The following is a 57,671-nucleotide window of genomic DNA, read 5'->3' as shown; positions in this document are numbered from 1 at the left end:
AGCAGACGACCTTCCCCTATGCCGATTACCAGACACGCATCGTTGCAGCCAATATGGGCGGCAAGGGTCCGGATGTCATGCAGCTGTTTTACGGATGGCTCGACAAGTTCGTTGCGGGCAAGCTGCTGCAGCCGCTGCCGGCCGACACGTTTCCGCACGACAAGATTGAAAGCGATTTCTTTCCCATCGTGACAGCCATGAAGAGGGGCAATGATTACTATGGCCTGCCGACGGCTGTCCGCTCGCTGGCGCTGTTCTACAACAAGAAATTGCTGAAAGAAGCGGGCATTGAAAATCCGCCGAAGACGCTGGACGATTTTGTTGCAGCGGGCGTTGCGACAACCAAGCGCGATGCAGCCGGAAACCTTGTCGTCGCCGGCACCACGCTTGATATGGCAGGGCAGGATCACCAGTGGTGGCGTGAAATTCTCATCCGGCAATATGGCGGCGAACCCTATTCGGCCGACAATACCAAGGTCACATACAACAGTGACGCCGGCATCAAGGCCCTGAAGTTCTACACCAGCCTGCAGACGGAGAAGAAGATCGGCCAGGTCGGCTTCATGGACGAAGGCCAGGCGGCGTTTCGCGCAGGTATGGCGGCCATGACCATCGACGGGACTTTCCGTCTCGGCTCCTTCAAGACGATCAACGCCTTCGAATGGGGTGTCACCGAATTGCCAGCCAATGCGGAAGGCGTGCGGTCCAACTATGCGAGCTATTTCGCTAACGGTATTGGCGCACGCGTCAGCGGGGAAAAACTGGAAGCGTCGAAGAAGTTCCTGGCCTATATCTCGTCACCGGAAGCCATGGACATCTGGCTGAAGACGGTGGGCGAATTGCCCGCACGCCGTTCCGCCGCCCTTACAGAAGCCAATCTTGCCGATCCGATCTTTGGCCCGTTCCTCAAGGGTCTTGAATATGCGCATACCACGCAATTCGTCGACGAGGCCGCGCAGCGCCAGACGGCCATGGACATGACCAACCGTGTTCTTCTGGAAGGACAGTCGCCGGAAGCCTCGATTGCCCAGGCGGCAACCGCCGAACAGGCAATCATCGATTCTGCCAAGAAGTAAGGGCACCGTCCAATGGTCTCCACACCTGTCAATACGGAAGGGGCGGTCGCAAGCCGCCCCACCGGGCCCGTGTGGGACCGGCTGTCCATGAAAACCAAGCGGCTGATCTGGGTTTGGTCGTTTCTCGCCCTGCCCATCCTGTTCTACAGCGTCATCCGTTTCTATCCGACCCTGCAAGCCTTCTGGCTGTCGCTGACGGATTGGGATCTGATGCGGCCGCCGGTGTTCATCGGTCTGGGCAATTACGAGCGGTTGTTCACCGATCCGCAGTTCTGGAAAGTCTTCCGCAATACCTTCACCTATCTGTTGATCGGCACACCGATCAGCCTGCTCCTTGCATTCACCATAGCTTACTATCTCGATCGCGTGCGGTTCATGCACGCCTTCATCCGGGCGTTGTACTTCCTGCCGTTTCTGACCACGGCAGCCGCCATGGCCTGGGTATGGCGATGGTTTTATCAGCCGGCCCCGATCGGCGTCATCAACGATGTCCTCGGGCTCTTCGGTTTGCCGCAGCAGCCGTTCATCCGATCGGTCAGTCAGGCACTGCCATCCATCATGGTGACCTCGATTTGGGCTGGTCTTGGCTTCCAGATCATTATCTTCATGGCTGGTCTGCGCGCCATTCCCGGTACCTACTATGAAGCCGCCCGCATCGATGGCCTCGGCGAGTGGGCCATCCTGCGCCGCATTACCTTGCCGTTGCTCAAACCAACGACCGTCTTTCTGGTGGTTTTTTCCTCCATCGGCTTCCTGCGGATTTTTGACCAGGTCTACAACATGACCACCAATGATCCCGGCGGTCCCTTGGGCTCGACGAAGCCCCTGGTGCTGATGATCTTCCAGACGGCCTTTTCATCCTACCAGATGGGTTATGCGGCGGCACAGACGGTTGTCTTGTTTTCCATCCTGCTGGTGGTGTCATTGCTGCAGCTGCGCGTCTTGAGGGATAAATGATATGACGAGTGCTCTCCCGAAGCCGGCAGGATTGTACCGCGCCAACATAAAACCCGCGCAGATCCTTGTCTGGACGCTTCTTCTGATCGGCGGTCTGATCATGATCACGCCGCTGCTGTTCATGTTCTCCACCTCGCTGAAGACGGCAGGCCAGGTCTACGATCTGCGCATCATTCCCGCAGCGCCGACATTGGAGAACTATGCCAAGGTGCTGCTGGACGGCCGCTTCATGCGCTGGTTTCTCAATTCCAGCATTGTCGCCGTCACGGTGACGCTTTCCAACGTTTTCTTCGACAGCCTTGTCGGCTACACGCTGGCCAAGTTCGAATTCCGCGGCCGCTACCTGATCTTCCTCGCCATTCTGTCGACCCTGATGATACCGACCGAGATGCTGGTTATTCCGTGGTACCTGATGTCAAGCCAGCTCGGTTGGCTGGACAGCTATTGGGGCATCATGTTCCCGGGCATGATGACCGCTTTCGGGACTTTCCTGATGAAGCAGTTCTTCGACACCATCCCCAACGACTTTCTGGAAGCTGCGCGGATCGATGGTCTGAACGAATTCCAGATCTGGTGGAAGGTGGCGATGCCGCTGGTTACGCCGGCGCTGTCTGCTCTTGCCATTTTCACCTTCCTTGGCAACTGGACGGCGTTCTTCTGGCCGCTGATCGTGACCACGAGCAAGGAACTCTACACACTTCCCGTCGGCCTCTCGAGCTTTGCCGTCGAACAGTCGATCCAGTGGGAGCTGATCATGACTGGTGCTGCCATCGCCACGCTGCCGACGCTCATCGTTTTCCTGGTGCTGCAGCGCTACATCGTGCGCGGCGTGATGCTGGCCGGACTGAAAGGATAATCACCATGACGTTGAATGATCCGCGTCTCTCGGACAAAAGTATCTTCCCCGATCCGGTCTACAAGGAAGCGGTGCTGCGACCTCTGTTTGACGGCGCCAAGTCGCATCATGTCGATGGCTTCCGCCGCATCGACCGCGCGCATCTGGTGATGCTGGTGGAAACGGGTATCGTCGAGCGTAATCAGGCCGCCAAGATCGGGGCAGCGCTCGAAGCCATTGACCGCGACATCGATCCGGCTTCGCTCGCCTATACGGGGGAAGTGGAGGACTTCTTCTTCCTGATCGAGAAGGAACTGAAACACCGGGTTGGAGCCGATATTGCAGGACGCCTCCACACGGCACGCTCGCGCAATGATATCGATCATACGCTTTTCAAGCTTGGGTTGAAGACGCGCATCGATGCACTGATGGGCAAGGCGCGCCACCTGCTTGATACCCTGATCGATGCCGCCGAGCGCGAGAAGGCAACGCTGATCGTTGCCTATACCCATGGCCAGCCGGCCCAGCCGACGACCTTCGGTCATTACCTGTCTGCCGTCATCGAAGTTTTGATACGCGACATGAACCGCTTCGAGGAAGCGCGGCAGATCGTCGATCTCAGCCCCATGGGTGCCGCAGCGATCACCACCTCCGGATTTGCAATCGATCGCGCCCGTGTGGCGGAGCTTCTCGGTTTTTCCGCTCCCTTGCGCAATTCCTACAGCTGCATCGCCGCGGTCGACTATATCACCTCCACCTACAGTGCCATCGAATTGCTGTTCCTGCACCTTGGCCGGCTGATCCAGGATTTCCAGTTCTGGACCAGCTTTGAAGTGGGGCAGGTCTATGTCCCGAATGCGCTGGTGCAAATCTCGTCGATCATGCCGCAGAAGCGCAATCCGGTGCCCATCGAGCACATGCGGCTGCTGGCAAGCCAGACATTCGGCCGGGCGCGAACCGTGCTTGACGTCATGCACAACACCCCGTTCACCGACATGAATGACAGCGAGGGCGAAACCCAGTCGATGGGTTATGAGGCCTTTATTTCTGCCGGGCGCGTTCTTGATCTCATGGCGTCCTTCGTGTCGGCGATCCGTATCGATTCCGAGCGTGTCGCCGGCAATATCCGCCGCTCCTGCATTACCATCACCGAACTTGCCGATTCACTCGTGCGTCGCGAAGGCCTGTCGTTCCGGGAAGCACATGAAATCGCCGCCACGGTCGCCAAAGCAGTCGTTGCCAAACAAGGCGATCTGCCCACCGATGGCTTCGAGCCGTTTCTGGCGGCCTTCGAACATGCGACCGGGCGCAAGCCGTCGGTTGATCGCGATCAGTTCGCGGAAATCGTATCGCCGGACTATTTTGTCCGTGTCCGCAGCCGGTTCGGCGGTCCTGCCGCCGAACCCATGGCCGAGGCATTATCGTCCTATCGCGACAGGGCTTCGGCGTTCGCGAAATTGGCGGCCGATCACGCAGCCAGCGAGAGCCGGGCGGCCCATGAACTTGACCGTAATTTCAAAGCATTGGTAGGAGCTGCCTGATGGCGACAATTGAACTTCAGGGCCTGGTCAAGCGCTATGGCAAGACCGATGTGGTCCACGGCATCGACCTTGAGATCGCCGATGGCGAATTCGTTGTCTTCGTCGGTCCGTCCGGCTGCGGCAAATCAACGACGCTGCGGATGATTGCGGGCCTCGAGGATATCTCCGGAGGCACGCTGCGTATCGGTGGTGACGTGGTCAATGAGCGGGAACCCAAGCAGCGCAACATTGCCATGGTGTTCCAGAACTATGCCATTTATCCGCACCTGACCGTCCGGCAGAATATCGGCTTCGGTCTTTATACCTCGAAAATGTCGAGGGAAGACAAGGACAAGCGCATCGATGAGACTGCCGAAATGCTTGGGCTGACCGCCTTGCTCGAACGGCGTCCCTCGGCATTGTCCGGCGGCCAGCGCCAGCGCGTAGCCATCGGCCGTGCAATGGTGCGCAATCCCTCCGCCTTCCTGTTCGACGAGCCTTTGTCCAATCTTGACGCGCAATTGCGGGCGCAAATGCGCATCGAGGTCAAACGTCTGCATCAGCGGCTGGGCACGACCATCGTCTATGTCACCCACGATCAGGTGGAGGCCATGACCATGGCCGACCGGATCGTGGTGATGCGCGACGGCCACATCCTGCAGACCGGAACGCCGATGGAAATCTACGAAAACCCGCTGGATGTGTTTACCGCACGGTTCATCGGCAGCCCCTCAATGAACCTCATTCCAGGGCGCCGGACAGATACGGGCGTCGCTGTGGAAGCCGGTGGCGCCATGCTGATCGGTATTCGCCCGCATGATCTGGTGATCGGGGAGGCCGCGCCGGGTAATTTCAAACTGGGGGGCGTCGTGTCGGCGGTCGAGCCGCTTGGATCCGAAACGCTGGTGCATTTCGACGTCGCCGGACAATCGGTCATTGCAACAGCACCGGGCAAACTGATCCCGGCGACAGGAAGCATGGTCACTGCTTATGCCGCGCCTACGGCACTCTACCTCTTCGATGCAAAAACCGAGAAGTCGCTGGGCCGTTTATGAAATCCAATTCAGCCGAAATGAATGCCGTTCTGAGTATCGGCAGGATTTACTGTGACCTGATTTTTACCGGGCTTGAGACAATGCCGGTGCTCGGGCGTGAAGTCTTTGCCAGCAACATGGCCATCACCGGCGGCGGCGGCGCGTTCATCGTCGCGGCCTATCTGGCCCATACGGGCAGGACCACGGCGCTTCTTGCCCGGCTTGGTACGGACTCCCTGTCCGTGGGACTGCTGGATCAACTCAGGACAAGCGGCATTGATCTGCGCTTTCTTGAGCAGGCACCGGATGCTGGTCCCCAGGTCTCCGTTGCGATCAATCACAGTCATGAGCGGGCGTTCCTGTCGCGGCGGGCCGGTTCGGCGCAGCCGGCGGCGTTGCTGCCGGCTCTCGCCTGGGAGAAGGCGACACATCTTCATATCGCTGAATATGCTACTCTCGCTGAGATCCCTGATCTGGTCCGGAATGCGAAGGCGCATGGCCTGACGGTTTCTCTCGATCCCAGCTGGGATGAAACCCTGATTTTCGATCCTGCCTTTATCGGAAACTGCGCGGGTGTGGACATCTTCCTGCCGAATGAGGAAGAGGCGACGGCGATCACCGGCCTGTCCGACCCAGTTGAAAGCCTGCGCAAGCTCGCTGAAGACTTTCCGATCATTGTCGTCAAATCCGGCGCGCGCGGCGCCCATCTGATGATGGATGGCCGTTATTTCTACAGCGTCGCTCCGAGCGTCGCGGTCGTTGACACGACCGGTGCCGGTGATGCATTCGATGCAGGGTTCATCAATGCCTGGCTCGACAGGCTGGATCCGCAATCCTGCCTCAATGCCGGTGTTGCTCTGGGAAGTTTGGCTGTCCAGGCTGCCGGCGGCGCCACAGCACTCGGGCAGGCAATGGATGTGGCTGGCATCGCATCATAGTTGCGGGCTGTCCGAGCCCGCATTTCGGGAAATGCCTTGGCACATCGGATCTCAAGAGAAATGGCCGCCTGGCTTTCGATTTTATCTAATCGGCTGTGTAAACAGTAGCCCGAATGGGGAGGGCGCTACTCAAAAGGGCTACTTGTCCTAACCGTCGCAGCATATTCCGCTTGGAGGCCATCCGGCCCTATAATCGCCTTCAAATATCCAATGGGGACAGACAAGCCGCCAACCGGCGGATTGTCTCTGTGAGCAATAACATTCGTCTTGCTCGTTCTGGCTTGAGGTCGATCGGCAATGGAACACGCCATATCGCTCAATATTGTTTTAAGCTTTGCTCAATCCGGGCTTTCACGCCATGTTTGTTGACGCCAGAGAACTTCCAGCGGGTTCGGTCCTGGATGCCGCGATATGCATCGTTGGCGGTGGCGTTGCAGGGATTACGCTTGCGCTCGAATTCCAGAAGCGGGGCATTGAAACGATCGTTCTCGAAGGCGGCGGATTGAACTTCAATGCCGCGTCGCAATCCCTTTACCAAGGCGAAAGCCTTGGCATTCCTTACGACCTTCAAGCGACCAGAACCCGGCAATTCGGTGGCAGTTCCAATTGCTGGGGCGGGTGGATACGACCGTTCATCGGCATTGATTTTGAGCCGCGGCACTGGGTTCCCAATAGCGGCTGGCCGTTTGATCTGACAGAGATGCAGCGGTTCTATGCCCGCGCAAGTAATCTGGTCCAGGTCAACAATCACGGTTTTGAACCGCAGTTCTGGCACAAACACCTCGTGGGTGACCGTTCCATACTGCTGGAGCTGAATGACGCCTCGCTTGAGACAATGGTGAGCAAGTTTAGCCCGCCGACACGTTTTGGCCGCGACTATGAAGTGTTTCTGCGCGCCGCCCAAACGACGAAAGTGCTGCTGAATGCCAATGCGACCGAGATCGCGACGCTTGAAGATCCATCAATCGTCACCGGCGTGCACGTGGCGACGTATGGGCAAAAGATGATGTTCGTGCGGGCGGAAAGAGTCATTCTGGCCGCGGGAGGTATCGAAAACGCGCGTCTTCTCCTGCTATCCAATCGGCGCGATCAGCGGGGGCTTGGTAATCAGCACGATGTGGTCGGCCGCTATTTCATGGAGCACCCGCGTATTCGCCGCGGTCAGATGATACCTGCGGTCAATGCCGCCGCGTTTCGCTTTTATGATGCCCGCTACACCTATCACAACCCCAAGCTAGCCGTGGATGGTACCAGCGCAAGCGCGCATCTCGGCTTGACGGAACAGGTGCAGCGGGATGAACAACTGGTGCAGTGCCGCACCTATTTCCGGGCATGCCGGGCGGGCGAGGACAGTACGCTGACCGAGCGGTTCCACGAGATATACAATGCCATCCGGTGGCGGCATTATCGCGACTTCAAACTGAGAACGTTTGCCACTGTTGCGCTTGGCAGCCCCAATCTGATGGCATCCTTACTTTATCGGAAGCTGAGGCTTGCCGCGAAGTCCGATTATTTTCAGATCGAGAGTGTTATCGAGCCCGTTCCCAACAGGGAGAGCAGGGTCACACTGTCGGAGCAACGGGACAGGTTGGGCCTCAACCGGGCAGCGCTTGATTGGCGCGTCGGTGATCTGGAAAAACACACTCACTCACGGATGCTGGGATTGATAAAGGATGAGTTTGAAGCATCCGGCGTCGGACATGTCGATCTCGAACAGTCGGCTGAAGAGCCTGAGCTTTCGATCATCGGATGCAATCATCATATGGGAACCACCCGGATGCATACCGATCCGCATATGGGCGTCGTGGACCAGAACTGCACGGTGCATGGCATCCACAACCTGCACGTCGCCGGCAGTTCAGTGTTCCCGACCTGCGGCAATGATATGCCGACACTGACAATTGTCGCGCTGGCGTTGCGCCTTGCCGATCATATCAAGGCTCTGCAAGGCGTTCACGAGAGTATCGCAGCTTTTGGGACGGGCGAGGAACGCGCTGCGGCCGTGTAAAGAGCTGATGGCTTCCGGCCAGGCAAGCGCATTCTGCGGTGCCGGGAACGCCTTGCAAGTAACATCCAAAAATCATTGTTGAACGTTTCGAAGCAGGTGTTCCCGGAGGAAAACACCTGCTTATAACACTTAACCTGTTGCGTATGACCGCATTCTTGCCGTGGCGCTACGCGCTTAGGCGGTGTCGTGCAGTTGGCCAACGCCGGCGGTTTCCCGTGCACGCAGGGCAAACCTGTCGCGGGCGTGCTGAACCGGGTCACGCAAGCCCATGAAGCGGGGTATGCCGAGACGCAGAAGAGCCATCAGGTGCTCGCGCCCGCCTTCATAACCAACGATCGGTGCGAACGGCGCCATGGGTGGGCAGAGGCCTGCAGGGTAGAGCCGCGTGTATTCAGCGAAGTTTGTAAAGCTTTCATGATTGCTGTCGCGGAGCAGGAAGGTTTCGGCAGGTGCACCCTCGGCGAAGACCACCTCATGGGTATCAAGCACGATGTGGAAATATTCGATGATCTGACGGTCAGCTGGAAGGGATGGTGCAATGGAGAGGCCGTTGACCAGGTCTTTTGCGCGGATGAGAACGCCATCGATATACAGCGAGTGATTAGGGGAGAGATAGAGATCCGAGTGGGGTGTTCGTTGATCAAAAGCGTGGCGTGAAATACGGATTGGCATCACGCTGGCTGCCCAGGACGGGCTGTTCCTTTTGTAAACCTGACGCCCTATCCATCTCACGGTGGCAGCTTTGCCGTTCATGGTTTCAATATTATCGCCGATCCGAAGATCTTCAATGCAAACTTCACCTGTCGGGGTCTTGATGGATGTTCCCCGGAGAAAACAATTTTGATTGTTGCCGCCCGGGTTATGGCTGGGCTCGCCGCTATGTCTCCACCATTTCCGTCCCATAGCCCGCGCGGGGAAGGAAGACATGGCCGTGGCCAGGCCGGTGATAGCCGCGACCTTGACGCTTGTGGAAACCACCACGCCGAGAAAGTGTCGTCGCGCATGGCTGAGTGGCCGGTGCCGCTCTGTAGTTGGTGACATAGTCCCCTCCGTGGTTACAGTGCAACTTTCAATCCAAATATTCCGATGACCATCCTATAGGAAGGCATGGCCAGAAACGCTTTGGATTTTGGCGGCTGTCCGATGCTGAAATCGGCCTACTGGGTGCTGAAAAAAACCAACCAGGAGCGAAAGCCGCATCCTTTTGGAGGAGGGATCATACATCTAAGATGTGCTGGCGCTTACATCTTCCAAGGATAGGCTTTTTGCCGCCCCGGTTGATCCCCTCAGTGCTGAGCCCGGAGTTTTTGCCACTGCGTCGTTTCGTTGAACAACCAGCCGGTAAGAGGCGCCCCTGACGGCTTGGCTTCGTCCGGGTATTTGCCTTCAAGCAGCACTTTCAACAAGGCTTGCGCATCCTGTCTTTTGACATTGCGAATGAAAGGTTTCAGCCGTTCGGCGGCGTGAGCGATATCGGAAGCCAGGACGTCGAATATACAAGCCCAGCTCCTGTCCTTGAAGAACACTGCATTGGCTTTGTCGCGGATCAGCGCATGCTCCTCGGGAGCGATCGCCGATGCAGCCAATGCGGCATCCAGGGTGGCATCTACGGTGACCATGGCTTCCGTGAAGGCGGTATAGCCAAACTCCGCCGGCGCGTGCACTTGTGCCACTGCAGCGTCGTCTTCCAATCCGCCGAAAGCGTAGCGCGCAAAAACATCCCCAATACCGATCATGCCGAATGGATGACATTCGGCAGCGCGCAGCGCGCCCATGCTCGCTGCGCCGAGGACCGTAACGCCACGCGAAAGCGCATACAGTATTTCCTTGTGCCAGACCGCAGCAACGTCCTCAAATCGGCCGTCGATCAACCCGATCACGTTGTAACCTTCGTCCACCGCACGGGTGAGATCACCGCACTTCGCAGGGCCTCGACATGTCAATGAAAGATGGGGCAGCAACCGGTCTTCGTTTGAGCGCTGCGGCACAAACTCGGTTCCCGAAAGACTTGGGCCTGCAAACAGGATCTTCATTGCAGCAACATGGCGTTCAACGCCCTTCCACCAAAGCGATGTTTGCGTATGCCGGCCGGACTTTCCAGCTCATTGATCAGGACGCGGCAAACGGACATTCCGCACTCTTCGCCGCCGAGCGGAACAACAATCACACTGCCGATACCGCGTTTGCGCAAAGGGTCGAGATAAGTATCGAGACGAGCGCGCTGAGACGGCACCGGTTCATCAAACTGCCAATGAGCCCTTGGCTCTGCGTTTATATAAACACCAAGGTCCGGAGCGAGGCGCTGTGCATATTCCGAGGGGTCGAAATCGTCCCGCGCGCCTGAAATATTGGTGATACGCGTCTGGGCCGCTTCGGTGATCGCCCGCATGGCAGCCACGCGCGGCGACAGGTGGCAACCATAACCCGCCGCAAGATCGAAATGCAGATAGGTGCCCTTCCGTGCGATGGGGTTGATGGTTGCCATGAATACCGGAAGGTCAATATCGGATCGAATATCGAAAAGACGCAGCAGAAAACCCGCCTGCTCAATCCTCTCTGCCAGCCAACTGATGCCGGCATCTGAGAACACGGCGGGGTCAACGCATTGCGCATGGACTGCGCCGTCACGCTTGAAACGCCATAATTCGGTGGCATCGCGTTCAACCCGCTCGCACAGACCATGAATAACAGCTTCAAGCAGGCAGTTGCCCGAGGCAAGACCATCAGTTGACTGGCAGTAATGGCGAGACTTTCGCGCCGATGTAAAATCCAGAGATACGAGTTCTCTCGGAACGAAAACCTTGCTTTTTTTCAGAAGGTCATAGCCCTCGAGCCATTCATCAACCGCGTCGGACGCAGGTTCATCGGCGCCCTTCATAACCAGCATCCGGCCGTCAAAGACTACTTTGTCGGCAAGCAGCAAATCCTGGCGGCTGGCACTGATCGACGCGAGCGGTATGTTTTCGGCTATGGCAATCTCAGCCGCTTCCATCACAGCGGAAGCGCGCGCATGAGCTGTTGTAATCCCCTTGCCCTGGCTTACCGCCAGGGTCTTGCTGTTCGGGCGAACCGCCATCCACACGGGGATTCCTATCCGGTCCAACCCTGTTGTCTCAGCCAGCCGGACAATACCCAAATGGGAAAAATACGGGCGCAATTTCTGCACCGTCAAATCTGCGTCCATCAATCTTGTCGAAGACTGGTGTTCCACATTGGCGGCGGAACAAAGATTCACTTCATCCGCCGCCAGTCTATCCAGAATTGAAGTCTCGGCCAATTGCTCCATTGTTACTCCAGCGAACCGATATCATCGTGACCATATCGATAAATGCGATGATCCTCTGGAATAGCGCAGCCTATTGCAAGGGGCTCGCGGACGATAGTCTTTCTGCGGGTCCGTTCCTATAACCTTCAGTAATCATTATGTTTTCTGATCGGTTACTTATAGTTTTTATGAAGTCATACCCGGCCAATCCAGAGCATTCAATCATGCTCCGATCAAGACTCTCAACGGTTTTTTCTTCCAGATTGACCAGCCAAAGCGTATCGGTCTCGGGCTCATCGATAATGTAAAACTTTGCCATGCGAGTAACCTTTCCATGAAGGAGAACCACATAGCAACCGTACGTTGATTCGTTTCTAGATCAATTCATTATTATTGATGAGGTTTCTTATCCAACGACATTTCTATTTTACTTAACTGTCGGGTCGGTAACTGACATTTTCACATCCGCGCCCGTTCGGCTATTTGTGGCAATCGCGATACTTATGCCCTTGATGAGCGTCAATCCGTTTTTCCGTGCTGTATTGATTGTTTCGATAACGGGTCCTGCGGCAATGCCGCTCAACTTCTCAACACGGTTTTCGGTCGTGTTAACAAGCCAAAGTTCATCAGTCCCGGCTTCCCCGATGATAAAATACTTTTCCATGCATGTTTTCCCCTGTTTGGATTGGATGTTTTGTCACTGGAATCCCGCTTCGCGTAAGGATTCTTCATACATCCTACGGTGGGCAGGCACTCTGAGGCTCATCGACTTTACCCATTCATCAATTCGGAACGACGGGTTATCTTGCAGAGCATAGTTTCTGTATTCTGCGGCTTGTTCGTGTTCACCCAATCTTGCGCAGCATGCAGCCATCAAACGGGCTGCCGCTCGCGGATTTTTCATCTTCTGAATGAACGCGATGGCCTCGGCATAGCGATCGAGATAGTGAAAGGTGCCTGCGCCGACCCAATAGTAATAATCCGGCGCCAGCGGGTTTAAAGCGATCGCATGCTGGATTTTGCTGAGCGCCAACTCAAGCTCGCCGGAATGGGTCAAGGCATCGGCATAATCGGCAAGAAGGTCAGCGTGTTGCGGGTTGAGCGCTTCGCTCTGATCAAAATATTCCAGGCTTTCGTCATACTTGCCAAGATACATATTGATGGTGCCAAGCTCACGCAAAGGCCGCTCGTCATCCGGGTCGTTTGGCGCGGCTTTCTTGGCGATCTGCTCACCCTCAAGCAGAATATCCTTTTCGTTGCGCGCCAGCACAAGCCATTCGCGCTGCATCGTTCGCGCGACACCGCTCAGCGCCGGCACAAAGTCTGGCGCTGCGGTCAAGGCGTTCTTGAAAGCGTCCCGCGCCGTGCGGACTTTTGTAAGATCCAGGCTGTCGATCTCTCTCTTGCCGACAAGGTACCAGTAATAGGCATCGGGATTCTGAATCAGCCTGTTGTAGCGATCCAGCTCTTCTCTTTCGATGGTGGAAACGATGGATAGAACGATGCGCATGGACAGATGGCGATACTGCTGTTCGGGCAATGTATAATCAAATTTCTGCTTTTCCGCCCAGACGATCTCCCGCGTACGCGTGTTGATGAGTTTTACCGACAGGAAACAAAAGCCATCGCCGCGCATGAGCCTGCTGTCGAAAACAAAGTCCACGCCCAGTTGTTCGTGAAGGTCAGAAAAGCCATTGATGCTGGATTCCGTGACAACCCGGATGGACGTATAGGGCGCAACCACTGACAGTGTGCGCAACCGGCATAGTCCTATCGTGATATCGTCGACCAGAGAAGCGGCCAATTGCTCCATGGGGTCTGCAAGGCTTTGCGGCAGATACAATACAATGATTTTTGGCAGTATGGGTTGCTTCGATAATTCGAGCGCGTTTGACGGTTGAAGAAAATACGACCGGTGATGGTCCACATCATTGAGAGACAAGGACCCCAGTAGCGGTGCATGGCTGACAACTTGCGGCAGGTTGAGAGATCGTTTCGAATGCAGCTTCTGGTAAAGCTCGATTGTTTCGGTCTCTGGATCGATATCCAGGTCATCGCGTAATTTTTTAGCACATTCCCGGAAGGTTCTCTCGATCATTGTGATCATCCCAAGTTGGGATGCAGTTTGCATGAGCGTGCGATAGCCGATCTCCTGGTAGGGATCGATTTCGATCAGCTTGCGTGCACATTGCCGCCTTTCATCAATGTTGAAATGCGGCAGATCAAGACTGGACCGCAGAGTAAGGATCACGTCGTCACGAAGTTTAGCGCGCTTGATATCCAGCCATTCGTCGAAATCAGAGTTGTCTGGCTCATTCTGAGCCAGAAGATCGCCATGATAAAGTTCGGAGATCTTGAGGGCGGATTCTGGCCCCCCTTGTTCGGCGCAGTTGAAAAACTCGACAAGGTCTATTTCGAGAAGGCCTTGACTGACGGAGGCTAGATTGAGCCTGACATAGGCAGCATCGCTCTCAATCAGGGTGATGCCGAATTGTTCCTGAAATCTGCGAATGCGCGCGAGGCTTTGACGCAAGTTCATGCTGGCATGGGCCTGGTCGGTTTCCGACCAGAGTGTTTGTGCCAGCTTAGCGCGAGATACCGAGTGGCAGTTGCTCTCCAGGAGGATGTAGGTGACAATGCGCAGGAAGTTCGTAGGTGCGCGCGGGACCAAGTGCCCGCCGATACTAACCGTAGCCTCTCCTAAAACCGTCAACCGCATGATGGCTAAAGCCCCCGTATGTCACCCTTATTTATGATTAGAGATGCGTATTATTGTTGTTTACTTCCTGTCCTCACAATCAAATCTACTATAGGTTGCAGTAGTTCTCTATAGTAATTATCAACCTAAGTCGTAATAAATTGGAATTAAGCAGGGCGGTCGCCATTTCACCCAATGATGTATGCTGAGCTTAAAATTACCCCGAAATGGTTGATTTTGATATAAAATGCGTTCGGCCTTGGATTGCTTCGAACATGGCGCGAATGGGTGATATAACGAATCAATTATAAATGAGTCAATTTTATTGATTCATTGTATTTTATTTTTACATTATTTGGTATTCACATATTTATGATTTTCCATAAATATGTGAATACCAAATATAGTGTTTATATACCAAATATACTGTGAAATATATTTATATTGAGTGATGTCGGCAATGTTGTGGAGTATTCCGCGTCTGTGCGTATCGCCGTTGACGAGTGCGCGCCAAGCCCGCGCATCCAACTCGCATCGACATTGTGCATGGCCCGGCCGCGGCACAGGGCATGCACAATGTCGATGGTTGGGGTCGTTTGACGGCCCGCCGCCGGCGGAGAAAGCAGGTTCATAAGGCAACATCCGACATTCGTTGCGTGGGGACGGGTTCGGTTGGGCCGAACAATCCGAAGAGCGCCATGTCATTCTGAGACAGGTCGTTTCACGGCGCTCTGCTTCAGATATTGATCATTAATTCCGTTATCTCCGTATTGCGGCTGAAGGCCCGCTCGGTATTGCGGCTGAAAGCCGATTGCAGAGATTCATGATCAAGGTGATTACGGTATACTGCCGCGGCCTGTGTACGGTTGTGTACCTTGAGCTTCCGAATGAGATTGTGAACATGGACCTTGACCGTATGGTCGGAAAGGCTGAGCCGGTCAGCGATGGTCTTGTTTTGCAGCCCTTCGGAGAGAAGCTCGAGAATTTGATGTTCGCGCAACGTCAATGTATCGATTGGCTTGGTGCCGGACATCGGTCCCCTTTTACCCTCCACGAGTGACGGTTGTTGATGGCGGGCGTGGCCGTCCTTCGCCAGTTTTTCCAGCGATTGCATGGCACCGTATGGGTAATATTCGCCGCCATTGAGCAGCAGCCATATGGCAGCCAGCCAGATGTCGAGCTTCAAGGTGAACGGAAGCAGGCCCTGGATTCTTCGGTCGCAGAACAACCTATTCAACCCCTGCGATGCAAATCCGTCGCCATTGATCATGAGCGTGATGGATGCATTCGGAAAACATGTCCTGCAGCGTTCAATGCAATCCGGGAGGTCGGTGATCAGCTCGGTCTGCAAAAGGACCAATCCAACGCCCATGTCGGGGTCCTGGGAATCCGGTAGAAAACTCGACAGTGTTATCCGAATATCAGCGAATGTTCTTTCCAATGACTTCACAAGTCCTTGAAAGACGACCCCCGTTTCAGCATAAATGAAGATGGCATTTTCAGATTTGCTTTCAAAGTTCTTTCCGGGTTCGTAGTTCACGCATTCACTTAAATTAAAAGGTACATTACCGTTCATACTTGCCCCCATTTTTGGCAGGAATAGACCTGCAAGTTTTTTGTTTTTTCTGTTATTTTTTATCCAAGTAATCAATAAGATTGATCTACGTGGAAATGCCCATATGGCATTAATAAAGATTAACTTAGTTATTTGAGAGTGACGCGGGCGTGACTTGACTACGAAGATTGATTATTTGGATCTGTTTCAGATAGGCCAGATAGTTTGCTTATTCAGGCCGAGGTCATAGTCCCGGTAGTTCAAAGTTTTTACCTGGAGGGAAAATATAGTCTGATAGGCTTGTTATACCAAAGCTTTAGTAGGCCTTGCTCGCGAAGTATGTGAAGGAAATGCGGTGCCGGGCAGAAATGATAGCACCCATGTTTGTGACCGTACTCAAAAGGTCCATGCCACCTCATACTTCAGGCGGACCTTCTCGTCATTTCTCCTAAATGGAATTGGTTCGAGCGTCGCGCTACCTTTTCGGGAAAAGCATTCACGTCAACAATGAAGGTGATGACACTTGGCATTGGTGAATGCACGACCAAGTGGGGGTAGACCTTGTTGTTCTGGTTCACCAGCTGTCTTGCAACGCTGTCAATGACGGTATTGCTTATAGGATTTCTCAAAAAGGCTTCCCATACATTGGCGCTCGTCGATTATCCGGATAGCCGAAAACAACACGAAAACGTTGTTCCGTTGTGCGGCGGGATCGCGATATTTTCCGCATTTTTTCTGGTCAGTCTTTTCTCCCGAGGCGTAGCGCCTTTTCCGGTCAGTTTCTGGATCGGGATTCTGATAATCCTGGGCATCGGCGTGATGGACGATCGAACGGAACTTTCGGCTCGAACGCGGCTCGTTGTGCAATTCTTGGCAAGCGCCATTCTGATAATCCCGCTGGCGGCACCGAGTATCTATGTAGCAAACATGCTGCCGCTGGCACTTATTGGTTCAGCGCTGCCTGTCCTCACAATCATTGCTATTCTGTTCGTTATTGGGCTGGTCAATTCATGGAACATGATTGATGGCGTGGATGGACTTGCAGGTGGTTGTGCCGCAGCTGCCCTTTTCTGGATAAGTCTGCTTTCGTTTTATAAGGGGCTTGGAGAACTGGGCGTTTCCGGCCTCGTTCTTCTCGCCGCGGTTTGCGGTTTTCTCCTGTTCAACATGCGAAGCCCCTGGTCGGCACGGGCCAAAATATTTCTTGGCGATGCCGGCAGTACAGCGCTGGGTGCAGCCATTGCCTATTTGATCATCACTTTGTCGCGGCAGAGCGAAATTGCCTTTCCTGTCTTGCTCTGGATCGTCATTGTGCCGGTCACAGATACCATCAGTCTTATCGTGAGAAGGCTGCATGCGGGGCGTAATCCGCTAACGGCTGATCGCTGGCATCTGCATCACTTGCTGCTGGACAGGTCGCATTCCCACGCGATGACCACAAACATCATTGTGGCATCGTCTGCGATCTGCGGTGGCGTCGGGGCCGTCGGTATTCTGTTGGGCGCCTCCAATTACCTCATGACATTTGGACTGTTCATACCGGTCATCATTCATTCGGCGTTTGTCTTCGTGTCGAATGGCACCAGCAACACCGTCCGTATGCGTCCGGTAACAATGGGCCAGCTCAATCCTGTTTCGCCAGTTCTTCTCCGCGCGGAGGCGAGCAAGAACTTCGGCACAAATCATCAATCGGCGCAGCCGAAACCCGGCATATTGTCGGATCCGGTTTAGCACCTACGAATGGAGTGTTCACGTGTCAGTATCTGTCCTGATCATGACGCTAAATGAGGAAGCAAGTCTTCCGGCCTGTCTGGCATCACTGTCCTGGTGTGACGACATCGTCATTCTGGATTCCTTCAGCACCGATCAAACGCTCGAAATAGCCCGAAAGGCGGGCGCGCGGATTTATCAGCACAAATATGAAACTGAAACCAGGCAGCGCATGTACGGTCTCAAGGAAATAGAGTTCAAGCATCCGTGGGTCTACATGCCGGACGCGGACGAAATTACGCCTGATGATCTACGCGACGAAATGCTGGCGATAGCGCGTGATCCAGACCGGCCGGAGGCGCTGTTCCGCGTCCGCTACAAGAACATGTTCATGGGACGCTGGGTCAAGCACAGCAGTCTTTATCCGACATGGATAACGCGGTTGTGCCGCCCGGAGCGGGTGAGATATGAGCGCGAGTGCCATTCGCGTTGCGTGGGTGACGGTCCGACGGGACGGCTGAACTCCCATTTCATCCACTACAGTTTCAGCAAGGGCCTGACTGCCTGGTTTGACAAACACAACAGGTATTCCGGCTTTGAGGCGAAGGAGTCGCTGCAGATCCTGCGCGACAGAGGCATCCCATGGAAGGACTTTTTCAGCCCGGCTCCTGAAGCTCGCCGCAGAGCGCTCAAGGAACTGTCCTATCGGGTGCCGTTCCGTCCAGCGGCCCGCTTTGTCTATATGTATCTGTTGCGAGGCGGATTCCTGGATGGCTGGCAAGGCTACCATTATTGCCGGCTTATCGCCGCTTACGAGTATATGATTGTGATCAAGATTCAGGAGCAGCGCCGCCGCGAACATGGTCTTTCGATATGACGCCGTTGCCAGCTTCCATCTCGAAGCGTCGACGCGGTGGTCTGGTTCGCCGCTGGAGGTTCGCCGCCATCCTTTTCCTGGGACTGTTTGCCCTGTGCAGCTATCCCCTGGCAATTGTATTCGCCAACACGCTGCTGAGCGTGCGCAACCCGGCAACCCAGGCGGACATTATTGTTGTTCTGGGTGGAGACGGGCCCGCTCGCGCCGCGCAGGCCGCGCGCTTGTGGCAGGCTGGCATGGCGCAGAAAATTCTGATAACCGGCGACGGGGATTGCTACTGGATACGCAAATCCCTGTTGGAATTTGGCGTCGATGCCGGATCAATCACGGTTGAGTGCCAGTCAAGAAACACGTGGGAGAACGCGCTTTTCTCCAATCCCATCTTGCAACGCATGCAGGTGCGTAAAGCTATTCTTGTCACCAGCTGGTTTCATTCCCGCCGCGCGCTAAACAGTTTCAAACAGATCGCGTTCAATATCCAATGGCAATCGGTTCCGGTTGAGCCGGACGCTCCCATGTGGCGGATCGCGGTCGAGCAGGACGGTATTCAGATTTTCAAGGAGTACCCGAAGAGCCTCTGGTATGTGTTGCGTTCTTCGTTGTGGAAAGATCGCGGCGAACGCGATGCCCGGACCTTTGCCATGGGAATGCTGGCATGAACTGGCTTTTCACATGGCTGATGCTCGCTACCGTTCTCTGGCTGATCGGCTGGGGCCTCCTGCAGCGCGAAAGGCTTTACCAGTTTCCGTTTCTGGTCGGCGTCATCACATTCAGCTTTATCCTGCCGCAGATTCCAGCGCTCGCCGCTGACCCGTTCCTGCCGCAAGGGGCTTATGTCAAGACGATAGCATTCTCGATTCTTTGCCTCATCATGTGCTGGCTCGGATGGTCGGAGAATGCGCAACCGCTTCGCTTCCTTCAACAGTCCTTTGAAGAGAGGAAGCTCCTGATTGTTTCATTGCTTCTGTCGGTTACGGGCGCATATTTCTACTACAAACTGAGCCGATTGCCCGGAGACGTTTCTGTCGGCGTGCAGATGAGCGGCGCTCCGGTGGCATGGCTGTTCTTTGCCCGGTTCATGAGCTATGGCCTTGCTATCGCTGCGCTGTGTTTCGCACGCCGCGTTTCCTGGATGGCTGCCATCATCATTGCCGTGGATCTCGTATTCTATCTCGACCGGATAGTGGTGACTGGCAAGCGGGCTGAAGCGGTAGAACTGATTGCGATCTTCGTGCTGGCATACTGGTTCCAGAGATCATGGGTTGTGCCGCGGGCATTCGCTATCATCGGCATTGTGATGGGAATGTTGCTGATGAGCTCGATGAGCGATTATCGCGACATAACACGCGCCAACTCGGGACCCATCTGGGGGGATATCTCCCGGATCGATATCACATCCAATTTCGACAATCTGCTGAAGAACGGCGGACCGGAAATGCGCAATGCCATATTGCGCGTTTACAACACGGATATGTCACTGGAATTCGACTATGGCTTGTTCCACTGGAATCGCCTTGTCTTCAACTATGTTCCCGCGCAGATTTTTGGCGACAAGTTCAAAACCGCGCTGATGGCAACACTTCCCTCTCTGGGGCGCGAGTACAATCCTTTGACCGGTACTACTGAAACAGGAATGGCTGACGCTTTTCAGTCCTTCTGGTACTTTGGCGCCCTCAAATTTCTCCTTCTGTCCTATATAGTCCGAAGATTGTGGGTCTCCGCGAATGCCGGCGCGACGACGGCCCAGATTGTCTACATGCTGTCGATCGTCCCCGCCATGCATGCCATTTCCCATCAGACGGATTGGGCGCTGATTGTGTGGGTGCATATGCTGATTTTCCTGGTGCCCGCCCTCGCATGGGCGCGGCGTCCAGCATCCCAAGCGCCACCTGTGCAATCTCATGTCATGTCGGCGCCTCTGCATCTACGCCCGGTCGTATCACACTAAGCCTGGATGGTCGGATCGGCAGCTGAACGGCTGAGGCAATGTTTTAAGGGAGATAATGCGATGCGATCACGTTTTGCCGATACAACCTTGGATACATCAGGAGAGCCATTGCCCCGTTTCGGTGGCGCGACTTTCGCGCTGAGATTCCGGCTGATGCGATTGAGCTGGATGATCTGCTGGACCCTGCTGGCCGCGTGGACCCCTTCTCCGTGCAGCCGCTGGCGCATCTGGTTGCTGAGGCGCTTTGGGGCACGGATTCACCCCACGGCGATTGTTCGCGGCAGTGCGCGGATTTGGTGGCCCGGCAATCTTGTGATGGGACAGCACGCATCAATGGGGCCGGGCGTGCTTTGTTACAATATCGCCGAAATAACGTTCGGGGATTTTGCGATCGTCTCGCAGCGTGCCCATTTGTGTACCGGCACCCATGACGTCGATGACAGTGATTTTCCGCTGACCAGCCGATCCATCATCATCGAGGCGAACGCCTGGGTGGCTGCAGAGGCCTTTGTCGGCCCCGGTGTCGTCATCGGGGAGGGCGCTGTCCTTGGTGCGAGAGCCGTGGCCGCGCGCGCCTTGGATCCGTGGACGATCTATGTCGGCAATCCGGCGAAACCGGTCAGGCCACGGCGTGGCGGTCCGGTGTGAACCCCGCCCTATGCTGCGTTACGAGGCCGGCAGCGTTGGACGAATGCTCCCCATATAGCCATTGATCGTCGATGCGGCGATCTGCGGCCAAGTATATTGGTCGCGAACAAGCTGACGGCCGTTTCGACCCATTGCATGTGCCATTCCGGCATCGCTGAGAATATCGCAAAGACCAGATGCGACGTCATCCGGTGCAAGGGTTACAACCGCGCCGGCGCGGGCTGACCGGACTTCCGGAAAATGACAGGCGTCGCTGATGACCACCGGCAATCCACACGCAAGCGCTTCGAGAATGGCGACGCTGAAGCCTTCCTGGCGACTTGGCAGGCAAAAACAGGTGGCATCAACCAGGGCGCGCAGCTTGTCCTTGCCATAAAGGCCGCCAACCAAATGAACGCGGTCGTTCAGGTGCAACTGGCCGACCAGATTGATGAACGCTTCGCGCGCGCCACCATCCGGACCTGCCACAACCAGATCAACATCGGGATAGGAGTTAGCGATGCGGGCGAAAGCCGTTGCCAGGACATCCAGCCCCTTCTTGGTATGAAGCCGCGATAGAAATAAAATGACGCGTTTGTTGCCGATTAACGGAAACCGCTCCTTGAAGAACCCGTGCGAGGGAAGCTCTTCGAACTCTTCCAGAAATACCCCGTTGGGAATGATGAGATTGGGCGATACGAGTTCGAGCGGTTTCAGCAGTTGCGCTTCGTCTGCATTCAGCGCCAGTATGAATTTGGCGTTGTTCAGCATTGCGCGATACCCCAAAAGCAAGGCAATCCGCTTTTTGAAGGCTTTCTGTTTCAAGCTCCACACGTCGAGCATTCCGTGCGGTTGCACGCAATATGGAATGCCTTTGCCATGCGCGATTTTTGCCGCCACCTTGAGCAACGGCTCCCAGACACCGTGGACATGGACGAAGGATGCCGTGTCCAGAATTGTCTGCAATTGCTTACGCCCCTGCAGGCAAAGAATGCGCTCTTTCATATCCGGATCTGCCAGCAAATGCCACTTTATCGAAGCGAAATGCGGGACAGTATCTGCGGCTTTGAAAGCCCGCCTCTGTATGTCTGGGCCCCCATAACTGACGATATGAACATCGTGGCCCTGGTTGGACTGTGCAGCTGCCAGACGGATGCACCCGCCCTGTGGGCCGCCGTGTGCAGGATCAATGGAAGAAATGATATGAACTATACGCATATCGGAACTCTCCTGCTTGGTGTCCATTCAGACAAAGGCTGCATGGGGTGAATTTCCATACCTATCGTTCCACCGCGAATTGTTTTTGAAGACGGGGAGCCAGAACGTCCATAAGCCGCTGGCCGTAGCGCTCGACGGTGAATTCGGAAGCCCGCTCCTTTGCCTGGCTCGACATCCGGGCACGCAATGCCGGATTTTTTGCAAGCCGCAGGAGTGCGTCTGCGATCGCCCTGCTATCCCGGATAGGAACGATGAAGCCGTCTATTCCATCCCTGACGACGCTTCCGGCGTTCTCGGTACAAATGACCGGCAAACCTGCGGCGAGCGCCTCGTAGATCGCAGTGGCGGAGCCTTCACATATCGAAGGGAGAAGGAAGACGTCGGCCCATTGATATTCCTTTATCATCTCCGACCGAGGTATGATGCCGCGCAGTTCCACCACAGCAGCCAGCTTCTGCCGGATGTCAGCCGACAGTATCGTTGGCCCGGCCATGCGGAACTGTGCGGATGGTCCAACCAGCCTTGCCGCCTCGGCCACATAGGGCGAGCCCTTGCGCAACCCCACCTCGCCGACGGTCAGCACACGCAGGGGACCATCCGTTCGAATGGTCTTGCGGTCTTCGAATTCAGAGTCGATGCCATAGGGAACGACGACGCATCGATCAGAGGGGCCGCCGGAAGCGACGACGTTGCGGCGTACAAATTCGGACGGACAGATGATGATGTCCGCAAGCGCCCATTCGGCCTTCTCACGTGCGGCGAAGGTTTGCGCATAGCGATTCACTTCATATTTCCCCGCCCAGTCGGGAAAACTGCGTTGTTCCTGTTGAACAAGTTCTTCAACGACCTGGCGCGGCGCGATCATCTGTTCCACGGCCGTCCACATTCCCTGTGCTTTGGCCGCTTGCATTTGCTCGAGAGCATCGCCGCTGAAAGCGTAGAGGCCGGCTGCTCCATGAAATCCGCTGGATGCCACCAGTTGTGAGAAATGGGTGCCGGCCCAAACGGCATGCTTTGTCTGTTCAATCACATTTGTAACTCTGAGCCGGCGGATTGCCGAGATGACGCCGAATGCGGGAAAGGTAGAGGTCAGGTCTGGTGCCACACCTTTGGGCACGCGGCCGATCAAGCGCTTGAGGGATGGCAGGAGCATCGATCGGGGCACCGTGTTGATCACGCGGGGCCAGCTATCGGTCGCGCAGATGTCCGTGTAAAAATGAGCAAGCCGGCCTTGCGCGGCGAGTATGCGGGGCACGGCATAATGCATTCGCGCGCCCAACTGACTGACGACAACTGTTCCACCCATCATGCTGACCTAAAAATGGTGGACCTCAACGGATCCGTACCCGGTTGCTGAAACGCAGACATGACGTCGGACCATGACTGCACTGCGTTGTCCCGCGAATAGACCGTTTCCAGCAGGTCCCGGGCGTTGCACCCCATCTGGGTGCATTGCTGGGGGGAGTTTTTCAGTTGGACGATCAGGGTCGCAAGCTTTTGACTTTCGCCGATTTCAACGGCCTCTCCGCACCGGGTTGATGCAATCACATTTGCCACTTCCCCATCGGGCGCTCCAACGAAGAGCGTGGGGCGGCCAGCTGCCAGAATGCCGTAAAACTTGCTCGGGACAATGCAATGCTCAAGCCTGGGAATGAGCGAGACAATGTGGGCGTCGGCGGCACTCAGGCTTTCCGAAATATTTTCCGGAGGCTGCAATGGCTTGAACAGGATGTTCTTCAACTGACGCTTCTGGGCAATTTCCTCGATACGTGCCCGCTGTTGCCCGCCCCCGACCAGGAGGAACTGTATATCGCTGTCGTCCTTCAACAGGACTGCAGCTTCAATCAGGGTGGTAAAGTCATGTGCCCGCCCAAAGTTGCCGGAATAGCCAACGACGAATTTATCCTGAAGTCCCCAGTGACGTCTCAGGCCATTGTCTGATCGCGGAACCGGATAGATTTCGCTGCCATCCGACCAATGGTGCATAACACGAATCCGATCGCCGGGAATGCCGCTGCCTTGCAAATAGGACGCCATCATCTCGGTCGGACAGACAATCATGGTCGACCTGCGCATAGACCAGTTGCGCAGCATCTTGCTGATTTTCCCCGGAATGCCTTTGCTCGAAAGCATCTCCAGTTCCATGGCGACTTCGGGAAAAAGATCCATAACCCAGTTTATTATCCTGGCGTTGCGCCACAAGGCCGGCAGGGCGGTCGTCACCGACAGCAAGGGAGGATCCGTGCAAACGACAAACAAGTCGCCGGAGCGAAGATACCTCAGGCACCATATGAAAACCGATAGGTGGAATGTCAGATAATCAACGATCCTTCCTGCCAGGTGATGGCGTCCGAACCGGGTGGCCCAAAGCCGTTTCACTGCAACGCCGGCGATCATCTCTTCCGCCGGAAGAACGACACCCGAATGGTCGTGAAGTGTGCGGCTTGCAATTGCCGTGACGTCGAAGCCGTGGTGCGCAAGCGCGGACGCCAGGCTGGATACCATGCGGCTTGTGGCCGATTGATCGGGCAGGAAATAGCGGTTTGCGAAGACGATTCTCATTCCGGATCCTTCCTATGCCCGGGCCGTTTGTATGGCCGCAGGCAAAGCTAGGAATGAAGTTTCGCAGGTGGCGGCGCGCTCAAGCAAGATCAACAAACGCACTACAGGCGGTCCTGGCGGGGCTTAAGCCCCTACGCCTTCTGGAGAGGGTGAGGCGGACAGACGTGCATGCCGTCTTGCCATTATCGGCCGTCACATGGCGGAATCGCTGTTTTCGATCAGCATTCCTATCCCTATTCCCGAAGTGTCTATTCGATGTCGCCGCCTATACTTGGCTTCCATCCATTGCCGATGGGCGGGTTTCTCCATGATGGAATTCGGCACGGCAATGCGTTTGTCACCACACTTCAAGGACACACGGACGGGAACTGCGAATGACTGGGAAAACGGCATTGATCATTGGGGTTACGGGACAGGATGGAGCCTATCTCAGCGAGTTTCTCCTAAAAAAGGGCTATATCGTGCACGGACTGAAGCGTCGATCGTCGTCGTTCAATACGGCCCGTATCGACCATCTCTATCAGGATCCGCATGATGACGATGTCCGGTTTCATCTGCATTTCGGTGATTTGACGGACGCCACCAACCTTTGCCGGGTGGTTCAGGAAATCCAGCCTGACGAGATTTACAATCTCGGAGCGCAAAGCCATGTGCAAGTCAGCTTCGAAACGCCGGAATACACGGCCAATGCGGACGCGATGGGTACTTTGCGCCTGCTGGAGGCGATGCGCATCATGAAGATCGAAAAGACCTGCCGTTTTTATCAGGCCTCGACATCGGAACTCTTCGGCAAAAGCATTGAGGCGCCTCAGCATGAAGGCACGCCGTTTCATCCGCGCAGCCCCTATGCGGTGGCCAAGCTCTATGCCTACTGGATAACGGTCAATTATCGGGAAGCCTATGGCTTTCACGCCTCAAACGGCATCCTGTTCAACCATGAAAGCCCGATCCGCGGTGAGACATTCGTAACCAGGAAAATCACGCGCGCCGTCGCCGCGATTGAGCGTGGATTGCAGGACAAGCTTCGTCTGGGAAACCTTGAGGCCAAGCGCGATTGGGGCCATGCACGCGATTATGTCGATGGGATGTGGCGTATTCTCCAGCAGGATGATCCCGACGATTATGTACTGGCAACGGGTGAAACCCACACGGTGCGCGAATTCGTCGAACGAGCGTTTTCAACCGTCGGAAAATCCATTGAATGGAGCGGTACCGGCGTTGATGAAATCGGCTACGACCGCAAGAGCGGCAAGGAGATCATCGAGATCGATCCGCGCTATTTCAGGCCGGCGGAAGTTGACCTGCTGTTGGGTAATCCTGAAAAGGCCCGCATCAAGCTGGGCTGGAGCCACACGACCGCTTTTGAAGATCTCGTATCGGAAATGGTTGAATCGGATATGCGGACCATCATGCGGGAAGAAAGCCGCAATGACTTCTATGGTTAAGGTGTCCCGGCACAATTTCGAGCTTGGCGGTAAACGAGTCTGGGTTGCCGGACATACTGGCATGGTCGGATCCGCTCTGGTGCGGCGGCTGAGACGGGAAGAATGCCGCCTCATCACGATCGATCACACCGAGCTCGATTTGACGCGTCAGCGTGAGACAGAGGAATGGATGGCGGTTGCGCGGCCGGACGTCATTTTCATCGCTGCGGCACGCGTGGGCGGAATCCTGGCGAACGCCCATCATCCCGCAGATTTCCTCTACGAGAATACCATGATCGCCATGAATATCATGCATGCAGCGCACCGGCTTGATGTGGAGAAACTCCTATGGCTTGGGTCAAGCTGCATTTATCCGAAATATGCTGACCAGCCCATCGAAGAGCAGGCATTGCTGACAGGAAGCCTTGAGCCGACGAATGAGGCTTATGCGATTGCCAAGATCGCGGGGCTGAAACTGGCAGAGGCTTATGCGCGTCAATACGGACAATGCTTCATTACAGCCATGCCAACAAATCTCTACGGGCAGAATGATAATTTCGATCTGCAACAGGCTCATGTTCTGCCGGCGTTGATACGCAAGATGCATGAGGCCAAGGAGATGGGCAGCCCCAGAGCCGTCGTATGGGGCACTGGAACGCCCAGGCGCGAATTTCTCCACGTGGATGATCTTGCGGATGCCTGTGTCTTTCTGATGAAAAACTATGCCTCGGCCAGCCACATCAATATCGGTTCCGGTGCGGAGATTTCCATCCACGACCTAGCGCTCCTGGTCGCCGGGATCGTGGGCTATCGCGGTTCCGTGGATTTCGATACGTCGAAGCCGGACGGGGCGCCGCGAAAGCTGCTGGATTCTTCGCAGATGGAGGCTATGGGATGGCATCCCCGTATCAAGCTGGAGGCCGGTATTCGCGATCTCTACAGCCACTGGCAGACGTCGTTGGCGCCTTCAAACGGGTTGGCGCAGACGGGATCCTGATCAACCCGGGGCGTTGGAAAACGCCCGGACGCAAGGCCTCAAACTACAAGACACGCATAGTCAGTTGACGGCCTTGGGCACGATCGCCTTGGGTGCGGCCGCGTTGGGCAGTTCAAGTTGCGCACGCAGAATATCCCCGGCCCTGATCTCATCATGTTCCGACAAGGCCGTTTCCTGATAGTTTCCGTCCACCACCCGAACCACCGTGAAGGTCAGCTTGACTGTTTCCTCACGCGACGACACGCGCTGGGCCGCGGCACCGATTTCACCCATGGTTTGTGCGATGAATGCCATTTTCTTGCGCAATCTCAGGATATCGAGATCAATGTCCCGCAAGTCTTTGGCCGCATCATTGGAGCGCGAATCGTGCAGGGCGAGCAGGCGCTGCTGGATCGCATTCTCATTCTGCTTTGCGCGTGCCAGGAACGAGCCGAATTCGAGCGCATCCCGGCGCATCGCCGAAAGCTGGCGTTGGGTATCGCGCAATGTTGATTGCGCCGTAAGGCCTTTGTCCACCAGGCTCTGGGACGCCTTCACATTTTGCTCAAGAAGCGAAATTTCCTCGTTGCGCAACTTTGTGCTTTCTTCCAGCGTGGTGATTTCTTCGGCATAGTTCTGTTTCTGAGCCTCAAGCGCGGTTGCTTCGCTTTGCAGGGCGGAAAGACGAAGATCGAAAAGCTTTCGCTCGGAATCGACGATCCGCTGCCGCTCGGCCTTGTCATCGATCGTATCGAGGCTCGCTGTCAGATCATAGTCAAACTGCTTTCCATTCAATTCGGCTTCGAGACGCACGCGCTTCACATCCTGTGCAAAGAGTTGCAGCGATGTGTCGGTATATTCCTGCCGTGCCGCAACCAGCTGGATACCCGCGGTGTCGAGCTTGTCGGCGGCCTGCCGCAAACCTCCGCTCAACGCAAACAATTCCAAGGCAATCATTCCCGGCCGATATTCATATTTTCCGGGTTTCTGGACATCCCCGATGACAAAAACGGGTGCGTATTCCTTCACGGCAACGGAAACGGAAAGACCGGGTATATGCTGCAGAAGCGACTGTGTGATGGTTTGCCCGATTTCGGTGATCGTATGGTTGGCAACGGCTATATTGCCAAGAATGGGATAGGCAATTGTTCCGTCGACGCTGACAGGAAAGATACCCGTCAATCCGGCATCTCCATAGACCGTTATGAGCAGAACATCTCCCGAAGCGATCTTGTACGGCTCCTGATTTGCTTGGGCAGGGGCAGCCGCCAGGGAAAACAAGAGCGTTGACGATACGGTTCCCGCTATGAGGAGATTGCTTATCCGCGATAGCAGAGATGCCGGGCTTTTCCTTTGTCCTTTGAGCATTTTCGCCCTCATACCTTGGCCGCTGAAGAGCGGAGTTTCTTGTGGCTGGCGACTTCCAGCACGAAGCGCTTCGCTGTGGCGGGTGCCGGCGGCTGGTGATCAGGGGGCGAGGCATCCTTTATGCTTGGATCGCTGTTGATGACGATGCCGCTCAGTCTTCGCCCGTCGGAACTGAGCACCTTCACGGCGTTGAGAATGTCATCCATGTTGGCCCGTTCGCATTGTGCGACAAGGATTGTGGTATCGGCCAGCGAGGCCACACGGATCGCGTCCGCACCCAGGCAAACCGCCGGAGTATCGATGAGCACGATGTCATATTGATGCTTCAGGGCATTGATCACCTTGGCAAATTGCTCGTGTCCCAGCAGGAATTCAGCGGGAACGGAACAGGGTTGCGTTGCCACAAAGTCGATCGATGAGAATACATCGTGCTGAATCACGGCCTCCAGCGTGTGCCTTCCTCTGATCACATCCTCCAGATAAGGCCCAAACTGATCGCCGAATTCCTGCCCAACCATGGGGGCGGTGAAATTGGCGTCGATGATGATGGCACGAACACCTGTCGCGGCCAATGACCGGGCCAGTCCGGCGATAATGAGCGTTTTGCCCTCCTGGGTCCCGGCTGATGTGACAGCGATGGCATGGGCCATTTTTTGTGGCGAAGACAGAAGGAGGTGGGCCTGCAAATCCGCAATCGCACGCGCAAAGCCGTAGCGCCCTTCGCTGACAATCAGCGCGGCATTTTTGCGTTCGCGGCTGGACAATTTGGGGATCCGGCCAATGATGGGGGTTCGGGTGGCATTTTCGAGCGCTTGCGCCGACCGGATTGACTTATCCCTTATTTCAAGAAGGAAGGACGCGCATATGCCCAGGAATGTGCCGCCAATGATGCCAAGCGCCATCCACGTTGAAAGGTGGGGGCTTGCCCTTGATCGTGCCGGTACGGCACGTGAGATCATGCGGGCTTCAGCCGTTGCTATGCCGTCCTGCTCTATGGTTTGTTTATATCTGGTCAGGTAGCTCTCGTAGATTGCGCGGTTTGCGCTCGCCTCGCGGTCAAGTTGGTCAGCATGCACCAGTGCCTGGTTCGCTGCAGACATGCCTTCCTGCATTTCCCGAAGATTCGCTTCCACTGCCGCCTGCTGGCGATGCGTGACGTTGATCTCGTTCCTCAAACTGTCGATAACCTGCTGTACTTCGCCGGCAATCTGGCTCTTCAACGAGGCAAGTTGCGAGTTCAACTGAGGCAGCTGCACACTTTGTATGGCGCCGCTCTGGCTGATTTCCTGGAGCGATCGCTCGACGCGCGACTGCTCGGCACGCAACTGCTGTATGGCCGGCGAGCCGAGAATTTCAGACAATGCAACGCCGGCTTTGTTGTTCGACGCGTCGATTGCGGTGGAAAGGCGCGCCTCTGCACCCGCGAGCTTCGCCCGCAAATTGGCAAGTTCCGTGTTGAGGGCAGCGATCTGCTGCGATTGGAGGGTCATGCCGTTGGCTTTGACAAGGCCCGATTTTTCGCGGAAGTCCGCGGCTGCCCGCTCCGATTGTTCAAGTGTCGCGCGCAGGCTGACAAGTTTTCCGCCAAGCCAGTCGCTCACACGCCGGGTTGCGGATGTTTGCAGATCGACCTGATAGTCGAGGTAGGCTTCGCCAAAGGCATTGGCCACCGCAGCGGAGTATTGGGGGTTGTCTGCCCTGTAACTGATGTAGATGGTGTATGACCTGCCGTCATTCACGACGCTGACGTTGGAGAGCAATTTGTCAATGCGGCTGCGATTGCGGTCCTCGTCCGATTGCGCCGGCAAAGCGCTGATCTGATCGGGGCCAGCTGTATTTGCGGGCGGTTGCTGATCGGCGGGATTGATGCGTCCATCGGCATCAAAGTTCAGGCTATCGAGCCGGGTCAGCACTTTCCCGGCCATCATGCGTGAGCTGATGATATCGAGCTCAGTGCGCAGCACCGGGCTCTCCTGCGGCAAAGGCGAGACAACAGACTCGGTTGGCAGGGCCTGCAACTTGCGAACGTCCAGAGCAAGGATTGCCTCCGACACGTATTGGGCCGGCGTCGTCATATAGGCGGCAGTGGTCAGCAAGAGGCATGCCGACAACGCTGCAAGCATTGTCTTCCGCCGCTTGAGGACAACTGAAACAAGGCGATGGATTGCCGGCCCTGATGCGTGAGGAATGCTATCGGAGAAAATCATTGCGTGAGTTCCTGCAAAATCGGATGGCGAACGACTGGGGTCCAGCCGGCGTCAAAACCTGGTTTCGTGCGGAATCATGTCGCCGATCTTGTAGGCCACCTCTGTCCGGTTGGTTGCACCCAGCTTCTTCATGATGTTGCGTATGTGAACCTTCACCGTGCTCTCGCACAGGTTCAGCTCATAGGCGATGATCTTGTTGGCCTTGCCCCGGCGCAGCCCCTCGGCGACTGCCGATTGCCGTGCCGTAAACGAGGTCGTTATGTGCCGGAATTCATCGCTGCGGCCACCCATGAGTTTCCTGAGGGACAGAACGCAGCTTGCAGGAACGAATTTCCCACCGGCGATCGCCAGTTCGATAGCCTGCATGCAGATCTCAATTCCAACGGTTGTCGGAATATAACCTTGCACGCCCAGTTCGAGGGCCTTGAGAATGGTTGCCAGATCATCATTGTCCGCAACCATGACGACAGCCACCTTCTGGAACGCTTCGACCAGTTCGCATATTTCTGCGGAGAGATCGCCGTCGCTCAGATTGCGGTTTCCCGTGTTGACGAGTACGGCACGCAGCCCAGCAGGACTGTTAATGGAAGCTTGCCATTCCTGCAGCGAACCGCAGGTTTTGACCTTCAAACCCATGTGATGGGCGGCTAAAGCCTGGGCCAGACACTCCCTCTCAAGGGCACGGCGGTCAATGATAAGCAAATAGTCGTTGGTAGAATACTTTTGGAATTTATTTTCGTTGGCACTTATTGTGTAAGATGAGTTATCAGTGATTTCTATAATTTTGTGAATATCCTCATCTTCCAGTTCGTCTAGAGTATGGTTGACATGCATGTTTTCCATAATTTATCCCCAAGTTTGATGCTTTGTTGCATGTTTGTTTGTCATGAACGGATTGTTCCGCTCAATTGCACTTCTTTTGGCAATATCAATTTACGCCTTCCATGGAGGAAAGTCTTTAATCCCACGCGTAGTCCTTTGGATGGGAAGCAAGCAGGCAATTATGAAATGACTAATCCATTAGTATAACTAAAATAGAGGGGTAAACCGGTCAAAATAGAACGGGCGTATTACTGACCTTAGCGCGGGATTTAGACCTGCGTTCTAGACCGCGCAGACGTTGTGAAACGATGGTTCCGAATCGGGGCGAGCGACGTTTGCTCTGTTTCGATTGAGTCGATGTGTACGACGGTCGGAAGCAGGTCACCCCATCGCCGGATAATTCGGCTGCAACCAGGCAAGGCGGTTTGCCCTATTGACCGGTGCCCATGCTGATCACCAGTTTCCGTGCTGTGAAAGCTTCTGCAAATCTGCCCGGTGCCCGGCACTCAATGCCTCTAAGGCGCGCAAGACCGCGGAATGTATCCGCGTCGAACCAGTCCTTGGATCGCTGCGTTCCGAAGTGTTTCAGAAGGAGTTCCGTTTTGCGCTGCATGATCTCTTCGGTCAGGGGAACGTAGACATTGCGTTCGGTCAGGTCCCCGTCCCATTTGGGAATCTCATATTCCAGCACCAGATGGTCCCGGAATACGTTTGTGGTGAGCTGGTTGATCGCGCGATGGTCCTGATGTGCATCATGGCGTGCGTGGGTGAAAATAATGTCAGGCGAGACGCGGTCGCGCAACGCATTGAGCCACGTCTTCAACTCGCGCGTTTGACTTGGAAAGTAACTGTCTTCGAACTGGGCGATCTCTACATGCGTTGATGATGCGCCGGCAAGAAACGCATCGGCTGATGCGCGCGCTTCCATGGCCCGGTCACCCGGGCTGCTCATCACGCACCAGTGAACGTCAAGCAAGGCGCCGCCCGAAATCATGTGCAGGATTGTACCGCCCGCACCAATCTCGATGTCGTCGGAGTGGGCGCCGAGGCATAATACCGACAGCCGTTGCCCGTGGTAGGCAAAGGGCAATGACCTCATAAAACTTTGACCTTTGACGCCCTGGAGTTACCGCGGGCGGGTGCATGGGTCATCCATGGCATTTCGCCTCTTTCCACCATCTCCTGCAGTGCCTGCCAGTCGCGAAGCGTATCCATGGAGCGCCAGAATCCCTCATGCTTGTAAGCCATGAGCATGTTATCCTTGATAAGCCTGCTGAAAGGCTCAAGCACCAATTCTTCGGACTCGCGCATGTAATCAAATATTTCACTGCGCATGAGAAAATATCCGCGATTGATCCAGATGTCCGAACGGTCGGAGGATCGAAACTCGCAAACGCGGCCGTCATCGGCAATGTCCGCAAGATGGTAGGTAAGGGGCGGGCGCACCGCAAGAAAACAGGCGATCTTGCCGCTCGCCTCGAATTTTTCGATCATATCGTCAAGATCGACATTGGTGAGCCCATCGCTGTAATTGGCGAGAAAGACGCGTTCGCCGCGCAACTGATCGCGCACTGCCCAAAGACGCTCGCCGATGTTACGCCATATACCGGTATCAATCAGGGATATGCGCCAGTCCTTCTGGGATTCACCCAAAACCTCGACAGTCCCGTCGCCGCTGACGACACAATCGGCAAAGGTCTGCGGTCTGCTGTTGAGAAAGAAATCCTTGATGACATTCGCCTTGTAACCCAGACAAAGAATAAAGTCCTCATGTCCATAGTCGGCATAATACTGCATCACGTGGCGCAATATGGGTTGGGAACCGAGTGGAATCATGGGTTTGGGTACATTTTCCGAGTACTCGCGAATACGGGTACCCATACCGCCGCAGAACAGAACCACTTTCATAGCTCGTCACCTCTCGGATCAACAATATCGATACCCGGAATGGGTACGACGAATTTGGCACCCCATTCGCGAACATGGTGCATTTGCTTCACGATTTCGTCCTTGAGGTTCCAGGGAAGAATGAGGATGTAGTCAGGCTTGAGCCGGTCAATCGCCTCCACCGGCTCAATGGGGATATGCATCCCGGGTGTATAACGGCCGTGCTTGTAGGGGTTGCGGTCCACGGTGAAATCGAGGAAGTCAGGCCCGATGCCGCAATAGTTGAGCAATGTGTTGCCCTTGCCGGGCGCGCCATATCCGCAAATCGTCTTGCCTTCAGTTTTGGCCGCTATGAGAAATGTCAGGAGATCGCGCTTGACCTTGCGGGCGCGGCTGGCGAAGGCGGTGTAGGTGGCAAGCTGATCAAGATGCGCGTTTATCTCATCCTGCCTGATGCGGGCGACGCTTTCCCGCACGAGCCATGTGCTGGCGGCGTGGGTAAGGTACACCCGCAGCGATCCGCCATGGGTCGACAACTCTTCCACATCGATGATTTTGAGGTGATGCCGTTTCGCCAGATGTTCGATGGCGAGCAGCGAGAAATAGGAGAAATGCTCGTGATAGATCGTGTCGAACTGGCCTTGCGATATCAATTTCTCAAGGTGCGGAAATTCGAGGGTTATAACGCCTTGCGGTTTCAACAACGCAACCATGCCAGCAACGAAATCATTAAGATCAGGTACTTGCGCTAAAACATTGTTCCCAACGATAAGGTCAGCCTGGAGGCCTTCCGTGACCAACTGGTGGGCATAGGCTTCTCCAAAGAATTCCACGCGCGTGGATACGCCTTTTTCGATCGCAACCTTGGCGACGTTTGCCGCCGGTTCTATGCCGAGCGCCGGAATTTTCATTGGGATGAAATGCTGTAGGAGATATCCGTCATTGCTGGCGAGCTCGACAACAAGGCTTTGCGTATCGAGCTGCAAACGCTTTGCTATCTGATGGCAGTAGGTTTTCGCATGTTCGACCCAACTGGTCGAATAGGAGGAGAAATAAGCATATTCCTCGAAGATGGCCTGCGGCGTGACATATTCGTTCAGTTGCACAAGCAGGCATTCCTCACAAACGAAGGCGTGCAACGGATAATAGGGTTCCATTTCATCCAGCCGGTCGCGGGCAACGAAACTCTCGCACGGCGGCGACATACCCAGATCAACGAATGTATGCCTGAGCGGCGCGCTGCAAAGGCGGCAGAAATGGGTTCTGCTGCCTGATTGGTTCGCCAGGGAAAACGTGTTCGCCAGTAGATTCATACCTTCGCTCCCGATGAATTGTCGGTGTCCTGGATGCGGGGGATGATTGTTTTCCCCAGTCTGAATCTATGGCCTCACGGGATGGTAGGCGACCTGCCAATGCGATCAAACGGATCATCCGAACGGATGACCCGCGAAAGCGGCATTCCGTCAAACGGTGTGCTTTGAAACGGCACTGCAGCGAAACGGGCGCGATGGTGCCGCAGACAACCTCAAGTACAGTTTTCGCTACCTCTATTGGAGAGTTTCATTCCTGCCGGGGCTCTGACAAGATTGTGCCTATCATTGGCAGGTCGTCGTGGACAAGGCGGGATCAGATGCGGTTCACCGAGACAGAACTGAGCGGAGCATGGCTTATCGAGACGCTTCCCCATCATGACACGCGGGGATCGTTTGCGCGGACCTTCTGCGCGCAGGAGTTCCGTGAACATGGGCTTGCCACCGAGTTCGTTCAGCATAGCGCCTCGCATTCACTGACAATGCACACAGTGCGCGGCATGCATTTCCAGAAGGCACCCCACGCGGAGGTCAAGCTGGTTTCATGCATAAGAGGCGCAATATGGGATGTGATCGTCGATTTGCGGCCGGATTCGCGAAGCTACCGGCGTCACGCCGGATTTGAACTGTCGGAGGATAACCATTGCCAGCTCTATATACCCAAGGGCTTTGCGCACGGATTCCAAACCCTGAGCGATGATGCCGTGGTGTCCTATCTGATTTCAGAATTTTACCATCCAGCCGCTGCTGACGGCGTGCGTTTTGATGACCCGGCCTTTGCGATCGATTGGCCGGCGCCCCCCGCGGTTCTTTCTGACAAGGACCGGTCCTGGCCGCTCCTGGGCGAGCAGCTTTGCAGTTAAAACCCCAACCTTGATGCGGCAAAGGATATAGCAACCCGTCCGGCCCCAACCACGCTCATCCCATCACGCCTGCGGCAGCTCCCCGCCGAGCAGGCCCTTTTCCAGCAATAATTGCGCGGCGCGGAAAATATCCGGATAGGGCAGGCGGGAACGCAGCGACATGTCGAGAAGGCTGTGATTTCCGTCTGCGAGATTGAGAACCCAGAGAAAGGCCATCGACGTTTGCACGGCCGATTTGTCACCGCCCAGCGAGGCGTAGAGGCCGCGCCTGCCCAGTTGCGGTTCGCCCTTGGGAAAAAGGTTGACCGGGGTCCAGTTCGTTTCAATGATATCGATGACTTCGCTGATCATCTGGTAGGAAAGCGCAAGGTTTTCGGGTGTAATGAGCGCCATGTTGTCCGCTGAGGTGTGATATTCAGGGAAGGTTCCAAAACCGCTGCGCTGGAACAGACCGACGGGAAGGTTGAATCCCGGGGAGCAATATTGCCGCTCGTCATATCCGTAGGGACTGAAGTCCTGCATGATTGCCTGTCGATTGCCGCAGCACAGGACGCTTTCCATCGCCCGGTCGATAATGGCGTTGCCTTGACGGCTGCGCTTGTAGGTAGGGCCGCCGCCGTCTCCGACACACGACACGACCAGGCCGTGATCGATGCGTGCAACCTTGTCTTCGTTGCGGGCAAGCCAGGTCAGCGCGCCGATTGTTCCCGGCGCAAAGAGGAAGCGATAGTTGTAGCGCGTCTTGCGGGACTGCAAACTCTTGCCGAGCAGAGTCAAGAGGGCGAGGCCGGAACAATTGTCATTGGCAAGCGAGGGATGACAGATATGGGCGGAAAACAGCACATCTCTGTCGGTGGTGCCTTTGTGCAGGTATTCACCATAGGTGAGATGACCGTCAGTCTTTTCAGCGTCAATCAGGACTTCGTATTCGCCGTCCGCGAGCGCAAGAAGGGCATTATGGCTTGTACAAAGACCCCATTGCTCGCTGTAGTATGAGGTTCGATACGGGATCAGGTCGGGCTGATCGGGTAGTGTGTGGATGTGGGGTCTGAGTTCGCTCAGTTGCATGATACGGTGAATGGGATTGCTGTAGCTAACCACATGCAGATTGGATTTAGCGAGATCGATGCGCTTGCGGCCGGAGCCATCCTTGATGTAGGCGTCGCGGATGTTCCATTCGGACGGTACCACCCAGTCGAACACCGGGGTTCCCGTGGGGACTTCGTGCACGACCATATCGATTTGCTGGCCCAGAATAGCCAAGGTATCACGGACGCCATCGCCCGTGATGCTGCGACATATAGGAAACAGGCGGGCAGCCAGGGTGTGAATGGAAAGACCGATGTCTGTCGCTGTTCCAACGGAGGACTTTGTCCGGTCGGGCGCATTTACCATGTTGTTAACAACTGGCGCGGGATGATCATATGACGGCATCGGACAGCGCTGGATGGCGCTCCACTGCTGAAATACGGTGCAGGCTGGAGGTGAGTTTCCGATCGTCGAGCAGCTGACGGATATGGCTGATCCGCTGATAGCGGGGCCCTTCGAATTCCGCCAGTGTCAAATTCGCGGTTACATAGGCCGCATGCAATTGCTCGGCCCCGGCTCTTGCATCCCAGCGTGGCTTGAAATCGGGAAGAACCCGCCTGATCTTGTCAAAGCTGACCCGATACGAACGTGTATCGGGGCCGGCGCCGGGTGCAAATTCCAGCCGGCAGCCCGGAACGATATCCGCGACGATTTCAGCGATATCGCGGATACGATAATTGTGTTCGGACTGCCCGACATTGAATGCTTCGTTGTGTACGGCTTGCCGGGGTGCCTGCAATACCGCCAGGAAAGCCCGTGAAATATCCTCGATATGGACGATTGGCCTCCACGGGGTTCCGTCGGATTTCAAAAGGATGACGCCTTCCGTCACGGCCCATGCCACGAGATTATTCAAGACGATATCGAAACGCAGCATGGGCGAAAGACCATAGGCCGTTGCCGGTCGCAGATAGGTTGGGCTGAACGTCTCGTCGGCAAGTTCCGCGATGTCGCGTTCGGCCAATACTTTCGAACATCCATAGGCCGTGACCGGGTTCAATGCGCCGGTTTCATCGATTATGTCGCTGCCGGATTGACCGTAATTGCTGCACGAAGAGGCGTAAAGGAAACGCGGAACGCCGGCCTCCTTCGCGGTCGTCGCAAAGTGAACGCTTGCGCGATGATTGATGTCGTAGGTGACCTCCGGGTTGAGGTTCCCCAGCGGGTCGTTGGAGAGTGCTGCGAGATGAACAATAGCATCATAGCCTACCAGTTCGTCCGCGGTGACATCGCGTATGTCTTTGCATAATCCCGGTATGTCAGGCAGGGCTCCACCGGGTGCATAATGGCAATTCCGGTAGAGTTCGCTGTCGAAGCCGTGAATCTCATGGCCTGCCTTTTGCAGGAAAGGAACCATGACTGAACCGATATAGCCGCGATGTCCTGTCACAAGTACCTTCATTGTTCCAACCCTTTCAAAGAAGCCGTCTTTGATGCCACGGTACTTCCAGTGGGCGGGCTGGGACGAGAGAGGAGTTTGGAGGATCGCAAATGCAATTGGCTGAACCTTCGGCGAAGCGCCTACTTCTTTTGCCTGATCTGTGTTAATCGCGCTGTTTCACAACGAGAAGCCAGTCCCGGTAACCCGACGCATTCCGGGTTGCAGGAACACGGTATTCCAATGTGCCGGCGACGCTCGTTATTGGCTCTTTGGCAGCCATGTATTGTCCGGAGGATGGATCGAACCAACGGATATCTCTGGTGGACTGCCAGTCTGCCTGTGCATTGAGAACGACGTTGTTCATACCCGAGAGATAGACCACGACAAGTCTTTCGCCGGGCGAACGCGCGGCCACCGCGATGCCCGCTGCCGGTTGGCCTTGTGTCGTCAACAATTTGCCCTGATCGGGTTCAAGATCCCACCAGGGAATGGTTTCGAAGAATTGTTTGAGATAGGTCATGCTTTGGGCACCGCGGCTTGCGAGCGCTTTTTGCCAGGGCATGGTTTCCTCATGCACGCCGGGACCGGAAAAATGCCATACGGGATTGTTGCCGAATACCTGGCCGCCGGCACCGGACAGAAGGGCGGAATAAGCTGCTACCCGAACCGTTTCCTCCGTTGCACCGTTCTCCCCCTCATACATTCCCTCAATGAGAAAAAAGGGTCTTGCCGGTGAGACGAGATATTGAACGAGTGCTGCCTGGGCAACATTGCCATAGGTGTAGAGTGTATCGAGCCTTTTCCAGGCTGCTTTCCAGACAAGGTCCGTTCTTGCATCCCTCCCGCCATGCACACTTTGTAGTGCATCCGGGTCAGCGCGTGCAATCGATCCGGCCAACGCCTCGACCAGGCTCATATCCGGCGGATCGTAGTCGCCGCCCTGTATCCAGATTATATTGTTGAATTTTCCAAACCTTTTGCCGATGTAGGTTCCATAGGCCTTCATTGCTTCGGTACCGGCATTGCGCATCTCACCATACCACCCCTGATCTCCGCCATTCACGCCGAGATAGGCCGGGACGAGCAGTACAAGAAATCCCCGATCCTGCGCCCGGCGCAGAATCCACTCCGCATCGTCAAAATAGGCATCGTTGGGGGTGACAAAGCCGCCTGCCGCAAATGGCTTTCGCTTGTAGAAATTGCCCGGTGCGTTGCGGCTGAAGCGGTGCTCGATGAGCGAAACCAAGATGGTGTTGAAACCGCGTTTCCTGCGATCCTCCAGGTAGTGATCGGCTTCTTCGCGGGACAGATCCCCTATGAGGGACCATGCCGTGTCCGCTGTCATCAGGAATGGCCGCCCCGCAGCATCTTCCAAATGGCGTTGATTGGCTGAGATGCGCAGGGGAAACGCAGCTTCTTTTGCATTAATCGATGTGCACAGTCCAAGGAGCAACAAAAGCGCCCATAGCAGAACCCGCCTCGGAAATGCGTCAAGCATTGCTGGCGCGTTTTAAAACGGGAGCGGGCGTGTCGGGACTGTTGAAACGACGGAAAACCGGCTGCGAAGCGCGGCCAACCAGATACTTGTCCACCCCGTGCTGCAGCGCGTTCTTGTACACGCCGAGCGCTCCATCAATTGCGTCTATCGTGCGGTCAACGTCTTCATCCGTATGCGCATAACTCACGACAAGCGATGGCATCAGAATACCGCGGCGTATCGTTTCCTGTAAAAACAGCGTTCTGAAGGCTTGCGAAGGCAAGCGCTCCGTATCCAGCGTGGCATAGGCAAGGCAGCAATTGGCGCCGGTGACGCTGACGTAACCCGTGAGATCATGCCGGGCAATCGACTGTTGAACACCACTCCTCAGCCGCTGTCCTTGTGCGTAAAGATGTTCTATCACCGGTTCATTCTGATAAATCCGCATGGTGGCAATCGCCGCGGCGAGAGCGTGGGTTTCCGCACCATGTGTGGTCGACAGCAGGAAAACCCTTGGTTTGAATACTTGCGTAATGCCGCCGAGATTCATGAACTCACGTTTGCCGGCGAGCGCCGAGACAGAGAAGCCATTGCCGAGCGCTTTGCCAAAGCACGACAGGTCGGGTTCTATACCAAAGAGCTTCTGTGCCCCTCCGGCATGCCAGCGGAAACCCGTAATCATTTCATCGAGAATGAGCAGAGCCCCATTTTCATGACATAGCTCCATCAGATCGTTCAGAAACGGCTGGGCCGGGCCATCACTGCGCGAAGGCTCGAGTATGAGCGCGGCGATCCTGTGGGGATATCGTTCAAACAGCGCGCGCGCACTCTCGAGATCATTATACTTGAATCCAACGGTCAGTGCCTGAATGGCGGTTGGAATGCCGGCATTCATTTCCGTTGAACCAATGAACCAATCGTCTGTCGAGAAGAATGGATGATCCGCACAAATACCGATCATATCCCGCCCTGTGACGGCCCGGGCCAGTCGAACGGCCGCAGATGTGGCATCGGAGCCGTCCTTGCAGAATTTGACCATTTCAGCTGACTGAACCGTCTCAAGGAAGGTCGCTGCACATTCGACCTCGATTTCGGCAGGGCGGGTGAAGTTGCAGCCGAGCTGGAGCTGGCGCATGACCGCCTCAAGGACGGGAGGATAAGCGTGGCCCAATCCGACGGCACGGTTGCCCATGCCGTACTCAATATACTCATTGCCATCGATGTCCCAGACATGACTGCCGTGGCCCCTGGCGATGAAGCCAGGCGACAGCAGGGGATATTGATCATCGCCTTTTGCATAGGTATGTGCGCCACCCGGAATCAGATCATGCGCGAGTTCGCGCAGGTGATCTGAATTTTCAAAATTGCGGATCGATGCAGTCATGTGCCAAACCCCTTTTACCTGATCTGCCGATATCTCTTCAAATGCGCTCCCGCATCATGCGCAGCCAATTCTTCACCGGGCGTGGCACAAATGTTCGCAAACCCGAACGCAAGCCTTTCGGCATGGACCAATCCCGCATTTTGAGCGGTAGTGCGATGGCAGGTCTGTGCGCCGTGACGTGCCGGATAACGTCGTCATACCGTTCAGCCATATTCCCGATGGTGAATGTGCTATTGGCCTTGTGTCGTGCCGCGTCAGACATCCATTGCGCGGTCTTCCGGCTGGAATGGATCTGGCCGATGATCTGCGCCGCTTCCCTGACGTTTCCGATGGTGAAGAGGAAGCCGTTGGTGCCATCATCGACGATGGTGTCGGTCACTCCCCGGATACGCGAAACAACCGGTATGCAGCCGGCTGACATTGCTTCGGTGATGGTCAGCCCAAATCCTTCGAAACGCGAGGGCATGACGAGTATGTCATGCCGAAGCAGAAGATCGAAAACAGCTTCGGGATGAACCGCGCCGAGAAAAGTGGTCTGCCGTTGGCGGGTTGCCATCTTTGACTTCAAGCTTTCGAGATCCGGCCCATCGCCGGCAACAGTCAGATGAATGGACTGCGGCAAATGGGCGAAAATTTCCGGCAACCAGAACACCCCTTTCGATGCGTCCTCGATACGGCCAAGGAAAATAACCCGCAATGTGTCGGCGGGGTTGGGTTCCCTTCGGAATTGCCGCATGGTTGGCGCGCTCGCGGCATGAGGAATCGCAAAGGTTCGGTCCGCGGGGAAGCCCAGTTTCCTGACCAGGTCACTGCGAATGCGATCGGAAACGCCGACGGTCGCATGCACGTGGTTCTTGATGGCGTTTGCCGCGCTGTAAGTCCCGGCAGTGATGTTGTGTACGATCATGATGCGCAGGAATTTGTCGGGCAGATAACGCGCAATATTCGTTTGAATTCGATCGCTGAGGACGTTGATGAATATTCCGTCAAATTCGCCCTCTTCCAGGGCTTCCACAAGGGCCTCGGCCTGATCCCGTTCGCTTGCTCCGTTGGGCGTTTCCACCAGGGAACCGTAAGAGAATTCAGGACGCCATTGAGCATCGTAAGGAGTGCCGTAGGTGGCCATCCCCAGCCAATGGACGTCAATTCCCTTTTCAGCCAGCGCGGCGCGCAACTGTCTGAACACCGTATATGTGCCACCAATATGGGGGCGGACGAAATAAGCGAACTTCATGAAGTCCTGTCCTTGGGTTTTTCGGCTTCATCCGGAAAACAGCATGAACCGGGAAACGCGGGAATTGAATGCGTCGCGGCGGGTGAGGCCTATAACCCTTTGGGGGAAGCCCCTTGCTCATTAGGCTGGGTGCGGTGTTCCAAAGACCATGTGTTTTTTGTCCGGCGGTAGCAGCAAACTTCCGTGGACAAGATATTCCATTGATCGCGCGCGACGCTGAGGATGCGTGGATGAAAATATGCTTACTGGGGCAGTTTGGCAGCGGTAATACCGGGAACGACGGCTCACTAGAAGCTATGGTGAATTTCCTGCGTGCGTTGCCGTCCGAAGCCGAACTCATGTGCATCTGTTCCAATCCGGAACTGGTCGAGAAGGAATACAAGATCAAATCGATCGGGATCAGCGGTCTGGTCCTGCAAGACCAGTGGTTCATTCGAATGAACGCGTTTCTTGCCGACATTCCGCGCCGCATCGCCAGTATCTATATGCTGTTTGCAAGCCTGAGCGGGGTGGATCTGTTGATCATCCCCGGCACCGGTATCCTGGATGATTTTCAGGAGACGCCCTTTGGTTGGCCGTTTGTGCTCTTCCGCTGGTGCCTGGCAGCCCGGTTGCGTGGGGCGGACATCGCATTCGTCAGCATTGGTGCGGGTCCGATCGAGCATCCCCTCAGCCGCTGGTTTCTGCGCTCGGCGGCCAGAATGGCGCAGTACCGATCTTATCGCGACGCTTACTCCTTGGCCTATATGAAAAGGATAGGCCTTTCCGTCGAGCATGATGGCCTATTCCCCGATATTGCGTTTCGGCTTCCGGTCCCATCTTCCTCGCCTCCCAAACACGACAGTCCCGTAACCGTCGGCGTAGGCGTTATGGACTATCGCGGATGGTCAAAGGATGCGGTATTTGGCGAAGCAATCTACCGGTCTTACATCGGCAAGTTGGCCTCCTTCATTCAATGGCTGCTCGATGAGGGGCACAATGTCCGCTTGTTGACCGGCGATGAGCGCGACTGGCGGGCGGTGGGGGACATTGTCGAAAGAGTCTCGGTTCCTACCCATGACAAGCCCGAAGAACGCGTAACCGTGGAGCATGGTGCTACTCTCCATGATCTAATGCGGGAGATAGGCAAGACCGATATTGTGGTTGTGACGCGTTATCACAATGTTGTCTGCGCCTTGAAGCTCGCGCGTCCCACGATCTCGCTCGGATATGCCCAAAAGAATGATGAATTGCTGGCGCAATATGATCAGCACGCATGCCAGCATATTGAAACCTTCGATGTTGATATCCTGAAAGATCAGACGCGGCGCATGCTTGCGAACCTCAATGAGGTGCATCTGGAACTGGCCAGAGTGAATGCGCGCGTTCAACGGCAGCTTTCCATTCAGGAAAAACTGCTGGAAGAGAGGGTTATCGGCCCGCTTTTCACTGCGCAGCCTGTCATGTCATCATAGCCGGCCGTCTGGTGTCGTGGATGCACCAAGTCGCCGCCCAAGAGCCTTGACGCTGCGGCCAATCAATGCCGAGGCATCTGATCTGCGCAAGAGGTAGCGGAGAGGCGGCAGCCAGGCTGCGGACGGTCGGAGCTTGATGGCATGACGCATCAACGCCATAGCCTCGGGTTCACCCCGGCACAATTGGGCGACCGCCGACCAGTAGGCCCTTTCACTCAGTGCATTGCGCGCTTGCCGTAAAAGGACGTTAGCATCCGTCAGGATTGCCCCGTCATTCTCGAAGAACGACTGGAACGCCGCTTCGAATTCAATGCTCCACTGCTCCAGGGTGCGAACGGTCGCGGATTGATTGAAATCATGAACCCTTGCGACCGCCTGGATATTTTCCGTTCGGCCCACTGCACCGTGAAGGGCAAAACGCAGCCACATCTCAAGATCATCCGTGTGGATCAGGGCGGGCTTGTAATACCCGACTTTCTTCTGGATTGCCGTACGTACGATCGCCGTGGGGCCGCTCACAAAATTCCTTCCGCTTTGACAGAGGAATTTCAGAAAGGACATGCCGTCCTGCTTTGACCAGTCCGAAGGCAATGGATTGTCCGGCAGTCCATCACCTTCCGTGTTGTTTGCGCGAAAGTGGGTCTTGCCATGCACCAGATGAACATCCCGATTGTCCTCCATGAAGACCATTGCCCGGGCAAGAGCTCCCGGTGCCAGGTAATCGTCGGAACAAAGGATCAGAAAATAATCCGATTGTGCCCAATCGATACCGTCATTGAATGACGCATGCGCACCGAGGTTTTTGGGGCGCAGCATCAGTTCTATTCTGGGATCGGCACTGGCCAGCATCCTGGCAACAGCCGCGCTGTCGTCGGTAGAGGCATTGTCTATGATCAGAATGCGCAGTCTCTCAGCAGGCTGGTTGCGCACGCTGTCGACGCAGTTTTTCAGATAGTGAGCGTAATTGTAGTTCGGTATGACCACGTCAATGGATTTCATCGTCGAAAATCCAATCCTTGAGCCGAAGCACGGGGCCGCTCATTTGACGGCCGCGGCGTTTATCCTTGCCAGCAGTGTCGGCATTGCGATTCTTGCAATGTTTTCCACTTCGTCGAGAAAAGGATGCCTGAAGTAAGCCAAGGCTGCCAACCATCCTATCGCCGATAACAGACCGGCAATGCAGGCTTGGGCAATCGACAGGTCAAACTGAAAGCGGTTCGCCGCAAGAACGAGCAGCGGACCTGCAATGGCCCATATCGTCACGAGGCCGCTTCGGTATAAAACGTGAAACAGTTCGTCCCAAGCAAAGGGAACCTGCCGGCGGACATAGACCAGCGAAAGGTACATCTGAAAGGGCAGGACTATGAACTGGCTTAGTGCGAGGGCGTAGAGCCCGAAAAAGCTGGCTGCGCAGATCACGAGCATCGACAGTCCCCGGCCAATGAAATTGGCTTCAAATGCCTGTCTATTTGCGCCCATTGCGACGAGAACGGGAAAGGTCAGGATATTGGGAAACCAGAAGAGCGCGGCCAGCGCAAAAATCTGGACAAGAGGTGCAGTCTCGGACCATTGGGGACCCAGTGCGATGCGAACAATCGGATAGGCCAGAATGGCCATTGCCAGGGTTGCTGGCCAATACAGGGCCGTGATGTAGCTTATGATGCGCAGATACGCGGCTTTGACGTCGCGTTCCGCTCTGACTTCCGATGCAAATGCCGGAAAGGCGACGGAAAATATCGCCGAGAGCAGGATCTTGTCGGGCAAGCCGCAAACGAGATTTGCACGATTATAGAGGCCGACCGCCGTGAGCGGCATGATCCGGCCCAGGACAAGCTGGGGAAGTGCCTCATAGGACCGATCCAGGAGGGTTGAGGCGCCTTTGTAGGAGCCGAAGGCGAAAGCCGCCCGCCAGCTCTTCAGGCAAGGGTTCAGCATCCAGAAGATTGGTCTGGTGTGAAAAGCGAGAAGCATCCGTACGATAGCCGAGGCGAGTGTTCCCCAGGCAAAGCTCATGAAGCCAAAATGCAAGGCAACAAATGCGATGGTCGCAACAGCATTGACTATGCTTCCGATGGCGTTGATGCGGGTTACCGCACCAAAAGTCAGATCCCGGCGCAACAGGGCGATGATCGGACAGACAGCGGCGTCGATAACACCTGCAAAGGCCAGTATTTTGATGAATGTGAGCAGTTCAGGCGCGGCGTAAAATCGGGAAAGGAACGGGGCCGAGAAAAACAGCGCGCAGCCTATCACGGCGGAGAAGCCGAAGGTCAGCGTGAAGCTGGTTCTTATGTCCTCGCGTGTGAGTGTGTCGCGCTGAATGAGGTATTCTGACGTGACGAACTCCCTGACGGTCAGCGCAATCGTGCCAATTCCCAAGCCGATGACGGCTATCCCGATCTCGCTGCTGCTCAACATGCGCGACAGGACCGTGATCATCGCCACGCTGACGATCACTTGCGAATACTGTTCCAGTATCGCCATGAAAAATGCCCTGCGTACAGCGCTCACCCTCTGACCTCTCTTATGATTGTCGACCGTTTTTCGAGCGCTTGTTTGCCAGCCGGATTTTTACGTCATGGCGGCACGCAGGCAACATTAACTCTAGCGCTTTGCAGAAGCCGGTTTAAGCTGTCTATTCAGTTGAAAGGCGGCTAAGCCGTTCGACGTACCTGCGTCCTCAATACGACGCGGGCAGGAATCGAATGGTGACAATTGGCCCTGCCGTGTCCATTGAAAGATATCGGTAGATCATCGTTTTTATTGTCTTCACAGTTCGGCCGAACGCTTAAGGATGTACCTGATATCCGTCAGACCAATTACCAATCCGGCTCACAAAAGTGGTAAAGAAATGGTTCTGAGGGCGTTGCGTGTGAGCCAGGATTTCCATGATCGAGGACGAGCAGATACGGACAGAAATGATGGCGATCCAGTTCTGGCTCCGTGCCCTTTTTCTGTATGCGGCGACAGGAACCCCGCCAACAGCGCGCTCGGTTCAGGAGTTTCTCAATGAGCTGAAGAATTTTGCGCCGCAGGATGGTGCCAATGATCTCTCGCCGGCTGACTGGGACAAGGAACACCTTTTGCACTATCCCAGCTATGAGCGGGTCGGCAGCAAGATTATAGAGACGCTGCAGAGTCTGGAGAAAAAACTGACATCATGAATCTACGATGGGGTGAAGAGTGGATCGCATAGGCTGCGTTGTTGCGGGCGGTGGCGTTATCGGGATTGCCATAGCGCGGGAATTTGCAAGACGAGGCATTGAAACGCTCATCGCCGAAGAGAGCGGTGCGGTGGGGAGTGGAATAAGTTCCCGCAATTCCGGTGTCATTCACGCCGGCCTCTATTACCCCGAAGCCAGTTTGAAGGCGCAGTTCTGTGTGGAAGGTAACGCCGCGCTTTACCGGTTTGCGAATGCATACGGCGTGGCGCATAAGCGCTGCGGCAAACTGATCGTTGCGACTGATAACCAGCAGGTTGAGACCCTGACCGAAATTGCCGGGCGCGCCCGCAGGTGCGGTGCGGGTGATCTGCAATTCCTTTCCGGAGCGCAAGCCCGTCGCGTCGAGCCGGAATTGAACTGCACGGCCGCGATTATGTCCCCGTCTACCGGAATCGTTGATTGCCATGATCTGATGCTGGCGCTGCTTGGAGATGCGCAGGCGCACGATGCAATGATCGCATTCCATACCAAGGTGGTGTCCGTGGATGCTGACAGCGATGGATTTGTCGTTCACACCATCGAGACGGAAACTGACCGGCCGTATGAATTTCGCACGGACGTGTTCATCAATGCCTGCGGGCTCAACGCGCCTGAACTGGCGACGAAAATTGCGGCATTGCCGAAGCATCACGTGCCGGAGCGCCGATATGCAAAGGGAAACTATTTCTCGGTGCCGGGTGCCGCGCCGTTTCAGCATCTGATTTATCCCGTGCCCGAGCCCGGAGGCCTGGGTATCCACCTGACGCTCGATCTGGGAGGCAGCATGCGGTTTGGTCCGGATGTCGAGTGGGTGGATACCATTGACTATTCGGTCGATCCGGCGCGGGCCGAGCGTTTCTACCAGGCAATACGGACATATTGGCCCGCGTTGCCCGATGGGGTTCTCCAGCCTGCCTATTGCGGCATCAGGCCAAAACTGAGTGTTGCGGGCGAAACGGTGACAGATTTTTTTATCGAGGGCCCGTCGTCGCACGGTGTAAAAGGACTGGTCAATCTGTTTGGCATTGAAAGCCCGGGGCTGACGTCCTGCCTGCCCATCGCGCAATATGTGGCGTCGCTGGTTTGAATCGAAGGTCAATTGGCACGAGCTTCGAGTGCTGATTCTTAATCTCCAAGCCGCTTCAGTATATCGGTCGCAACTGTTTCGATGGCCATGCCGAATGTGAACCTGTTTGCTCGATCGGGGTCTTGCGTAAAAAGCGGCTCGGCTGGCCGTGGCGCCTTGAAATCAATTTTCCGTTCTTCATCGGGAAGATAAGCCGAACCGACGACGCGTACATTTCGCCGATCATTCTCCTGGATGGGTTCTGCCAAGACGGTGCCAAAGGGGTTTCCGCTGCCTTTGGATGCGGCGTCCGTGTCCGCTGCTGTCTCCCCCTCGGAAGGGTGTTGTACGATTGGCAGTGCAGGACCAAGGGCTGTTAAAGCTCCTTGACCTGCGGGGGCCACCGCACTGATCGATGTTTTTAATGATTGCTGCGCATTGTGGCACGTGCAATTGGCCACTGGCGGAGCGCCGGTAAGACGATAGTTGAACGCGGTGGGCAGGTCCTTATGGGGAATCTTGGTTTCGACGGAGATCATATCCTCGGAAGACTGCTCCGGTATGGCATGGGAATACAATTTTACCGGTGACGCGGGACACATTTCACTGCAGGTGTTCTGGTCGCGATCGAAATATTTGGTCTGGACGGCGAAAGAGATCGGAAAATAATACCCATCACACGTTCGCACACATAGTGTTCGATAGAGTTTCGTACTGGATGCATCAGGGGTTTGCGTCGGTTGCCGCGGCCGTTTCCGTTCGATCGCCTGCCTGGGAAGCGTCGCGACTTTCGTTACTTCCGGCTCGGACGCTGAATTGCCGAAAAGCGCCTCAAGCAGCCCCTGCCGCCGCTCTTCAGCGCACCCATTTGCTTTCAGTGCCGCAAGAATGCGCGGTTTTGAGGAAGGGGAGCCTTTGGAACGGGTTTCCGCACGCTTGCGCCTCTCAAGCTCTGCCGCAATGCTTTCAATATTCTGTTGAAAACGCGCGCATTGCTTCGGGTCTCCCCTGGAAAAGAGCGTGTTGGCGCAACCCGCCTGATTGGCGCGTGCGCGTGCTTGCTGCAGCTTCATCGCCTGCTCTTGGACAGCTCTATTGGCCTGCGGTTCGTCCCGGATTGGCAGTTTGAGCTGCTGGCGAAGCCGGATGCAAATACTTGGTTCAGCCACGGCATTTGCATGAAGAAAGAGGCTGGAAGACAAGAGCAGAGCTAGTCCGAGAATATTCCGGCTAATGAATTTCATCGACGCATACCTACTCGTAACAACACTCAGGGGAGGATCAGTTGTATTCAAGTTGAGATGGGTATTGATAGATGCGAAATATCAGAAATAAGAATGCGTTTCTACACTCTAATCTGCAGAATGAAAATGCTTTGTTTCAATGTTACTGATCCGCAAGGTGATTTACGGTTAATGGCATTTGGATAATTCTAGACGGATTGGCAGGTATTGCGGCACAGCCCGCACACGGACACCGGTCCGTCGGGAGCATCGCAAATGCCGACACTGATCGGATCAGGGCAAATTAATGCATGGCGCCGTTCCTCCAACCGTGCGGTTGAAGGAACAATGGCGAGATTTCACCGGCAAGAGAATCCTGGCGCGATCTTGCAATTCGGGCGAGGGCGGTGGGGCCGCGGCGGCGGGCGGTGGCCGTGATAATAGGGGGGCCGCACAACAATCGTCGGCCGAACCACAATGGCGGGCCTGTGAACGGCCACGCGATCGAGATAGTTGGCTGACACCCATCCCCGGATGCCCTGCCGTCCGATCCGGCACCAGTTTGACTGGCAAGCCAGAACATTCACGCGTATTCCCGCAGCCAGAGTACCAACGCGGGTGTAATGTGTTGCCGGACCGGTGCGAAGATTAACATTCCCGGTTGTATAGGCGACATCAGCAAGAGCAGAGCCTGCCGAGAATATTATCGTGGAACAAAAAACAAGTAGTGTGAGAAAGCTTCTCATGTTCATTGCTCAATCCCCCTGCAATAACACTGATTCAATTTGGATCTTCGGTCTAATAGATTGAAATTATCGCGATTTGTCCAGTTGCTTTACAGAATAAGCCGATGATCATCGGCATGATGAGAAAGTTGCTGCCGCAAGAAGTTAATCTGAGGCGCTGGCATTCTGGTTTCAATTGTCCCATCAATTTGCCTGATCCCTCAAGGCCAACGGATGTGAACGTTGGATATAGCTAGTCGAACCTGATCTGGATAAGTGTTGGCATGCCGCAATAGGTTGAGTCTTAATGCGGTGACCGATGCACGTATTCGCCTCGTCCTGAACTTCACCGGCAGCCAAGGAGCAGTTGTCATGACTGAGACAAACCTCGCGGAAATCTACAACGCCTATATTGCCTGCTTGAATGCACAGGATTGGCCGAACCTCGGAACGTTCGTTCAGGAGGACGTGCGCTACAACGGAAAGCTGATCGGGTTGACAGGGTATCGAGGGCTGCTGGAGAACGACTTTGTGGAAATTCCGGACCTGTATTTCAATATTGATCTGCTGATTTCCGACCAATCCTACATTGCTGCCCGCCTCCTGTTTAACGTGACGCCAAAAGGGAATTTCTTTGGTCTTCCCATCAATGGGAGGAAAGTGTCCTTCAGCGAAAATGTATTCTACCAGTTTCGCGACGGAAAAATCAGTCTGGTATGGTCGGTGATAGACAAGGCCGCCATCGAAGCGCAGATATAGTACTTATCCCGAGCCCATTCCCTAAAACCCGAGATTTCCGGTAATCAAGGATTGAAGCTTGGCATAATGGTCTGTCTCCGCAACTGCAACTTGGCGGAGACACTCATGACTATTGCTTTTTTAACAGTGGCCGCTGCCTGATCGTCGCGGACCAGCAAGTTTAAGGGTCGGTTCGATATCCGAACCTCGCGCAACCGGCGGCATCAGGACTGCGCAGGGGCAGCGGCGACTGCGCGCCGACGTTTCAACATCGAGAGAATGGCGATCGAAAGTGTTGAGGCGAGGCACAGCCACGCGAAGAGATCGCCGATCCGCGTGTAAAGCGTCGGCCCGGGCCCGGGCGGAAGGTCCGTGACCACCATGGTCAGGCCCGTCGGCGCATCCTCCTTCATGGCAATGACACGGCCTTGCGCATCGCTGGCGATCACCAGGCCATGGTGCGCGGGACGCATCATGGAAAATCCGTTTTCGACGCCGCGCATGATGGCCATTCGCCCATGCTGCCAGCCGTCGATGCCGAAGTCGCCCGCCGGCACACCTGCCAGCCGGGCTCCGTTCACGGCATCGGAGCGAATTGTGCTGGGGAAATCCATGTCTTTGCAGATCTCCATTGCGAATCCGTCGGCCAGAGACCCGGAGGCGTGACCGGGCACGTAGCGCTCTTCAAGCCCCGGCACGGGATGCCGCTTGTCATAGCGCTGCATCGGTCCCGTGGGGTCGAATGCAAGCGCGAAGTCGGCTGGCGGGTGGTCAGAATGGAAGCCGGCAATGATCCGTACTCCTGTTTCCCTGGACGCGGACGCAAGCGGCGCGACGATAGCCGACTGCGCCTCAGGGATCGAAGCCATGCCGCCTTCCGACGTCACGATGAAACGGGCGCCCTGGCGAGCCGCTTCACGGATTTCCTGGGCGTAGGCTGTCGTCACCGCAAGATCCTCCGGCAAAGCATGCGCACGCCAGGCGTTCGCTACAATGGACTCATCGACGATGCCCGCTACCCGGACGGTGGACGGCTGTGGCTGGGCCAGACGCACGAACCCGAACGCCAAGTTCGCCGCGCAGATCGCAACGCCCAGAGTGATGGCGGCGATGGCCTCCCGCCTGGCGCGCAGCGCCAAGGCAACGGTGTTGGCGAAGAGGCAAATGAGGAACGTGACGGCGTACATTCCCAAGAGCGAAGCGCTCTGGATCAGGATGGGCGCTGACATCGTGCTGTAGGCAAACGAGCCGTAGGTGCCGTTCGGCGATGGAAGCTGACTCAGGAGTTCGAATGCCGTCCACCATGCTGGAAACGCGAAGAGTGTGGCGAACGGATGCGCCCAGAGGTGTACAAAGCGCGCGAACCAGACGGCGGCGCAAAACATGCCAACGTAAAGCAGCAGCACCGGCACGATTATGAAGAGCGGCGGTATGTAAGGCAGTTGCAGTATGTAGCCGCCGCTTGCCAGGATCGCGGCCGCGCTCGCCGCCATCACCTGCCACATCGGCTGCTTTCCGTAGGCCAGCCACAGGAGCGGTACCGGTGCGAACCAAGCCAGCATCCATACGTCGTCGAAGCCCTGTGACAGGTAGAACATCGCGCCGCTCAGCAGCGCAGCGAGGACGGCGATCATCTTGTTCTCCGAGCAGATTCGAATGAAGCGAGACATTGGTGAAGGGCCGTGCGGTAGAGCGCTTTGAACTGCGTCTCGCTCGAAAAGCGGTTGGCGCGATGCATCGAGACGAGGCCTTGACCGAGCGCCGCGAGCGCCAAGGCGATTTCGAGCGCGGGCGTGTCCCCGATGCGTCCCTCTGCCTGCACCTCTTCGATGCGCTTCATGGCCATGGTCAATACGGGCGAGCGGCCGGCCGCAAAATCGTCTGGAAAGCGGCGCGCCTCGGGAGCGGGCAGGAAGAATGCCGCGTCGAACCGGTGGGGTTCCGTGATGGCGAAGTCCAAGTAAGCTTCGCCGAGCTCCTCCAGCCATTCCATCGGATCGGATGTGCCGATGGCGCGCGCGCGCTCTTCCCAGGCCCGAAGTCCGTCCGCCATCAAAGCGTTCAGCAGAGCGTTCTTGTCGGCGAAGTGGCGGTACATCGCCATCGTCGACATCTGCGCGCTCTGCGCCACCTTGCGGATGGTGAGTCCCGCTAATCCTTCTTGTTCGAGCACGGCTTTGGCTGCCGCAAAGATCCGGTCCACGGTCATGTGTGCTTTGTACACGTATCTGTGTGCAATGTACACAGGGCTGAAGTCATATCGGAAACCTTGGGCTTTAGGGAGCGGGTTCGGCATAGTATCGGGCTCGGCATAACGGGATGAAAATCGTCCGCGGCGCCAGCCACCGCATCCCTCAAGCTGCTGATGTACCATGTCCTTGCTGCCCGGTAACGAAATACCAAGGAAGCCCTGTCAGGCTGGCTGACATCGCGATTCGACGCTCAGGAACGTTGTCAAACCCGATGTTGATCTGGCCCAACCGCGACTGGGCCGAAGAGGGCAGGATTTATATGGCCAAGAGAAAGCGCAGCACCCGTTCACCGTCACGTTCGCCGAAGCGGTCATCGCCGCGCTCCGCATCGGGCGGGTCCTCGACGGGTATAATCCTGGCTCTTGCTGTGATTGTCGGCGTTGGCGCATTGAGCATATGGTCGGCGACGCAGCACAAAGGCCCGCTCAAAGCCTTCGCCGGATGGTTCGAGCGTCCAGCAGCACAGACCAGTCGATCAGCCGCCGCAAAGCCAGACGCAGATGTGAAACAGACAGTGAAAGCCGCGCCGCGCCAGGAGAACATTCCAGCTACCGCTTTCAATGCTCCGATCCCGCGCCCCTCCATTCCCGTCGGCGCACAGCCGAATCCCGCGGTGCCCACGCCGCTGCAACGGGCAGCATTACAGCAGCCGCAACCATTGCAGCGCCCGGCCTTGGCCGTTGGTCCTGCGGAGCGGACGGGTATTCACCTGCCACGCGGGATCAACATGCCCAACATGACGCCATCGGTGGTGTATGCGCGGGAAAGGCTGACCTTGCGGCGCAATGCGTGGGATAAATCCGAACCGGCGGGTACCGTGGAAAAGGGACGCGAAATGCGCTCCTATGGCAAAACCGGCAAATGGCATCATATCGTGATTCCCGCTACCGACATGATCGGCTGGGTGCACGAAGATATGCTGATTGCCGGAAAAACCCACCCCGGCACGTCGGCTATGACGACAGGTGCGATATCCGGTACGCTCAGATCCACACAGGTGCAGGCCATCTATCCGCCGCGGCCGGTCGGCGCCCAGTGACGGCCTGAACAAAGCGGGGACTGTCGCCCCTGCCGCGACCTCAATACTGCAGAATCTTGTTGAGAAATTCGCGCGTGCGCGGCTGGCGGTCCTCGATCTTGCCGAAGAATTCGTCCTTGGTTGTATCCTCGAGAATGCGGCCGCCAACATCCATGAAAATGACGCGGTTGGAGACTTTCCGGGCAAAACCCATTTCATGCGTCACCACCATCATGGTCATGCCTTCGGAGGCTAGACCGACCATGACGTCCAGCACCTCGCCCACCATCTCCGGATCAAGCGCCGATGTCGGCTCGTCGAAAAGCATGATGATCGGATCCATGGAGAGCGCGCGGGCGATGGCCACGCGCTGCTGCTGGCCGCCGGAAAGCTGGCCGGGAAATTTGTGCTGATGATCGATGAGGCCGACACGCTCCAGCATTTGCAGGCCACGCTTCTTGGCTTCGTCGCGCCGGCGACCAAGCACCTTTATCTGGGCAATGATGAGATTGTCCGTGACCGACAGATGCGGAAACAGTTCGAAGTGCTGGAAGACCATCCCGACGCGGCTTCTTAATTTCGGCAGGTCGGTGGCCTTGTCGTGGACGGCGACGCCGTCGATCCAGATTTCGCCCTTCTGGATCGGTTCAAGCGCGTTGATGGTCTTGATCAGGGTGGATTTGCCTGAGCCGGACGGCCCGCAAACGACGACGACCTCTCCCTTGTTGATCTTGACCGAGCAGTCGTTGAGGACCTGAGTCGTGCCATACCATTTGGAAACGCTTTTCATTTCGATCATTGCGATTGCGTCCTTCAGTTCAGCGCACGATGCGGATTTTCTGGTTCAATTTCTTGACGAGCATGGACAAGAAAAAGGAGATGACGAAATAGACCACGGCCGCGAGGAGATAAGTTTCGATCCGCCGGCCAAACGTATTGCCCATGATTTCGAAACCCTTGAGGATGTCGTAGGCGCCGATGGCATAGACCAGCGAGGTATCCTGGAACAGCACGATGGTCTGGGTCAGGAAGACCGGCAGCATGTTGCGGATCGCCTGGGGCAGGATGATGTAGCGCATGTTCTGCGCATAGGTCATGCCGAGAGCCTGCCCCGCATTCGTCTGGCCGCGCGGCAGGGATTGGATGCCGGCGCGCACGATCTCGCTGAAGAAGGCGGCTTCAAAGACAATGAAGGTTATCAGGGCGCAAATCTCGGCCCGGTATTTCTGGCCGCTTCCACCCGGGAACAGGTCGTAAAAACCGGATGGCACCAGCAGGAAAAACCAGAGGATCACCATCACCAGCGGCACGCTGCGAAACACATTGACATACCATGTGGCGATATATTCCAGCAGCTTGACGTTGGACAGGCGCATCAGGGCAATGACGGTGCCGAGGGCAATGCCGCCAATGGTGGCGGCAATCGTGAGCGAGACGCTGAAATAGAGGCCGCTGAGCAGATAGTTACTGATGTTGGCCCATGTATAGAACGAAAAGTCGAGCGTAGCCATCAGTGCGCTCCCTGCGTCTGGACCGTCAGGCCGGGTATGCGCATCCGCCGTTCCATGAAGGCCATGACCCGGTTGACCACCAGCGCGGTCACCGCATAGAGCACCGTGGCCGCCAGATAGACCTCGACCCCGCGCGACGTCTCTTCCTGTGTCTGCATGGCGAAGCTGATCAGTTCGGGAATCGATACCGCAAAGGCGACTGACGAGTTCTTGACGATATTCATCGCTTCGCTGGTCAGCGGCGGGATGATGATGCGGAAGGTCTGCGGCAGGATCACATAGCGGTAGGTCTGAAACTGGGTGAAGCCGACAGCATAGGCGGCGTTACGCTGGCCTGTCGGCAAAGCCTGGATACCGGCGCGTATCTGTTCGGCGATACGGGCGGAGGTGAAGAAGCCGAGCGCACAGCAGGCCAAAACGAAGCCCGGCACGCTCCGCATGCCAGGAACGAGTTCGGAAATCACGAAGAACCAGATGAAGAGCTGGACGAGGATGGGAATATTGCGGAAAAGCTCAACCCATCCCGCCGCGAAGGCGGAGATGACCCGGTGTCCCGACAGCGTGCGCAACGTGCCAATGACGATGCCGAACACCAGAGCGATCACGAGCGAGGTGGCGGCCACGGCAACCGTGTAGCCCCAAGCCGACAGCATCCATTGAAAGTAGGTGACGCCGTCACCCCGGTCATCCCAAAGAAACTGCCAGCGATCCCATACGTTCTGCCAATACGCCATCATATCTCGCCCACCCGCACGTGTTGCATCAACAGGGCCGGTACTGCGCGTTTCCCGGCCCTGGTAAGCTCAAACCTATTGACCGGGTTGCTTATAGTCCTCGGTCGGCTTGTCGTTCGGATTGGCCCAGGCTTCCTTGGTTGCTTCCGAGGCCGGCATGTTCAGCGAAACATTGTTCGGCGGAATGGGCTGCATGAACCACTTGTCGTAGAGCTTGGCGATGGTGCCTGCCTTGATCTGTTCCACGATGCTTTCATCGACCGCCTTCTTGAATTCGGGGTCGTCCTTGCGGATCATGATGGCGATAGGCTCAACGGACAGTACTTCCGGCAGAACCTTGAAATCGCTCGGCTTTTGTGCCCGGGCAATATTGGCCGCGAGGATCGAGGCGTCCATCACGAAGGCATCGGCGCGGCCGCTCTGCAGGAGCAGGAAGCTGTCGGCGTGATCCTTGCCATAGACCTCGTTGAAGGTAATGTCTTTGCCGCGCTTGTTTTTGCGCAGGGTCTGCACGGAGGTGGTGCCGGTCGTGGTCGCCACGTTCTTGCCGTTCAGATCTTCCAGCTTGCTGATGTTGGAGTTGGCACGGACCGCAATTTTCACTTCCTCGACATACACGGTATCGGCAAATGCAACGTCCTTCGCGCGTGCGGTGTTGTTCGTTGTTGAGCCACATTCGAGATCGACGGTGCCGTTCTGGACCAGAGGCACACGGTTCTGCGATGTGACAGGCTGATACCGGATGTCCAGCTTTTCAAGTCCAAGCTTCTTCTTGATGTCCGCAATGATATTCTGGCAGACATCGTAGTGATAGCCGGTGTAGACGCCATTGCCGAGCGTATAGGCCAATCCGGATGACTCTCGTACACCCTGCGTGATGGTGCCAGAGGACTTGATCTTGTCCAGAGTTCCGTCAGCCTGTGCCGCTGACCCAAGAGCAGCAAAGATTATTGTTGCCGTGATCAGAATTTTTTTCATTTAATCCTCCAATTCGAACGCCGCAACTATGGCCGCATTCGGCGAAATTGAAAAGCGCTTAGGCTTCCAATTTGCAAATCCGGGCCGCTTGGCTGTGGAACACCCATTGTTGTGAAAGGCCTCTGCTGCCCGCGGGCGGCGATGTAATGGGAACGCCGCCGGCTCTTGTAATGTCCGGATATTCAGTCTCTCGGAGCCGCATAGACGAGCAATTGCCAGACGATTGGCAGGTTATTCGAGTGCCGGTGTTGAGCCGGCAGCGGTACGCCTTCTGTTGCAGCTATTTCCTCACCGCAGTTTTTGCAGCGGTATATGCCGGAATTGTAGGGGATCGATCCGGGCTCGAATTCTTTGTCAAACTGATCGCTCTCGTATCTCAGCAGGTACTTTCCATATTTATAAGAGGCCATGCTTTTCTCCCGCGATGTCGATATACGGGTCAGCGGCGTCCGGTGCGAAGCAGGAAAACGATCTGATTCAACCATTGGCCACCCCAAGGTAATCCAGCGCGATGTTAAT

General features: G+C 55.9%; 51 protein-coding genes (1 of these 51 only partly in view). 20 read left to right on the top strand and 31 right to left on the bottom strand.

The annotated features are described in order from the left end of the window. The 7 genes from J1W56_RS21410 to J1W56_RS21380 all read left to right on the top strand — a co-directional run. Positions 1–1,076: the 3' portion of an extracellular solute-binding protein gene (locus J1W56_RS21410; protein ID WP_223615319.1), read on the top strand. It extends 172 nt beyond the left edge of the window; 1,076 of the gene's 1,248 nt are visible here — the last part of the coding sequence; its start codon lies beyond the left edge, outside the window; it ends in the stop codon at positions 1,074–1,076. A gap of 12 nt (positions 1,077–1,088) precedes the next feature. Next, entirely contained in the window at positions 1,089–2,033 is a 945-nt protein-coding gene (locus J1W56_RS21405) for a carbohydrate ABC transporter permease (RefSeq protein WP_223615318.1), read from the top strand. A 1-nt stretch (position 2,034) separates the two neighbouring features. Next, the gene (locus tag J1W56_RS21400; protein ID WP_223615317.1) at positions 2,035–2,889 is read left to right on the top strand and encodes a carbohydrate ABC transporter permease; all 855 of its coding nucleotides are present in this window, start codon (positions 2,035–2,037) and stop codon (positions 2,887–2,889) included. Positions 2,890–2,894: 5 nt separating this feature from the next. Then, the gene (gene argH / locus J1W56_RS21395; protein WP_223615316.1) at positions 2,895–4,409 is read left to right on the top strand and encodes an argininosuccinate lyase; all 1,515 of its coding nucleotides are present in this window, start codon (positions 2,895–2,897) and stop codon (positions 4,407–4,409) included. After that, positions 4,409–5,443 (top strand): ABC transporter ATP-binding protein, encoded by a 1,035-nt coding sequence (locus J1W56_RS21390; protein ID WP_223615315.1) that lies wholly within the window; start codon positions 4,409–4,411, stop codon positions 5,441–5,443. The genes argH and J1W56_RS21390 overlap by 1 nt, the downstream gene beginning before the upstream one ends. Next, a complete protein-coding gene (locus J1W56_RS21385) occupies positions 5,440–6,360 on the top strand; it encodes a carbohydrate kinase family protein (protein ID WP_223615314.1) in 921 nt (306 codons plus the stop codon). Before J1W56_RS21390 ends, J1W56_RS21385 begins: the two co-directional genes overlap by 4 nt. Positions 6,361–6,718: 358 nt before the next feature. Further along, positions 6,719–8,368: a GMC oxidoreductase gene (locus J1W56_RS21380; protein ID WP_223615312.1), complete on the top strand. Its 1,650-nt coding sequence runs from the start codon at positions 6,719–6,721 to the stop codon at positions 8,366–8,368. A gap of 174 nt (positions 8,369–8,542) precedes the next feature. Here J1W56_RS21380 and J1W56_RS21375 read toward each other — a convergent pair whose 3' ends face one another. From J1W56_RS21375 to J1W56_RS21350, 6 genes are all read right to left on the bottom strand, one after another. Further along, positions 8,543–9,409: a Hint domain-containing protein gene (locus J1W56_RS21375; RefSeq protein WP_223615311.1), complete on the bottom strand. Its 867-nt coding sequence runs from the start codon at positions 9,407–9,409 to the stop codon at positions 8,543–8,545. A 245-nt stretch (positions 9,410–9,654) separates the two neighbouring features. After that, positions 9,655–10,401: a TfuA-like protein gene (locus J1W56_RS21370; RefSeq protein WP_223615310.1), complete on the bottom strand. Its 747-nt coding sequence runs from the start codon at positions 10,399–10,401 to the stop codon at positions 9,655–9,657. Continuing rightward, positions 10,398–11,654, bottom strand: a complete 1,257-nt coding sequence (locus tag J1W56_RS21365) for a YcaO-like family protein (RefSeq protein WP_223615309.1) — start codon at positions 11,652–11,654, stop codon at positions 10,398–10,400. The genes J1W56_RS21370 and J1W56_RS21365 overlap by 4 nt, the downstream gene beginning before the upstream one ends. A 406-nt stretch (positions 11,655–12,060) precedes the next feature. Then, complete coding sequence (locus J1W56_RS21360) at positions 12,061–12,297, bottom strand: hypothetical protein (RefSeq protein WP_223615308.1); 237 nt, start codon at positions 12,295–12,297, stop codon at positions 12,061–12,063. Between the two features lie 33 nt (positions 12,298–12,330). Next, positions 12,331–14,352 carry a BTAD domain-containing putative transcriptional regulator gene (locus tag J1W56_RS21355; protein WP_223615307.1) on the bottom strand — a complete coding sequence of 674 codons (2,022 nt, stop codon included), beginning with the start codon at positions 14,350–14,352 and terminating at the stop codon, positions 12,331–12,333. Positions 14,353–15,067: 715 nt separating this feature from the next. Beyond that, the gene (locus J1W56_RS21350) at positions 15,068–15,907 is read right to left on the bottom strand and encodes a helix-turn-helix domain-containing protein (RefSeq protein WP_223615306.1); all 840 of its coding nucleotides are present in this window, start codon (positions 15,905–15,907) and stop codon (positions 15,068–15,070) included. Positions 15,908–16,447: 540 nt separating this feature from the next. Between J1W56_RS21350 and J1W56_RS21345 the strand changes: the two genes are divergently transcribed. Genes J1W56_RS21345 through J1W56_RS21325 form a run of 5 tightly spaced genes read left to right on the top strand, consistent with a single transcriptional unit; the run spans position 16,448 to position 21,069 of the window. Beyond that, complete coding sequence (locus J1W56_RS21345; protein ID WP_223615305.1) at positions 16,448–17,617, top strand: MraY family glycosyltransferase; 1,170 nt, start codon at positions 16,448–16,450, stop codon at positions 17,615–17,617. 22 nt (positions 17,618–17,639) lie between these two features. Further along, positions 17,640–18,473, top strand: a complete 834-nt coding sequence (locus J1W56_RS21340) for a glycosyltransferase family 2 protein (protein ID WP_288194551.1) — start codon at positions 17,640–17,642, stop codon at positions 18,471–18,473. Beyond that, positions 18,470–19,132, top strand: coding sequence for a YdcF family protein (locus J1W56_RS21335; protein WP_223615304.1), 663 nt, complete (start codon positions 18,470–18,472; stop codon positions 19,130–19,132). Before J1W56_RS21340 ends, J1W56_RS21335 begins: the two co-directional genes overlap by 4 nt. Continuing rightward, on the top strand, positions 19,129–20,421 hold the full coding sequence (locus J1W56_RS21330; RefSeq protein ID WP_223615303.1) for a hypothetical protein: 1,293 nt from the start codon (positions 19,129–19,131) through the stop codon (positions 20,419–20,421). Before J1W56_RS21335 ends, J1W56_RS21330 begins: the two co-directional genes overlap by 4 nt. 60 nt (positions 20,422–20,481) lie before the next feature. Further along, positions 20,482–21,069: an LbetaH domain-containing protein gene (locus tag J1W56_RS21325; RefSeq protein WP_223615302.1), complete on the top strand. Its 588-nt coding sequence runs from the start codon at positions 20,482–20,484 to the stop codon at positions 21,067–21,069. Positions 21,070–21,087: 18 nt separating this feature from the next. On the opposite strand, the gene J1W56_RS21320 is transcribed toward J1W56_RS21325, so the two are convergent. The 3 genes from J1W56_RS21320 to J1W56_RS21310 form a co-directional block, all read right to left on the bottom strand. Next, entirely contained in the window at positions 21,088–22,266 is a 1,179-nt protein-coding gene (locus J1W56_RS21320; protein ID WP_223615301.1) for a glycosyltransferase, read from the bottom strand. Between the two features lie 61 nt (positions 22,267–22,327). Continuing rightward, positions 22,328–23,572, bottom strand: coding sequence for a glycosyltransferase family 4 protein (locus tag J1W56_RS21315; protein WP_223615300.1), 1,245 nt, complete (start codon positions 23,570–23,572; stop codon positions 22,328–22,330). After that, complete coding sequence (locus J1W56_RS21310) at positions 23,572–24,828, bottom strand: glycosyltransferase family 4 protein (RefSeq protein WP_404928610.1); 1,257 nt, start codon at positions 24,826–24,828, stop codon at positions 23,572–23,574. The genes J1W56_RS21315 and J1W56_RS21310 overlap by 1 nt, the downstream gene beginning before the upstream one ends. A 374-nt stretch (positions 24,829–25,202) precedes the next feature. Here J1W56_RS21310 and gmd point away from each other — a divergent pair, with 374 nt between their 5' ends. Both gmd and J1W56_RS21300 read left to right on the top strand, forming a co-directional pair. Continuing rightward, on the top strand, positions 25,203–26,273 hold the full coding sequence (gene gmd, locus J1W56_RS21305; protein WP_223615298.1) for a GDP-mannose 4,6-dehydratase: 1,071 nt from the start codon (positions 25,203–25,205) through the stop codon (positions 26,271–26,273). Continuing rightward, positions 26,257–27,249, top strand: a complete 993-nt coding sequence (locus J1W56_RS21300; protein WP_223615297.1) for a GDP-L-fucose synthase family protein — start codon at positions 26,257–26,259, stop codon at positions 27,247–27,249. The genes gmd and J1W56_RS21300 overlap by 17 nt, the downstream gene beginning before the upstream one ends. Positions 27,250–27,309: 60 nt before the next feature. Here the strand turns inward: J1W56_RS21300 and J1W56_RS21295 are convergent, their stop codons facing one another. The 6 genes from J1W56_RS21295 to J1W56_RS21270 all read right to left on the bottom strand — a co-directional run bounded on the left by J1W56_RS21295 (position 27,310) and on the right by J1W56_RS21270 (position 34,825). Next, positions 27,310–28,509, bottom strand: coding sequence for a polysaccharide biosynthesis/export family protein (locus tag J1W56_RS21295; RefSeq protein WP_374042769.1), 1,200 nt, complete (start codon positions 28,507–28,509; stop codon positions 27,310–27,312). A 95-nt stretch (positions 28,510–28,604) separates the two neighbouring features. Further along, positions 28,605–30,719 (bottom strand): GumC family protein, encoded by a 2,115-nt coding sequence (locus J1W56_RS21290; protein WP_223615295.1) that lies wholly within the window; start codon positions 30,717–30,719, stop codon positions 28,605–28,607. Positions 30,720–30,854: 135 nt separating this feature from the next. Continuing rightward, positions 30,855–31,646, bottom strand: a complete 792-nt coding sequence (locus J1W56_RS21285) for a response regulator transcription factor (RefSeq protein ID WP_223615294.1) — start codon at positions 31,644–31,646, stop codon at positions 30,855–30,857. A 409-nt stretch (positions 31,647–32,055) separates the two neighbouring features. Continuing rightward, positions 32,056–32,724: a PIG-L deacetylase family protein gene (locus tag J1W56_RS21280; RefSeq protein WP_223615293.1), complete on the bottom strand. Its 669-nt coding sequence runs from the start codon at positions 32,722–32,724 to the stop codon at positions 32,056–32,058. Then, on the bottom strand, positions 32,721–33,533 hold the full coding sequence (locus tag J1W56_RS21275; RefSeq protein WP_223615292.1) for a sugar phosphate nucleotidyltransferase: 813 nt from the start codon (positions 33,531–33,533) through the stop codon (positions 32,721–32,723). The genes J1W56_RS21280 and J1W56_RS21275 overlap by 4 nt, the downstream gene beginning before the upstream one ends. After that, the gene (locus tag J1W56_RS21270) at positions 33,530–34,825 is read right to left on the bottom strand and encodes a class I SAM-dependent methyltransferase (protein WP_223615291.1); all 1,296 of its coding nucleotides are present in this window, start codon (positions 34,823–34,825) and stop codon (positions 33,530–33,532) included. The genes J1W56_RS21275 and J1W56_RS21270 overlap by 4 nt, the downstream gene beginning before the upstream one ends. Positions 34,826–35,142: 317 nt before the next feature. Here J1W56_RS21270 and rfbC point away from each other — a divergent pair, with 317 nt between their 5' ends. Then, a complete protein-coding gene (gene rfbC, locus J1W56_RS21265; protein ID WP_223615290.1) occupies positions 35,143–35,685 on the top strand; it encodes a dTDP-4-dehydrorhamnose 3,5-epimerase in 543 nt (180 codons plus the stop codon). 63 nt (positions 35,686–35,748) lie between these two features. Here rfbC and J1W56_RS21260 read toward each other — a convergent pair whose 3' ends face one another. The 5 genes from J1W56_RS21260 to J1W56_RS21240 all read right to left on the bottom strand — a co-directional run bounded on the left by J1W56_RS21260 (position 35,749) and on the right by J1W56_RS21240 (position 42,190). After that, positions 35,749–37,080, bottom strand: a complete 1,332-nt coding sequence (locus J1W56_RS21260; RefSeq protein ID WP_223615289.1) for a DUF4910 domain-containing protein — start codon at positions 37,078–37,080, stop codon at positions 35,749–35,751. 25 nt (positions 37,081–37,105) lie between these two features. Next, positions 37,106–38,176 carry an NAD-dependent epimerase/dehydratase family protein gene (locus J1W56_RS21255; RefSeq protein ID WP_223615288.1) on the bottom strand — a complete coding sequence of 357 codons (1,071 nt, stop codon included), beginning with the start codon at positions 38,174–38,176 and terminating at the stop codon, positions 37,106–37,108. Between the two features lie 142 nt (positions 38,177–38,318). Beyond that, positions 38,319–39,653 (bottom strand): apiosidase-like domain-containing protein, encoded by a 1,335-nt coding sequence (locus J1W56_RS21250; RefSeq protein WP_223615287.1) that lies wholly within the window; start codon positions 39,651–39,653, stop codon positions 38,319–38,321. Then, positions 39,646–41,016 (bottom strand): glutamate-1-semialdehyde 2,1-aminomutase, encoded by a 1,371-nt coding sequence (locus J1W56_RS21245; protein ID WP_223615286.1) that lies wholly within the window; start codon positions 41,014–41,016, stop codon positions 39,646–39,648. Before J1W56_RS21245 ends, J1W56_RS21250 begins: the two co-directional genes overlap by 8 nt. A 37-nt stretch (positions 41,017–41,053) precedes the next feature. Next, entirely contained in the window at positions 41,054–42,190 is a 1,137-nt protein-coding gene (locus J1W56_RS21240; RefSeq protein ID WP_223615285.1) for a glycosyltransferase family 4 protein, read from the bottom strand. A 260-nt stretch (positions 42,191–42,450) separates the two neighbouring features. On the opposite strand from J1W56_RS21240, the gene J1W56_RS21235 reads away from it, so the two are divergent. Continuing rightward, on the top strand, positions 42,451–43,704 hold the full coding sequence (locus J1W56_RS21235) for a polysaccharide pyruvyl transferase family protein (protein WP_223615284.1): 1,254 nt from the start codon (positions 42,451–42,453) through the stop codon (positions 43,702–43,704). Here the strand turns inward: J1W56_RS21235 and J1W56_RS21230 are convergent. After that, positions 43,699–44,703, bottom strand: a complete 1,005-nt coding sequence (locus tag J1W56_RS21230) for a glycosyltransferase family 2 protein (protein WP_223615283.1) — start codon at positions 44,701–44,703, stop codon at positions 43,699–43,701. The genes J1W56_RS21235 and J1W56_RS21230 overlap by 6 nt on opposite strands. A gap of 39 nt (positions 44,704–44,742) precedes the next feature. Then, positions 44,743–46,188 carry an oligosaccharide flippase family protein gene (locus J1W56_RS21225; RefSeq protein WP_223615282.1) on the bottom strand — a complete coding sequence of 482 codons (1,446 nt, stop codon included), beginning with the start codon at positions 46,186–46,188 and terminating at the stop codon, positions 44,743–44,745. Positions 46,189–46,592: 404 nt separating this feature from the next. On the opposite strand from J1W56_RS21225, the gene J1W56_RS21220 reads away from it, so the two are divergent. Continuing rightward, positions 46,593–46,868 (top strand): hypothetical protein, encoded by a 276-nt coding sequence (locus J1W56_RS21220; protein ID WP_105735295.1) that lies wholly within the window; start codon positions 46,593–46,595, stop codon positions 46,866–46,868. A 19-nt stretch (positions 46,869–46,887) separates the two neighbouring features. Next, on the top strand, positions 46,888–47,994 hold the full coding sequence (locus tag J1W56_RS21215) for an NAD(P)/FAD-dependent oxidoreductase (protein ID WP_223615281.1): 1,107 nt from the start codon (positions 46,888–46,890) through the stop codon (positions 47,992–47,994). Between the two features lie 38 nt (positions 47,995–48,032). On the opposite strand, the gene J1W56_RS21210 is transcribed toward J1W56_RS21215, so the two are convergent. Together J1W56_RS21210 and J1W56_RS21205 are read right to left on the bottom strand one after the other, a co-directional pair. Continuing rightward, a complete protein-coding gene (locus tag J1W56_RS21210) occupies positions 48,033–49,217 on the bottom strand; it encodes a DUF2865 domain-containing protein (RefSeq protein ID WP_223615280.1) in 1,185 nt (394 codons plus the stop codon). Positions 49,218–49,555: 338 nt separating this feature from the next. Next, a complete protein-coding gene (locus tag J1W56_RS21205; RefSeq protein ID WP_223615373.1) occupies positions 49,556–49,942 on the bottom strand; it encodes an SH3 domain-containing protein in 387 nt (128 codons plus the stop codon). Positions 49,943–50,293: 351 nt separating this feature from the next. Here J1W56_RS21205 and J1W56_RS21200 point away from each other — a divergent pair, with 351 nt between their 5' ends. Further along, positions 50,294–50,680, top strand: a complete 387-nt coding sequence (locus J1W56_RS21200) for an ester cyclase (protein ID WP_223615372.1) — start codon at positions 50,294–50,296, stop codon at positions 50,678–50,680. Positions 50,681–50,883: 203 nt separating this feature from the next. Here the strand turns inward: J1W56_RS21200 and J1W56_RS21195 are convergent, their stop codons facing one another. Together J1W56_RS21195 and J1W56_RS21190 are read right to left on the bottom strand one after the other, a co-directional pair. Next, positions 50,884–52,293, bottom strand: a complete 1,410-nt coding sequence (locus J1W56_RS21195; protein WP_223615279.1) for a nitrilase-related carbon-nitrogen hydrolase — start codon at positions 52,291–52,293, stop codon at positions 50,884–50,886. Then, entirely contained in the window at positions 52,290–52,868 is a 579-nt protein-coding gene (locus J1W56_RS21190; RefSeq protein WP_223615278.1) for a TetR/AcrR family transcriptional regulator, read from the bottom strand. The genes J1W56_RS21195 and J1W56_RS21190 overlap by 4 nt, the downstream gene beginning before the upstream one ends. A 254-nt stretch (positions 52,869–53,122) precedes the next feature. On the opposite strand from J1W56_RS21190, the gene J1W56_RS21185 reads away from it, so the two are divergent. Then, positions 53,123–53,950 (top strand): hypothetical protein, encoded by an 828-nt coding sequence (locus tag J1W56_RS21185; protein WP_223615277.1) that lies wholly within the window; start codon positions 53,123–53,125, stop codon positions 53,948–53,950. Positions 53,951–53,990: 40 nt separating this feature from the next. On the opposite strand, the gene J1W56_RS21180 is transcribed toward J1W56_RS21185, so the two are convergent. From J1W56_RS21180 to J1W56_RS21160, 5 genes are all read right to left on the bottom strand, one after another. Then, positions 53,991–54,728, bottom strand: coding sequence for an amino acid ABC transporter ATP-binding protein (locus J1W56_RS21180; RefSeq protein WP_223615276.1), 738 nt, complete (start codon positions 54,726–54,728; stop codon positions 53,991–53,993). A 19-nt stretch (positions 54,729–54,747) separates the two neighbouring features. After that, positions 54,748–55,440: an amino acid ABC transporter permease gene (locus J1W56_RS21175; RefSeq protein ID WP_223615275.1), complete on the bottom strand. Its 693-nt coding sequence runs from the start codon at positions 55,438–55,440 to the stop codon at positions 54,748–54,750. Then, positions 55,440–56,177, bottom strand: coding sequence for an amino acid ABC transporter permease (locus J1W56_RS21170; RefSeq protein ID WP_223615274.1), 738 nt, complete (start codon positions 56,175–56,177; stop codon positions 55,440–55,442). The genes J1W56_RS21175 and J1W56_RS21170 overlap by 1 nt, the downstream gene beginning before the upstream one ends. Before the next feature lie 72 nt (positions 56,178–56,249). Beyond that, positions 56,250–57,152 (bottom strand): amino acid ABC transporter substrate-binding protein, encoded by a 903-nt coding sequence (locus J1W56_RS21165; protein ID WP_223615273.1) that lies wholly within the window; start codon positions 57,150–57,152, stop codon positions 56,250–56,252. A 182-nt stretch (positions 57,153–57,334) separates the two neighbouring features. Beyond that, positions 57,335–57,637: a hypothetical protein gene (locus tag J1W56_RS21160; RefSeq protein WP_223615272.1), complete on the bottom strand. Its 303-nt coding sequence runs from the start codon at positions 57,635–57,637 to the stop codon at positions 57,335–57,337. Positions 57,638–57,671 lie beyond the last annotated feature (34 nt).

It is taken from the genome of Phyllobacterium calauticae (assembly GCF_019991125.1).
GTDB classification, from domain to species: Bacteria; Pseudomonadota; Alphaproteobacteria; order Rhizobiales; family Rhizobiaceae; genus Phyllobacterium; species Phyllobacterium calauticae.
Note: the sequence above shows the minus strand (reverse complement) of the source record. Positions and strands in the feature narration are given on the sequence as shown.

Coding starts and splice junctions, on each gene's coding strand:
- J1W56_RS21405 (WP_223615318.1), top strand. CDS start 1,089: ATGGTCTCCACACCTGTCAATACGGAAGGGGCGGTCGCAAGCCGCCCC.
- J1W56_RS21400 (WP_223615317.1), top strand. CDS start 2,035: ATGACGAGTGCTCTCCCGAAGCCGGCAGGATTGTACCGCGCCAACATA.
- argH (WP_223615316.1), top strand. CDS start 2,895: ATGACGTTGAATGATCCGCGTCTCTCGGACAAAAGTATCTTCCCCGAT.
- J1W56_RS21390 (WP_223615315.1), top strand. CDS start 4,409: ATGGCGACAATTGAACTTCAGGGCCTGGTCAAGCGCTATGGCAAGACC.
- J1W56_RS21385 (WP_223615314.1), top strand. CDS start 5,440: ATGAAATCCAATTCAGCCGAAATGAATGCCGTTCTGAGTATCGGCAGG.
- J1W56_RS21380 (WP_223615312.1), top strand. CDS start 6,719: ATGTTTGTTGACGCCAGAGAACTTCCAGCGGGTTCGGTCCTGGATGCC.
- J1W56_RS21375 (WP_223615311.1), bottom strand. CDS start 9,409: ATGTCACCAACTACAGAGCGGCACCGGCCACTCAGCCATGCGCGACGA.
- J1W56_RS21370 (WP_223615310.1), bottom strand. CDS start 10,401: ATGAAGATCCTGTTTGCAGGCCCAAGTCTTTCGGGAACCGAGTTTGTG.
- J1W56_RS21365 (WP_223615309.1), bottom strand. CDS start 11,654: ATGGAGCAATTGGCCGAGACTTCAATTCTGGATAGACTGGCGGCGGAT.
- J1W56_RS21360 (WP_223615308.1), bottom strand. CDS start 12,297: ATGGAAAAGTATTTTATCATCGGGGAAGCCGGGACTGATGAACTTTGG.
- J1W56_RS21355 (WP_223615307.1), bottom strand. CDS start 14,352: ATGCGGTTGACGGTTTTAGGAGAGGCTACGGTTAGTATCGGCGGGCAC.
- J1W56_RS21350 (WP_223615306.1), bottom strand. CDS start 15,907: ATGAACGGTAATGTACCTTTTAATTTAAGTGAATGCGTGAACTACGAA.
- J1W56_RS21335 (WP_223615304.1), top strand. CDS start 18,470: ATGACGCCGTTGCCAGCTTCCATCTCGAAGCGTCGACGCGGTGGTCTG.
- J1W56_RS21330 (WP_223615303.1), top strand. CDS start 19,129: ATGAACTGGCTTTTCACATGGCTGATGCTCGCTACCGTTCTCTGGCTG.
- J1W56_RS21325 (WP_223615302.1), top strand. CDS start 20,482: ATGCGATCACGTTTTGCCGATACAACCTTGGATACATCAGGAGAGCCA.
- J1W56_RS21320 (WP_223615301.1), bottom strand. CDS start 22,266: ATGCGTATAGTTCATATCATTTCTTCCATTGATCCTGCACACGGCGGC.
- J1W56_RS21315 (WP_223615300.1), bottom strand. CDS start 23,572: ATGGGTGGAACAGTTGTCGTCAGTCAGTTGGGCGCGCGAATGCATTAT.
- J1W56_RS21310 (WP_404928610.1), bottom strand. CDS start 24,828: ATGAGAATCGTCTTCGCAAACCGCTATTTCCTGCCCGATCAATCGGCC.
- gmd (WP_223615298.1), top strand. CDS start 25,203: ATGACTGGGAAAACGGCATTGATCATTGGGGTTACGGGACAGGATGGA.
- J1W56_RS21300 (WP_223615297.1), top strand. CDS start 26,257: ATGACTTCTATGGTTAAGGTGTCCCGGCACAATTTCGAGCTTGGCGGT.
- J1W56_RS21290 (WP_223615295.1), bottom strand. CDS start 30,719: ATGCTTGCAGCGTTGTCGGCATGCCTCTTGCTGACCACTGCCGCCTAT.
- J1W56_RS21285 (WP_223615294.1), bottom strand. CDS start 31,646: ATGGAAAACATGCATGTCAACCATACTCTAGACGAACTGGAAGATGAG.
- J1W56_RS21280 (WP_223615293.1), bottom strand. CDS start 32,724: ATGAGGTCATTGCCCTTTGCCTACCACGGGCAACGGCTGTCGGTATTA.
- J1W56_RS21275 (WP_223615292.1), bottom strand. CDS start 33,533: ATGAAAGTGGTTCTGTTCTGCGGCGGTATGGGTACCCGTATTCGCGAG.
- J1W56_RS21270 (WP_223615291.1), bottom strand. CDS start 34,825: ATGAATCTACTGGCGAACACGTTTTCCCTGGCGAACCAATCAGGCAGC.
- rfbC (WP_223615290.1), top strand. CDS start 35,143: ATGCGGTTCACCGAGACAGAACTGAGCGGAGCATGGCTTATCGAGACG.
- J1W56_RS21260 (WP_223615289.1), bottom strand. CDS start 37,080: ATGGTAAATGCGCCCGACCGGACAAAGTCCTCCGTTGGAACAGCGACA.
- J1W56_RS21255 (WP_223615288.1), bottom strand. CDS start 38,176: ATGAAGGTACTTGTGACAGGACATCGCGGCTATATCGGTTCAGTCATG.
- J1W56_RS21250 (WP_223615287.1), bottom strand. CDS start 39,653: ATGCTTGACGCATTTCCGAGGCGGGTTCTGCTATGGGCGCTTTTGTTG.
- J1W56_RS21245 (WP_223615286.1), bottom strand. CDS start 41,016: ATGACTGCATCGATCCGCAATTTTGAAAATTCAGATCACCTGCGCGAA.
- J1W56_RS21230 (WP_223615283.1), bottom strand. CDS start 44,703: ATGAAATCCATTGACGTGGTCATACCGAACTACAATTACGCTCACTAT.
- J1W56_RS21225 (WP_223615282.1), bottom strand. CDS start 46,188: ATGGCGATACTGGAACAGTATTCGCAAGTGATCGTCAGCGTGGCGATG.
- J1W56_RS21220 (WP_105735295.1), top strand. CDS start 46,593: ATGATCGAGGACGAGCAGATACGGACAGAAATGATGGCGATCCAGTTC.
- J1W56_RS21210 (WP_223615280.1), bottom strand. CDS start 49,217: ATGAAATTCATTAGCCGGAATATTCTCGGACTAGCTCTGCTCTTGTCT.
- J1W56_RS21205 (WP_223615373.1), bottom strand. CDS start 49,942: ATGAGAAGCTTTCTCACACTACTTGTTTTTTGTTCCACGATAATATTC.
- J1W56_RS21200 (WP_223615372.1), top strand. CDS start 50,294: ATGACTGAGACAAACCTCGCGGAAATCTACAACGCCTATATTGCCTGC.
- J1W56_RS21195 (WP_223615279.1), bottom strand. CDS start 52,293: ATGATCGCCGTCCTCGCTGCGCTGCTGAGCGGCGCGATGTTCTACCTG.
- J1W56_RS21190 (WP_223615278.1), bottom strand. CDS start 52,868: ATGACCGTGGACCGGATCTTTGCGGCAGCCAAAGCCGTGCTCGAACAA.
- J1W56_RS21185 (WP_223615277.1), top strand. CDS start 53,123: ATGTTGATCTGGCCCAACCGCGACTGGGCCGAAGAGGGCAGGATTTAT.
- J1W56_RS21180 (WP_223615276.1), bottom strand. CDS start 54,728: ATGATCGAAATGAAAAGCGTTTCCAAATGGTATGGCACGACTCAGGTC.
- J1W56_RS21175 (WP_223615275.1), bottom strand. CDS start 55,440: ATGGCTACGCTCGACTTTTCGTTCTATACATGGGCCAACATCAGTAAC.
- J1W56_RS21170 (WP_223615274.1), bottom strand. CDS start 56,177: ATGATGGCGTATTGGCAGAACGTATGGGATCGCTGGCAGTTTCTTTGG.
- J1W56_RS21165 (WP_223615273.1), bottom strand. CDS start 57,152: ATGAAAAAAATTCTGATCACGGCAACAATAATCTTTGCTGCTCTTGGG.
- J1W56_RS21160 (WP_223615272.1), bottom strand. CDS start 57,637: ATGGTTGAATCAGATCGTTTTCCTGCTTCGCACCGGACGCCGCTGACC.